General features: G+C 38.4%; 55 protein-coding genes, 1 pseudogene and 3 other annotated features. Of the genes and pseudogenes, 39 read left to right on the plus strand and 17 right to left on the minus strand.

Translation table 11 applies throughout. The features are described 5' to 3' along the window. On the minus strand, positions 1 to 502 hold a 502-nt coding region (locus N178_RS21790; protein ID WP_237758570.1), incomplete at its 3' end, for an SH3 domain-containing protein. A gap of 570 nt (positions 503 to 1,072) precedes the next feature. Here N178_RS21790 and N178_RS21795 point away from each other — a divergent pair. Beyond that, the gene (locus N178_RS21795) at positions 1,073 to 1,606 is read left to right on the plus strand and encodes a GrpB family protein (RefSeq protein WP_028412757.1); all 534 of its coding nucleotides are present in this window, start codon (positions 1,073 to 1,075) and stop codon (positions 1,604 to 1,606) included. Positions 1,607 to 1,641: 35 nt separating this feature from the next. Here N178_RS21795 and N178_RS21800 read toward each other — a convergent pair whose 3' ends face one another. From N178_RS21800 to N178_RS21815, 4 genes are all read right to left on the minus strand, one after another. Continuing rightward, positions 1,642 to 2,322 (minus strand): DUF4397 domain-containing protein, encoded by a 681-nt coding sequence (locus N178_RS21800; protein ID WP_045294843.1) that lies wholly within the window; start codon positions 2,320 to 2,322, stop codon positions 1,642 to 1,644. Positions 2,323 to 2,437: 115 nt separating this feature from the next. Beyond that, complete coding sequence (locus N178_RS21805; RefSeq protein ID WP_045294844.1) at positions 2,438 to 2,875, minus strand: hypothetical protein; 438 nt, start codon at positions 2,873 to 2,875, stop codon at positions 2,438 to 2,440. 92 nt (positions 2,876 to 2,967) lie between these two features. Beyond that, positions 2,968 to 3,705 (minus strand): oxygen-insensitive NADPH nitroreductase, encoded by a 738-nt coding sequence (nfsA, locus tag N178_RS21810; RefSeq protein ID WP_045294845.1) that lies wholly within the window; start codon positions 3,703 to 3,705, stop codon positions 2,968 to 2,970. A 29-nt stretch (positions 3,706 to 3,734) separates the two neighbouring features. Continuing rightward, on the minus strand, positions 3,735 to 4,019 hold the full coding sequence (locus N178_RS21815; RefSeq protein WP_013057729.1) for a putative quinol monooxygenase: 285 nt from the start codon (positions 4,017 to 4,019) through the stop codon (positions 3,735 to 3,737). Between the two features lie 204 nt (positions 4,020 to 4,223). Here N178_RS21815 and N178_RS21820 point away from each other — a divergent pair, with 204 nt between their 5' ends. After that, positions 4,224 to 4,538, plus strand: coding sequence for an ArsR/SmtB family transcription factor (locus tag N178_RS21820; protein ID WP_013083811.1), 315 nt, complete (start codon positions 4,224 to 4,226; stop codon positions 4,536 to 4,538). Positions 4,539 to 4,557: 19 nt separating this feature from the next. Here the strand turns inward: N178_RS21820 and N178_RS21825 are convergent, their stop codons facing one another. After that, positions 4,558 to 4,893 (minus strand): CHY zinc finger protein, encoded by a 336-nt coding sequence (locus N178_RS21825; protein WP_045294847.1) that lies wholly within the window; start codon positions 4,891 to 4,893, stop codon positions 4,558 to 4,560. A gap of 177 nt (positions 4,894 to 5,070) precedes the next feature. Here N178_RS21825 and N178_RS21830 point away from each other — a divergent pair, with 177 nt between their 5' ends. The 9 genes from N178_RS21830 to N178_RS21875 all read left to right on the plus strand — a co-directional run bounded on the left by N178_RS21830 (position 5,071) and on the right by N178_RS21875 (position 13,003). Continuing rightward, the gene (locus tag N178_RS21830; protein ID WP_029714620.1) at positions 5,071 to 6,138 is read left to right on the plus strand and encodes an undecaprenyldiphospho-muramoylpentapeptide beta-N-acetylglucosaminyltransferase; all 1,068 of its coding nucleotides are present in this window, start codon (positions 5,071 to 5,073) and stop codon (positions 6,136 to 6,138) included. A gap of 498 nt (positions 6,139 to 6,636) precedes the next feature. Further along, positions 6,637 to 7,191: a signal peptidase I gene (lepB, locus tag N178_RS21840; protein WP_028412768.1), complete on the plus strand. Its 555-nt coding sequence runs from the start codon at positions 6,637 to 6,639 to the stop codon at positions 7,189 to 7,191. Positions 7,192 to 7,281: 90 nt separating this feature from the next. Further along, positions 7,282 to 8,376 carry an oxidoreductase gene (locus N178_RS21845; RefSeq protein ID WP_045294849.1) on the plus strand — a complete coding sequence of 365 codons (1,095 nt, stop codon included), beginning with the start codon at positions 7,282 to 7,284 and terminating at the stop codon, positions 8,374 to 8,376. 249 nt (positions 8,377 to 8,625) lie between these two features. Further along, positions 8,626 to 9,513: a sulfite exporter TauE/SafE family protein gene (locus N178_RS21850; protein ID WP_013057718.1), complete on the plus strand. Its 888-nt coding sequence runs from the start codon at positions 8,626 to 8,628 to the stop codon at positions 9,511 to 9,513. 443 nt (positions 9,514 to 9,956) lie between these two features. Beyond that, entirely contained in the window at positions 9,957 to 10,418 is a 462-nt protein-coding gene (locus tag N178_RS21855; protein ID WP_013083806.1) for a hypothetical protein, read from the plus strand. A 115-nt stretch (positions 10,419 to 10,533) separates the two neighbouring features. After that, a complete protein-coding gene (locus N178_RS21860) occupies positions 10,534 to 10,992 on the plus strand; it encodes a hypothetical protein (RefSeq protein ID WP_045294851.1) in 459 nt (152 codons plus the stop codon). Continuing rightward, positions 10,992 to 11,312, plus strand: a complete 321-nt coding sequence (locus N178_RS21865) for a hypothetical protein (protein WP_045294853.1) — start codon at positions 10,992 to 10,994, stop codon at positions 11,310 to 11,312. The genes N178_RS21860 and N178_RS21865 overlap by 1 nt, the downstream gene beginning before the upstream one ends. Then, the gene (locus N178_RS21870; RefSeq protein ID WP_045294855.1) at positions 11,312 to 12,571 is read left to right on the plus strand and encodes a glutathionylspermidine synthase family protein; all 1,260 of its coding nucleotides are present in this window, start codon (positions 11,312 to 11,314) and stop codon (positions 12,569 to 12,571) included. Before N178_RS21865 ends, N178_RS21870 begins: the two co-directional genes overlap by 1 nt. Before the next feature lie 15 nt (positions 12,572 to 12,586). Then, positions 12,587 to 13,003 carry a DUF350 domain-containing protein gene (locus N178_RS21875; protein WP_045294857.1) on the plus strand — a complete coding sequence of 139 codons (417 nt, stop codon included), beginning with the start codon at positions 12,587 to 12,589 and terminating at the stop codon, positions 13,001 to 13,003. A gap of 18 nt (positions 13,004 to 13,021) precedes the next feature. On the opposite strand, the gene N178_RS27240 is transcribed toward N178_RS21875, so the two are convergent. Further along, a complete protein-coding gene (locus N178_RS27240; RefSeq protein WP_016764718.1) occupies positions 13,022 to 13,168 on the minus strand; it encodes a hypothetical protein in 147 nt (48 codons plus the stop codon). 189 nt (positions 13,169 to 13,357) lie between these two features. Between N178_RS27240 and N178_RS21880 the strand changes: the two genes are divergently transcribed. Then, the gene (locus N178_RS21880) at positions 13,358 to 13,783 is read left to right on the plus strand and encodes a DUF6843 domain-containing protein (protein WP_045294859.1); all 426 of its coding nucleotides are present in this window, start codon (positions 13,358 to 13,360) and stop codon (positions 13,781 to 13,783) included. 42 nt (positions 13,784 to 13,825) lie between these two features. Here N178_RS21880 and N178_RS21885 read toward each other — a convergent pair whose 3' ends face one another. Continuing rightward, positions 13,826 to 14,278 carry a hypothetical protein gene (locus N178_RS21885; RefSeq protein ID WP_028412776.1) on the minus strand — a complete coding sequence of 151 codons (453 nt, stop codon included), beginning with the start codon at positions 14,276 to 14,278 and terminating at the stop codon, positions 13,826 to 13,828. Positions 14,279 to 14,449: 171 nt separating this feature from the next. Here N178_RS21885 and N178_RS21890 point away from each other — a divergent pair, with 171 nt between their 5' ends. Together N178_RS21890 and N178_RS21895 are read left to right on the plus strand one after the other, a co-directional pair. Beyond that, a complete protein-coding gene (locus tag N178_RS21890) occupies positions 14,450 to 15,787 on the plus strand; it encodes a sodium-dependent transporter (protein WP_045294860.1) in 1,338 nt (445 codons plus the stop codon). A gap of 303 nt (positions 15,788 to 16,090) precedes the next feature. Then, positions 16,091 to 16,492 (plus strand): hypothetical protein, encoded by a 402-nt coding sequence (locus tag N178_RS21895; RefSeq protein ID WP_224357839.1) that lies wholly within the window; start codon positions 16,091 to 16,093, stop codon positions 16,490 to 16,492. A gap of 47 nt (positions 16,493 to 16,539) precedes the next feature. Here the strand turns inward: N178_RS21895 and N178_RS27915 are convergent, their stop codons facing one another. Both N178_RS27915 and N178_RS27920 read right to left on the minus strand, forming a co-directional pair. Beyond that, positions 16,540 to 16,767, minus strand: coding sequence for a hypothetical protein (locus N178_RS27915; RefSeq protein WP_272946349.1), 228 nt, complete (start codon positions 16,765 to 16,767; stop codon positions 16,540 to 16,542). Then, positions 16,768 to 16,896, minus strand: a pseudogene (locus N178_RS27920) (catalase-related domain-containing protein); the annotation flags it as partial. Positions 16,897 to 17,543: 647 nt separating this feature from the next. Between N178_RS27920 and N178_RS21905 the strand changes: the two are divergent. Next, positions 17,544 to 18,710, plus strand: a complete 1,167-nt coding sequence (locus N178_RS21905) for a C40 family peptidase (protein ID WP_045294866.1) — start codon at positions 17,544 to 17,546, stop codon at positions 18,708 to 18,710. 129 nt (positions 18,711 to 18,839) lie between these two features. Next, positions 18,840 to 19,154, plus strand: a complete 315-nt coding sequence (locus N178_RS21910) for an MTH1187 family thiamine-binding protein (protein WP_013057706.1) — start codon at positions 18,840 to 18,842, stop codon at positions 19,152 to 19,154. A 64-nt stretch (positions 19,155 to 19,218) separates the two neighbouring features. Here N178_RS21910 and N178_RS21915 read toward each other — a convergent pair whose 3' ends face one another. Next, positions 19,219 to 20,802 (minus strand): PucR family transcriptional regulator, encoded by a 1,584-nt coding sequence (locus tag N178_RS21915; RefSeq protein WP_045294868.1) that lies wholly within the window; start codon positions 20,800 to 20,802, stop codon positions 19,219 to 19,221. A 306-nt stretch (positions 20,803 to 21,108) separates the two neighbouring features. Between N178_RS21915 and allC the strand changes: the two genes are divergently transcribed. The 11 genes from allC to N178_RS21970 all read left to right on the plus strand — a co-directional run bounded on the left by allC (position 21,109) and on the right by N178_RS21970 (position 32,777). After that, positions 21,109 to 22,350: an allantoate deiminase gene (gene allC, locus N178_RS21920; RefSeq protein WP_237758577.1), complete on the plus strand. Its 1,242-nt coding sequence runs from the start codon at positions 21,109 to 21,111 to the stop codon at positions 22,348 to 22,350. 12 nt (positions 22,351 to 22,362) lie between these two features. Further along, a complete protein-coding gene (locus N178_RS21925; protein WP_045294871.1) occupies positions 22,363 to 23,613 on the plus strand; it encodes a pyridoxal-phosphate-dependent aminotransferase family protein in 1,251 nt (416 codons plus the stop codon). A gap of 43 nt (positions 23,614 to 23,656) precedes the next feature. Further along, positions 23,657 to 25,267, plus strand: coding sequence for a gamma-glutamyltransferase (gene ggt, locus N178_RS21930; RefSeq protein WP_045294872.1), 1,611 nt, complete (start codon positions 23,657 to 23,659; stop codon positions 25,265 to 25,267). A gap of 24 nt (positions 25,268 to 25,291) precedes the next feature. After that, positions 25,292 to 25,876, plus strand: coding sequence for a chromate transporter (locus N178_RS21935; RefSeq protein ID WP_045294874.1), 585 nt, complete (start codon positions 25,292 to 25,294; stop codon positions 25,874 to 25,876). Next, positions 25,873 to 26,403 carry a chromate transporter gene (locus N178_RS21940; protein WP_045294875.1) on the plus strand — a complete coding sequence of 177 codons (531 nt, stop codon included), beginning with the start codon at positions 25,873 to 25,875 and terminating at the stop codon, positions 26,401 to 26,403. The genes N178_RS21935 and N178_RS21940 overlap by 4 nt, the downstream gene beginning before the upstream one ends. 59 nt (positions 26,404 to 26,462) lie before the next feature. Next, positions 26,463 to 26,921, plus strand: a complete 459-nt coding sequence (locus N178_RS21945) for a GNAT family N-acetyltransferase (RefSeq protein WP_045294876.1) — start codon at positions 26,463 to 26,465, stop codon at positions 26,919 to 26,921. A gap of 199 nt (positions 26,922 to 27,120) precedes the next feature. Next, positions 27,121 to 27,326 (plus strand) — a binding site (T-box leader). Positions 27,327 to 27,396: 70 nt separating this feature from the next. Further along, positions 27,397 to 27,602: a binding site (T-box leader), on the plus strand. A gap of 126 nt (positions 27,603 to 27,728) precedes the next feature. Beyond that, a complete protein-coding gene (locus tag N178_RS21950) occupies positions 27,729 to 28,802 on the plus strand; it encodes a bifunctional 3-deoxy-7-phosphoheptulonate synthase/chorismate mutase (RefSeq protein ID WP_013057698.1) in 1,074 nt (357 codons plus the stop codon). A 6-nt stretch (positions 28,803 to 28,808) separates the two neighbouring features. Then, positions 28,809 to 29,009, plus strand: a binding site (T-box leader). Positions 29,010 to 29,058: 49 nt separating this feature from the next. Further along, positions 29,059 to 30,225, plus strand: coding sequence for a chorismate synthase (gene aroC / locus N178_RS21955; RefSeq protein ID WP_045294879.1), 1,167 nt, complete (start codon positions 29,059 to 29,061; stop codon positions 30,223 to 30,225). A 20-nt stretch (positions 30,226 to 30,245) separates the two neighbouring features. Continuing rightward, on the plus strand, positions 30,246 to 31,103 hold the full coding sequence (locus N178_RS21960; protein WP_045294881.1) for a prephenate dehydrogenase: 858 nt from the start codon (positions 30,246 to 30,248) through the stop codon (positions 31,101 to 31,103). Between the two features lie 15 nt (positions 31,104 to 31,118). Further along, positions 31,119 to 32,390: a 3-phosphoshikimate 1-carboxyvinyltransferase gene (gene aroA, locus N178_RS21965; RefSeq protein ID WP_045294882.1), complete on the plus strand. Its 1,272-nt coding sequence runs from the start codon at positions 31,119 to 31,121 to the stop codon at positions 32,388 to 32,390. 141 nt (positions 32,391 to 32,531) lie between these two features. Continuing rightward, positions 32,532 to 32,777: a hypothetical protein gene (locus N178_RS21970; protein ID WP_013057694.1), complete on the plus strand. Its 246-nt coding sequence runs from the start codon at positions 32,532 to 32,534 to the stop codon at positions 32,775 to 32,777. 42 nt (positions 32,778 to 32,819) lie between these two features. Here the strand turns inward: N178_RS21970 and N178_RS21975 are convergent, their stop codons facing one another. After that, positions 32,820 to 34,364, minus strand: a complete 1,545-nt coding sequence (locus N178_RS21975; protein ID WP_080890236.1) for an FAD-dependent oxidoreductase — start codon at positions 34,362 to 34,364, stop codon at positions 32,820 to 32,822. A gap of 127 nt (positions 34,365 to 34,491) precedes the next feature. Here N178_RS21975 and N178_RS26815 point away from each other — a divergent pair, with 127 nt between their 5' ends. From N178_RS26815 to N178_RS21995, 5 genes are all read left to right on the plus strand, one after another. Then, on the plus strand, positions 34,492 to 34,650 hold the full coding sequence (locus tag N178_RS26815; RefSeq protein WP_160297369.1) for a hypothetical protein: 159 nt from the start codon (positions 34,492 to 34,494) through the stop codon (positions 34,648 to 34,650). Between the two features lie 366 nt (positions 34,651 to 35,016). Further along, positions 35,017 to 35,988 carry an extracellular catalytic domain type 1 short-chain-length polyhydroxyalkanoate depolymerase gene (locus N178_RS21980; protein ID WP_045294887.1) on the plus strand — a complete coding sequence of 324 codons (972 nt, stop codon included), beginning with the start codon at positions 35,017 to 35,019 and terminating at the stop codon, positions 35,986 to 35,988. Positions 35,989 to 36,327: 339 nt separating this feature from the next. Next, positions 36,328 to 36,747, plus strand: coding sequence for a CBS domain-containing protein (locus N178_RS21985; protein WP_045294889.1), 420 nt, complete (start codon positions 36,328 to 36,330; stop codon positions 36,745 to 36,747). 243 nt (positions 36,748 to 36,990) lie between these two features. Continuing rightward, on the plus strand, positions 36,991 to 37,413 hold the full coding sequence (locus N178_RS21990) for a hypothetical protein (RefSeq protein ID WP_045294891.1): 423 nt from the start codon (positions 36,991 to 36,993) through the stop codon (positions 37,411 to 37,413). A gap of 57 nt (positions 37,414 to 37,470) precedes the next feature. Then, a complete protein-coding gene (locus N178_RS21995) occupies positions 37,471 to 38,424 on the plus strand; it encodes a sporulation protein (protein WP_045294892.1) in 954 nt (317 codons plus the stop codon). A gap of 29 nt (positions 38,425 to 38,453) precedes the next feature. Here N178_RS21995 and N178_RS22000 read toward each other — a convergent pair whose 3' ends face one another. Together N178_RS22000 and N178_RS22005 are read right to left on the minus strand one after the other, a co-directional pair. After that, entirely contained in the window at positions 38,454 to 39,779 is a 1,326-nt protein-coding gene (locus N178_RS22000) for a hemolysin family protein (protein WP_045294894.1), read from the minus strand. Positions 39,780 to 40,334: 555 nt separating this feature from the next. Continuing rightward, positions 40,335 to 40,967 (minus strand): spore coat protein, encoded by a 633-nt coding sequence (locus N178_RS22005; RefSeq protein WP_045294896.1) that lies wholly within the window; start codon positions 40,965 to 40,967, stop codon positions 40,335 to 40,337. Positions 40,968 to 41,175: 208 nt separating this feature from the next. Between N178_RS22005 and N178_RS22010 the strand changes: the two genes are divergently transcribed. Further along, entirely contained in the window at positions 41,176 to 41,727 is a 552-nt protein-coding gene (locus tag N178_RS22010) for a hypothetical protein (RefSeq protein ID WP_045294898.1), read from the plus strand. 22 nt (positions 41,728 to 41,749) lie between these two features. On the opposite strand, the gene N178_RS22015 is transcribed toward N178_RS22010, so the two are convergent. After that, positions 41,750 to 42,202: a Dps family protein gene (locus N178_RS22015; protein ID WP_045294899.1), complete on the minus strand. Its 453-nt coding sequence runs from the start codon at positions 42,200 to 42,202 to the stop codon at positions 41,750 to 41,752. 192 nt (positions 42,203 to 42,394) lie between these two features. Here N178_RS22015 and N178_RS22020 point away from each other — a divergent pair, with 192 nt between their 5' ends. The 3 genes from N178_RS22020 to N178_RS22025 all read left to right on the plus strand — a co-directional run bounded on the left by N178_RS22020 (position 42,395) and on the right by N178_RS22025 (position 44,201). Continuing rightward, positions 42,395 to 42,676, plus strand: a complete 282-nt coding sequence (locus N178_RS22020; protein WP_045294901.1) for a Fe-S cluster assembly protein HesB — start codon at positions 42,395 to 42,397, stop codon at positions 42,674 to 42,676. A 93-nt stretch (positions 42,677 to 42,769) separates the two neighbouring features. Further along, positions 42,770 to 42,943 (plus strand): hypothetical protein, encoded by a 174-nt coding sequence (locus N178_RS27245; protein WP_013057683.1) that lies wholly within the window; start codon positions 42,770 to 42,772, stop codon positions 42,941 to 42,943. 556 nt (positions 42,944 to 43,499) lie between these two features. After that, positions 43,500 to 44,201 carry a poly-gamma-glutamate hydrolase family protein gene (locus N178_RS22025; protein WP_045294903.1) on the plus strand — a complete coding sequence of 234 codons (702 nt, stop codon included), beginning with the start codon at positions 43,500 to 43,502 and terminating at the stop codon, positions 44,199 to 44,201. 51 nt (positions 44,202 to 44,252) lie between these two features. On the opposite strand, the gene N178_RS22030 is transcribed toward N178_RS22025, so the two are convergent. Beyond that, a complete protein-coding gene (locus tag N178_RS22030) occupies positions 44,253 to 44,522 on the minus strand; it encodes a CPCC family cysteine-rich protein (RefSeq protein WP_045294904.1) in 270 nt (89 codons plus the stop codon). A 360-nt stretch (positions 44,523 to 44,882) separates the two neighbouring features. Here N178_RS22030 and N178_RS22035 point away from each other — a divergent pair, with 360 nt between their 5' ends. Both N178_RS22035 and N178_RS22040 read left to right on the plus strand, forming a co-directional pair. Beyond that, on the plus strand, positions 44,883 to 45,371 hold the full coding sequence (locus N178_RS22035; RefSeq protein ID WP_237758572.1) for a copper resistance CopC family protein: 489 nt from the start codon (positions 44,883 to 44,885) through the stop codon (positions 45,369 to 45,371). A 4-nt stretch (positions 45,372 to 45,375) separates the two neighbouring features. Then, positions 45,376 to 46,437, plus strand: a complete 1,062-nt coding sequence (locus N178_RS22040; protein WP_237758573.1) for a copper resistance D family protein — start codon at positions 45,376 to 45,378, stop codon at positions 46,435 to 46,437. A gap of 31 nt (positions 46,438 to 46,468) precedes the next feature. On the opposite strand, the gene N178_RS22045 is transcribed toward N178_RS22040, so the two are convergent. After that, a complete protein-coding gene (locus N178_RS22045; RefSeq protein WP_045294907.1) occupies positions 46,469 to 46,657 on the minus strand; it encodes a hypothetical protein in 189 nt (62 codons plus the stop codon). A 202-nt stretch (positions 46,658 to 46,859) separates the two neighbouring features. On the opposite strand from N178_RS22045, the gene N178_RS22050 reads away from it, so the two are divergent. Further along, a complete protein-coding gene (locus N178_RS22050) occupies positions 46,860 to 48,587 on the plus strand; it encodes an ABC transporter ATP-binding protein (protein ID WP_045294908.1) in 1,728 nt (575 codons plus the stop codon). Positions 48,588 to 48,599: the final 12 nt, after the last annotated feature.

The raw sequence follows: 48,599 nt of genomic DNA on the forward strand, positions 1-48,599 counted from the left end.
GAAGCAGAGCCTGCTTGTAAATACTGACTCGCCACCCAGCCCGTTTGGCCGCTTGCCGTTTAATCTGTGACCAAGATCCGCTTTCTTTTACCACCGTTACTTTTGAATTGCGCGGTAAGTTTGTTACCACCGATGCGCTTGTACTTGCAGAAGAGCGAACGTTTAATGAACTGGCGTTAACGACCGCTGACTTGGATGTCGAATTTGCCGTGGACGTACTGGTTGTTTGCGTTTTGTTTATGTATTGAGATGAAATCCAAGCTTCTTTACCGTTATACGTAATTTTAGCCCATCCCTTGCTTTCATCTACTATATTAACGGTGTTTCCCTTCGTTATTTTTCCAACGACGGCACCGCTTGTACTAGGCGTTGCACGTACATTTAACGATGTAACAGTTACTTTGGCCGATTCAGCTGCATCTGCATCAATTGAATGCAAAAGCAATGAAGAGCTTAAGAGAACAGAAGAAACGGCTGTGTACATGACATGTTTTTTATTCATTTTTTCCTCCTTGCAAATTACAAATTTCAACATAAGTTAATTGGTATACAAAGCATATATCGGCAAATAGCCCAAAATTTTGAGTGAAATCTACTATTATCTCATAATGCCGATATTATCCATCATACTATATGTCGAAATTCAATTGTATAATGAATTTGAACTATCTGCCATCCTTACAGATAAAATTTTACATTAATGTAAAATATAATTATATCAAAGGAGAAATTCAGGGATATTAAGGGCATTTAAAGGTCTTTAGTCCTTTGTTCACCGATGTTTTGAGGACATGTTTTATACTAGAAAAAATGTGAAATAGTATAAAGCAGCTGAATGTGAATATGATAGAGGAGAGATAGAAAATAAAAGAGTATCTATCTTTTGGAGGAGGAAACATCCACAATTATGAAACATTTAGAATAAAAATAACAAAAATATATAAAATAATATAAAGCCTGTCTAGAGGGGTGTAAAGCTCGTAGCATAAACCAAAAGTAAATAGTTAGAAAATTCTTTCTTTTTATTTTAAAACATGGTACAGTATAAAAAAGTGAAAGGGTGGAAACTGATATGCGAAAGATTGTTCAGTATGAAACAAAGTGGTCGCTTTTGTATCAAATGGAAAAAGAAGCGTTGCTTAATACACTAAAAGATTTTTCAGTAGACATCGAACATATTGGAAGCACGTCCGTTCCTGGATTGGCAGGTTCACCAATCGTTGATATTTTAATCGGAGTCAAACGTGAAGAAGACATAAATGAAGTGCGCGCTATATTAAAAAATAAATCTCACGTATATGTAGCGGAAAAAGAGATGTTCGTCTTATTAAAGGAAGGTGTTCCAGCTGCACACTACCCTCCAATTATGACAGCTAAAAATGCCCGTAAGCTCATTCCACATGATGCTAGAAGAAGTCATGTGTACGTAACGGTCAGTGAATCACCTTACTGGAATGAAAGAATTAATTTCAGGGAGCAGTTACGCTCGAGCGAACGTGCTAGAAAAAAATATGAAGGTATGAAATACGAGCTTTCAAAACGATTGTGGAACGATATTTCTACCTATGAGTACAAAAAAGAAGAATTCATTCAGCGCAGTCTATAAAAAACGTCATTTCAATTGAAATGACGTTTTTTAAATTAATTATCTTGTAAAACAATGGTCTCAAGCTTGTCAGCAGTATTTACTGCGAGAACCGTATAGTTTTTACCGCTTTGAAGATTTGTTCCTGGAAGACTTAGTATTTCTTTTCCATCTGCTGTGGAAACAGATAGATCATACGAACCCGGATTTACTACTTGATAACCTGAAATGCTTTTAAAAGACAGATCTTTAAATAAAGGAACAGCACCTTTAGGACCTACGTTTACCGCAGGAGCATCAGGAGATAAATGAGCAACACGCAAGCTTGCTTTTCCAGCCATCCCTTGCTTATTATTCGTGAAAGCCTGTAGTTCAAGATTTTCTGCTTTATTTACAGCGGCTACTGTATACGATTTTCCACCGTCTACAACAAGGGTAGCTTCGATGATGGAATCTTTTGTTCCTTTTGTCTTCGCTTCGTATACTTCTACTTTATGAGAACCAGCTGACAAAGGCAGGGAGTTGGAGACATCTTTAAACTTTGCTCCTTCTACTAAAGCTTTGTCATCCACAAAAATGTCTACAGCTGGAGCATCAGGTGAAGCATGAACGATACGAACTTCTGCATTTTGAGCTGGTCGCTCATCTGCAGCAGGAGGTGTTTCAGCGGCAAATACTAACATGCGGCTAAGTGCCAAGAAGGCAATCACTGCTACCATTACGAATAGTCGTTTCATCAAGTATCACTCCTTTTTTAGTATACACAGCTTTATGTAAAGAGAAGGACTGTGCAGTTGTTAGCGTATACTAAATAAAATCAACTATTCGTTTGTTTGTTAACTTTTGACGTGTTTACTGAGATTTCTGACGGAAAAATCGAAGAATAGCTAAAATATTGTACAGAGCTGTGAGGAGCCATGTCAATAAAAAGCCTAGGCCAAGCCCAATATTGGCATCTATATACGTATGCGTGAAGTCATCATATACGACGTAGGTAAGAGGAGCAATCGACAGTAAAAATAGAAGAAAAAACAAGAGCGTTTCCCATCTGTTTAAAGTGAAGGTTAAATAAAAGAAAAGGAAAGCGGAGAACAATAGAAGAGTGTCTCGAATAGCCCAAGGTAAAACGCCGATATGTGGATTAGCGAGAAGAAAAGTCGGGACAATCGAAAGGAGGAAAAGGAGAGAAAGTAAAGTCACGTGAAGGGTGTGCTTTTTTGTAAAAGCCGGTACCAATAAAAACGCTGCGGTTGCACCTAAAAGAAAATTACAAATTAAAATAAACTCCATATCAACACCTCATTTATTGAGTATTACTTTTAGTCTATTCAGTACGCTGTTAAAGTAGATAAAAAAGCTGCGATGTTCATCGCAGCTTTTGGTTATTCGAATTTAAACCCTTGTTTTTCAAGCATCGCTCGAACTTCTGGATAATAAATGGTTTTATAAATAGCTGATACAGTTTGTGACCAGTTGCGGTCATCAGCACCGTTTGTTCTCATTTTCATATACTCTGCCATTTCAGCATCATAGTCTTGAATCAATGACTTTAAGTCGTGATTATAGCTTTCCCGATGGTGCACAGCAGCTTGTGGCAATCGAGGTTTTTTCGCAGACTGATCTGCTGGATGTCCAACGACAAGACCGCTTACTGGGAATACGTATTCCGGTAAATCTAGCAGTTCAATGACTTCAAGCGGCTTTCTGCGAATTCCTCCGATTGGGACTGTACCTAAACCGAGTGATTCTGCTGCAACTGTTGCGGCTTCTAAAGAAATTCCAGCATCGGTTGCCCCCACTAAAATTGACTCAAGTCCATCGGTTACGCCAAGAGGCGCATCGTTAAGCTCAGCAGCAATCTTAGCACGATTAAAATCCGCACAAAAGATTAAGAATAGAGGAGCTTGGTCAATCCACGCTTGGTTGCCCGCAAGCTCTGAAAGCTTTTTCTTTTTTTCTTTATCTTGGACGCTAATAATAGTCACTTGCTGTCCGTTAATAGAAGAAGCGGCTGACTGAGCAGATTGGATAATCGTATCTAAATGTTCGTCGCTTACTGCTTCGTCTGTATACTGACGGATAGAACGATGATCTTGAATTGTACGAATTGCTTCATTCATGATGCGTCATCCTTTCAAAGAAGTTATTCTTAGCCTTGTAATGTTTTTACATCTAAAGGTGCTACAAGTACGCCAGTTTGAGCAAATGCTACAAAACTTTGGAAGTGAGCTGATTTATTGTGTGCTTGAATTGCTTCTTCGCTTTTCCACTCTTCAATCATCATAAATGTGTTAGGTGTAAAAGCATCTTCAAATAGTTGATAGTTGCTGTTTCCTTCTTCTTGTAAAGAATGCTTAATTAGTTCTTGTACGTTTTCTAAAAATTCTTCTCTTTTTGCTGGGTTAACTTTCATTGAAGCTTGTAAATGAATCATGGGTGATTCCTCCTTTAATAATGATGGTGCTTTATATTATTTGTTTTGTTTTTAATCTTTCATTCAATTTATGATTAAAATGAAGATAAGTTCGAATATCATCGAACAATGAAACTATAACACCGATTAAATAACAGTGCAAGGAATTTAGTTCGAAAGTTATCGAACATTGATACACAAAAGAAGCTGTGTTATATTTTAAGCATGAGAAAACCTTATCAACCACCGAAATCTGAAATTAAATTAACGCCTATTCTACACGCGTTGAGTGATCCTAATCGGCTGCGAATTGTACAGTGTTTAGCGACAAGAAAGGAGCAGACCTGTTCGTATTATCAAAAATTAAATGTATCAAAATCAACGCTATCACATCATATTAAAGTACTTCGCGAAGCTGGAATTATCAAACTACGTATAGAAGGTACGCAGCACTATTACTCCTTGCGTTTAGAAGAACTTGAGGAATTGTTCCCAGGTCTGCTTCCTTCCATTATAAATATAGATGAGCAATTGTTTTAAAAGCTGAACGATGTTTTGTTCAGCTTTTTTGTTCAAAATAAATGTGTCCATGCAGGCTGCATCCGGGATTAAAAGAAGAACGACAGTGAGGGCAAGTCGAGTTACAGGTTAAGTATTCATTAATTGATAGCTCATGTTTACATACTCCGCAAAGAATAGCTTTTTCATTAAACATAGCTTTTGGCCACCTTTTAATGTCGTGATCCGCATGTCCGTTATGACATTGATAGCACGGATAATATGTATGACAGCAATAAAATTTTATTGCGATAATATCTTTATCCGTATGATAGTGCGTACAGCGCGTTTCGGAATCCACTGTGTCCCCTTTTACTGCAGGTACAGATTTGTTCATTATCATCACTCCTTATGAAAAGTATAGCATGCTTTTATACGCCTTATCATACATATGTAAAAAGAAAAATGCTATAATAAAACCATCGTTTTACATGTCAGATTGCATGCTAAAAAGATCAGATAAAAATTGATGTCAAAACAGATCGATTAAGTGAAGTAAAGAGAGGAAGAAAAAATGAGTAAGCAAGTTATCGTTTTTACCGGAGGCGGAACAGCTGGGCACGTAACACCAAACATTGCCATTATGAAAGAATTAGACAGTGAAAAATGGGATATCCATTATGTCGGTTCTCATAATGGTATTGAGAAAGAATTAATTACAAAATTAAACGTTCCATATCATGCGATTTCAAGCGGAAAGCTGCGTCGCTACGTCGATATGGAAAATGTAAAAGATGTATTTCGAGTAGCAAAAGGGGTTGGCGATGCACGTCGCGTGCTAAAAAAGCTAAAGCCTTCTCTTGTTTTTTCAAAAGGCGGTTTTGTCACAGTTCCTGTTGTAATGGCTGCTAAATCTTTAAACATTCCCGTGTTCATTCATGAAAGTGATTTAACACCGGGACTGGCAAATAAAATTGCGCAGAAATTTGCCACTAAAATTTTTACTTCTTTTGATGAAGCGGCAAACTACTTTCCAAAAGAAAAAGTGCAGGTCGTTGGTTCACCTATTCGAAAAGAATTATTTAGCGGAAGCGCAGCGAACGGGGAAAGCTGGCTTCGCTTTTATGATAAGCGCCCAATTTTAACGATTATGGGCGGAAGTTTAGGAGCACGCCGTATTAATGAAATTGTTCGAGAGTCTTTGCCTGAACTGCAAAAGAAATTCCAAATTGTACACCTTTGCGGAAAAGGCAATATTGATACAAGCCTTGAAAAAGAGTCCGGCTACCGTCAGTTAGAATACGTAAACGAACAGCTTCCTGATGTTCTAGCGGCAACTGATTATGTGATTACACGCGGCGGATCAAATGCCATTTTTGAGTTTTTAGCTCTTCATAAACCGATGATGATTATTCCTTTATCAAAAGCACAGAGTCGCGGAGATCAAATTTTAAATGCACAATCCTTTAAGAAAAAAGGCTACTGCATGGTTGTAGAAGAAGAGCAGTTAACAAAAGAACTGTTTTTGCGTGAAGTAAATGAGCTTCAGCAGCAGGCAAGTACGATGAAGCGTACAATGCGTGAAGCAACAAAAACGGATGCCATTTCAATTCTTGTAAATGAAATTGAGAAAATGAGCTAAAAAAGCGTTCTTATCGAGGAGATAAGAACGCTTTTTTTCCGAAAGAGGAGAAGGAGGAAGCAGGCCGTAAAATAATTCATGATGAAATGGAAAGTATTTTGTCACGCGCGTCTGAACAAAATGTTGTGCCGATTATAGATAACCAAAACATTTTTATTGGATCTGTGCGGCGAAGAGAGATTATAGAGTATTGTATCTCTCAACTTTTTATACGTGGAGAAACGCCTTTAAATGTGAAGATTTAGTTAAGTTTGCGTAAAAAACATAATTTTTACATAAAAGGTAGTCTTTTTTTATATAATTAATGTTATAATAAGAGATGTAAAGACGAAACTTGCGTAATGTAAGCCTCTAACATTTGTTAGAGGTTCTTTTTTTACATAGCATAAAACATTTGATTTCAGTTCTTTCTATGATTAAGTTAGAATAAGTGTTAAAGTAAGAAGTTTCTTGCTTTTTACATAAGAAAAGTGAGCTGTACAAAGGAGACAAAGTATATTGACTACGGAAAAAACAAAAAGCGATCAATTACGCAGCATATTCAAAACAATTATCTTCGCTATCGCTCTAGTATTTATGATTCGCGCATTTTTATTTTCTCCGTATATTGTAGAAGGCGCTTCAATGAACCCAACGCTGCATAACGGAGAGCGTTTGTTTGTGAATAAACTGTCGTATTCGCTTCATGATATTCGCCGCGGAGATATTGTGATTATTAAAGATGAGGCTAAGAATAAGCATTATGTAAAAAGAGTAATCGGTCTGCCAGGTGAAAAAATCGAAATGAAAAAAGATCAGCTTTATATTGATGATAAAAAAGTAAGTGAACCTTATTTAAAAACGAATCGTCAAATTGCCAACAACATGGATATGGAGCTAACAGGAGATTTTGAACCCGTTCAAATACCTAAAAACGAAGTATTTGTAATGGGTGATAACCGTCTGTACAGTATGGATAGCCGTAATGGTCTAGGTCTCATTGATGAAAAACGGATTGTGGGAAAAAGCGAATTTGTATTTTACCCCGTCAAAAAAATAAGAAAAACGACGTAAAAAGAAATGCCGGCAAAGGTATTTCTTTTTTTGTGCCTATGTCTACTCGGCTCCTAGATGGGTAAGCTAAGGAAAAAAGGTGTGAATTAATTGAAGGCAGCCTATGAAAAATTATTTAAACATTTTAAATTTGTTGATGCTCTTGAGATGAAAAATCGATTAGCAATGGGACCTATCCTCACATACGCTTCACGGGAAAACGGAGAAATATCCGATATTGATATGTCTTTTTACGAAAAACGAGTAGGGGGCGTCAGTACGGTAATTATCGGTCCCGCGTTTATCACAGAAAATGGCCAAGTAGCACATGGTCAAATCGGAATTCATCGTGATCAGGTCATACGAAAGCTTCATCAACTAACCCAAATGATTCATAGAAGAGGAGCTAAAGCGATTCTTCAACTATCGCACGGGGGCAGAAAGTGCGTAGAAATGGAAAATAAGTGGCAAGCCATTAGCCCAAGTGAAAAGCCTCATAAACGTAAAGGGAAAAAGCCTGTTCAAATGACCGAGCGCGATATAACTTATATTGTTCAAGCATTTGGCGAAGCTACCACCAGAGCTATGGAAGCAGGGTTTGATGGAGTAGAAATTGACGGGGGAAATGAATGTTTACTGCAGCAGTTTATATCAAGGCAAGCCAATGAACGAAGTGATTCTTATGGTGGAAGTGCAGAAAACCGCTTCACTTTTGCACTTGAAGTTATTCGTGAAGTGACGCGTCGAGCAGCACATGCGGGCAAACCATTTATTGTGGGATATACATTAGCGCCCAAAGAAAAAGGCTATTTAGGAAATAAAGTGGAAGATACATTTGAGTGGATTGACCGTCTTGTTTATACAGAAATTGATTATTTACATATCAGTGCTTTACATGAACCTACCTCAAAAAGGGAAGAAAATCATTCACTGCTTTCTTCGATTGTTAAGCACGTCAATCACAGGGTCCCTCTTGTGGGTACAGGAGGACTTATGGCAACGGAAGTAGCAGAAGCTTTTGAGCAAGGGCTGTCTTTAATTACGATTGAACAAGCATTAGTTGTACAGCCAGATTGGGTAGAAAAAGTGATAAATAGCGATGAGCCTGCTTCTATGGATGTGACGTCATTAGATAAAGATGTGAGTTTGCCACCTGAAGTGCTAGCTCACTGGCAAGACATGCATAAAAATGACCGCCCTTATTAAGTGAGCGGTCGTTTTTATGTGGTTGACTTAACAAGAAGAATTTTATTTTACTGATACTATAACCAAGCAGCATACATAGACTAAAAGAAAAACTAAAAACACAGTTGACTTCTAGGAATAGTTAGGATTACAATATAAACAACTTATTCATAAAACGGACAGCTGATCGGACATACCGAAGGCTTCTAGCAAACAACTGTTGGAGGCCTTTTTGTGCTTTCTAACAGAAGATGAAAGTGGAGGGACAACATGAAAAAGTTAATTACGTTTGCACTTATTGGCTTTTTAGCTCAGTTAATTGATGGATCACTCGGAATGGCATACGGGGTGACGTCAACTACGCTGCTTTTAACGTTTGGAATTGCACCAGCTGTGGCTTCCGCATCTGTTCACTTAGCAGAAGTTGTAACAACAGCAGCTTCTGGTGTTTCGCATATTAAATTTGGAAACGTAGATAAATCGATGGTGTTAAAACTGATTATCCCAGGTTCCATCGGAGCTTTTGTAGGAGCCTGCTTTCTAAGTAATTTACCTGGAGATGCAGTAAGGCCTTACGTTTCAACATTCTTATTGCTCCTAGGAGTTTATGTGTTATTTCGTTTTTTATTTACGTTTAAAACAAACGAAGAAAAGAGCACTAAACCTTTATCGACGAAGCAGTCCATTCCGTTGGGATTAATTGCTGGATTTGCTGATGCTACAGGAGGCGGCGGCTGGGGGCCCATTGCAACGCCTGTATTGCTAGCTAAAAAAGGCACAACAGCACGGAAAGTCGTTGGAACCGTGGATACAAGTGAATTTGCTATTGCCGTCTCGGCTACACTTGGCTTTTTAATTTCTCTTGGCTGGGAGCAGGTAAACTGGTTCTGGGTAGGTGCCCTTATGATTGGCGGAATTATCGCGGCTCCGATTGCTGCATGGTTTGTTCGTATTATCCCGGCTCACTTGCTTGGTTCACTTGTTGGTGGGTTTATCATCTTAACAAATGCTCGAACACTCTTAAACACTTGGGTATCAAGCAGCTCTACTCAGATAGCTGTATATGCATTCATACTTATTGTGTGGGCAGCAGCGATCATTTACTCACTGTTACAAGGGAAAAAGTATAATCAAAATCGAAACGTAGAAGTTTCGTAATAAAGAGGATGGAATAAAAGTAGCTTAGTTAAAGAAAGATCTGAACGTGTTTGATTCTTGATGGAGAATCAAATGTGTTCAGATTTTTTTATGGTTAAAGTGAAGGCAGCTTCATGTATATAGTGGCTTCTAGCTGTTGGTTGAAGGGCAAGGCAAAGTGGAACAGATGAGGCCCTGCAGGAGCGGCCGCCCTCGGAAAGCGAAACCTTGTACGGAAATCCGTCGTAACAAGGGATGCATACTAGCGCATTATCCCATTTGTTTGTCTTTAGATTGGGGTGATTTCGTTATGTCTCAATCCCTTTTATTATCTAAATTCCGTAAAATGGACGAGCGTAGATATTTTTTTGGCTTCTTATGATACAATAGACGAGTTCATTCATGAGTGGGAATACTTTCTAACACATATAAAATTCATTGAATCGTCGAGGTGTGAAGAGTAAGTGGTCTATTTTATTTTAGTATTAGTAGCAGCTATCGAAGTAATTGTCTTGTTGATTAATCGACCTGTATTTGCAAACATTCCGTATGTTCAAGTATATATTGTTCCTTTGTTAATAGTAATTGTCATCACGATGTTGCTTTCGCGAAATCCAAAGAGATTTATGCGGTGGTTTAAACAAGGGCTTATTACGATTTCAGTCGTTGTACTTGTATTCGTACCGGTTCTCTATGCCAAAAATCTCCCGTTGTATGGATATAATGAAGCAAAAAAAATGCTTGCGCAAAGAGAACAGCTCTTGCTAAGCCAGTTTCAAAAAGGAAAATACGTATATCCAGCAAAAGACAGCCCTAAAAAATACCGTTATCTATTTAAAGTCAATCGTGGAAACGGCATGCTTGAATATGTATTCGACCCATACACAGGCGGTTATGAAGTTGTGACAGATGTGATAAAAAAATAAAGGTTTAGCTTATTTAAAGCTAAGCCTTTTTATATGAGAAAAATTGAAACTTTTTGAAAATCTGTGCGTATTTATTAAAGAACGTTCACAAAAAAGTCACAAAAGGAGTTGCGCAATGGGAAAGTTAGAATACCGACTGCTAAAGCCTGATGATACGTTTGTATCTATTTACCACTATCAATCTATTGAACTTGAACAAATTTTAGCAAGAAGAGAATGCGAATTTTTTGTTAAAGAAGGAGTAACGTATAAACAAACTTCATCTGCAGTCGAAGATGATATCCATATTATTTATGTAAAGGAGCATGAGTACGGAACGAAAGAACAGGTAGAAGAGGATAATCGAGAGATTACGTTAGAAGTCCGCGAATTGAATTCTCTTCGAGGACATCCAATTTTATTCGTCTCTTCATTTTATACGCATTTGGACGTATTAAGCTATATCGGAACTGTTTATACATACTATAATGGATGGGAATGGGAAAGAGACTCTGCGGAAATTGATGAAGACCGCCGCGTGTACAGTTTATATGTAACAAAAACAGGCGTAACGTATGAAAGGGGAAAGGCTTAATGTCCAAAACAAAAAAAATGATGGCGGGAGTTTTGACCACTGCTTTAATGACATCGCTCGTTGCCTGCGGTTCAACTGATCAGGCAAGACCGGCTAAACCGAAAGATAAATCGTGCGACAAGTGGAAATGGGATGAAGATACGCAAACGTACTACTGTTCAGATTCTTCTTCTTCGCACAGCGGCTCATATTATCACGGAGGGCGCTACTACGGGTCTGAAAAACAGCTGACCTCATCATCGTCCTATAAATCATTTAAATCAAGCAGCTCGTATAAATCTGGAATTGGGAGCGGCTCTAAAGGCGGTTTTGGCGGGTAATGCATAAAGAAAAGCGAGAAATGTTTTATAAAGAAATTCAAGATTTTTGGTACGACTTATATGGAACAGAGTACGCTCTTTATGATGTACATATAGAATCTTCTCACATCATTCATTCCATTAAAGAAGCCGCAAATCAAATCGGGGAACTATTTTTTAAAACGGCACCTTTACTTCGTTCATTAGATGATCAGACGCTTCTTTCTTTAGGATTTCCAAAAGCCAGTTTCCCGTACCTACGACTGAAAACGATGGAAACAGAAAGTGTGATTTCACGCCTTGATTTTGCTGTTACGGATGATCAAATCAAGCTTTTAGAACTAAACGCCGATACGCCTACGTTCATTAAAGAATTATTTCATGTAAATGAGTTAGTCTGCCGGCATTTTCAAGTGCAAAACCCTAATAAGTTTGAAGAAAAAAAGCTTGCTTTAGCATTAAAACACGCCATTTTTGAAGCTTATAACGAGCTCGATAGAACGAACTATCCAAACGTCGTTTTTTCTTCTCATGATACACATGAAGAAGATAAGCTAACCACTCTTTATTTAATGAAGCTAGCCGATGTAGATGCTACATATGTTCCATTATCGCAGCTTCGAATTGTCCCTGCCTCTACAGTTGAAGAAGGTCAACATATAGAAGCGGGCGTGTATGATCAATATGGACAAAAAATAGACGTACTCTATCGCCAAACTTATCCGCTTGAACATTTAATTGAAGATGAAGATCCGAGTACGCATGAAAAAGTCGGACACATGCTTTTAACATTGGCACAGCAAAAACAAGTAGCCATAATCAATCCGCCTTCTGCATTTTTACTGCAGTCCAAAGCCGTGCAAGCACTCATTTGGGCTTTGCATGAACAACATCATCCTTTCCTCACTAAAGAAGAGCATCACATCATTGAAACATACTTTTTACCAACGTATTTAGAAGAGGATCCATTTATTGAAAGAAAACAAGCATTTGTGAAGAAACCATCGTTTGGTCGTGAGGGAGATACCGTTGAAATTTATAATGAAGACGGAATCAAAATAGACGAAGATCAGCATAAGACATATCAAGAATACACTGCTGTATATCAACAGTTTATTTCTTTGCCAACTGCAACAATGAAGACGCAAACGCAAACAATAGAGGCTCATATCATGTACGGGTGCTTTTTATTAAATGGAAAAGCAAGCGCAGTAGGAATCCGAGCTGGAAATCAAATTACAGATAACGAATCGTATTATTTGCCGATTGGATTAAAATGAAAAGGGGAACTAAAAATGACACAATGGATTGATTGGGCTAGTATAGGGAGCTTTTTATCTCACGTAGCGGTAGGATTAGGGCTATTATTTATCGGAGTAATCGTATTTGAATTAACAACAAAATTTAATGATCGTGAACTCATAAAAAAAGGAAATGTAGCAGTCGCTTTGAAGTTATGGGGAAAAGGAATTGGGCTTGCTATTGTCATTTTCACTGTGTGGAGCCACAGCTTAAATTTGGTAGATGCAACTCTTTGGGGAATAGTAGGTATCATTACTCAAGTAGTGACATATTGGATTATTGAATTTATTATGACACCTAAAACGAGCCTAGCCAAAAAAGTAGAAGAAGGAAATGTAGCGGTTGGAGTAACTCTTTTTGCAGCGTCGATAGCTGTTAGCCTTATTGTAGCTGGAAGCTTAACATATTAAAAGAAGGCGATTCCTGTTTTACGGGGAATCGCTTTTTTTATGTCCAGATTGCTCGTGTTCACTTAGTAATAATGTACGTGTATTTTCACGGTCGGCACGAACAATTTTTTGCTGTGTGTAAAGCGGAATGACAAAGAGCAAAATAAATAAAAAAACATAGCTCATTTTTGTTATCCTCCCATGTAAATTGTAAACGCCTGCTAATAGTGTGTGACAAACCATACGTAAATATAGCATATTTAATTGGGTAAACTGGGAAAAATTGAGGGATACAGAAAGAATATAATCTTACCGTCAACAAAAACTAAAAGCAGTATAGAGGCACGTCTTTTATTAAGAAAGGAGTTGGGAAAAGTGAAAAGGTGGCTCATTTTGTGTTTATTGATCGTAATCGCGGCTGGATGTGGACGTCCAGATGAAACGTCTCAACCGAGCATTTTCCTTATACCAGAAGGGTACAAAGGATGGGTTATGGTCGAATATGACAAAGATAACGGAAATCCTAGCAAGACAGAAGGAGACTACATTGTATTTAAAGTAAACGAGCAGGGAGTCGGGAAAACCAAAACGCTTTTAAGCGGCGGCGGCTGGGCAAGAAATAAATATTTCTATGTAAATAAAAATGGGGAGCGAAAGCAATTGAAGCAGGGGAAGATGATTCATGGAACGACTCAAGGTAACAAAAATCATACGGTAACCTACTTTTTCGTCGGCACCGCAAAAGAGTTCGACAAAGCCGGGGATTATCGAAGAAAACTTACCGAAGAAAGTTCTTCGTAAAAAAAGAAACGCTGCCTCTTCGGCAACGTTTCTTTTCTATCTTCACTTGAATGTGCAAAAGACGGTGTCTTTTAAACGTTGAATTTCGTTTAATGCTTCTTCCTGCTTATGAATTACCCAATCTGGCAATGAGTGTTCAACCGACAGCTCGTCGAAACAAGCCCCGCATGTTTTAACTTCAATATAAGATTCAATATACTGAAGGTGATCTAAGTTATAAGCCCAAAGTCGACGTTCAGGGCAGATTGTTTCCAAGTAAAGCGGAAGCTGAAAAAAAGGATCTACTGCTTCAGAAAGTTCTAACGGTCCTTGGCCCTCAGCGCTGATGACGTCTAGATAACCACAGTGAGGACACGTGCATGAGTGCGTTGACCCGCTCAATTTTTTATCCAGTTTTACAACTCGCGCACATAGTTCGCAGTTTGGACATTTTACTAAGATAAAGTCAAGGAACTTATCTAAAAATTGTTGCTGTATTACTTGCTGATTTGTCATTTTTTGTACCTCTAACTGTCAAACTTTTTTTAGTTACGAAAATAAATCATGAAACCTACATACTATTCATAACACATGATGGTGGTTAAAACAACAAAAACCCTTTTCGACAGAAGGGTTGTGTGATATAGTATGACAAATCAGAATAAATAAAGAAAAATGGTGAGAAAAATGAGTCAAAACGAACAATGGACATCAAAAATCGGCTTTATCTTGGCATCTGCCGGTTCAGCAATTGGAATAGGAGCCATTTGGAAACTTCCTTATGTAGCCGGAACAAGCGGAGGTGGAGCCTTCTTTTTACTGTTTATCTTGTTTACAGCAATTATTGGTTTACCGCTTTTGCTTGCTGAATTTGTACTAGGTAGACATACACAAAAAGAAGCAATTCGTGCTTATGATGCAGTCGCTCCCGGTTCTCTCTGGAAAGGCATCGGGTATTTAGGCGTGATTACATGCTTCATTTTATTATCATTCTATAGTGTAGTAGGAGGATGGATTTTACAATATATTTTTGCAAGCGTCACGGGTCAGTTGAATGGAGTAAGTGACTACGGGAGTTTATTTAACTCCACCATCGCTAATCCGGCAAGTGCTGTTATCTCTCAATTTGTTTTTCTTCTTTTAACAATTGTTGTAGTCGCAAGAGGCATTCAAAATGGTATTGAAAAAGCAAACAAAATTTTAATGCCTGCTCTCTTTATTTTATTTATTATTATTATTATTCGTTCTTTAACATTAGACGGAGCGATGGAAGGCGTATCTTTCTTTTTGTATCCAGATTTTTCAAAGCTTACCTCCCAAACCATTTTGTTTGCAATGGGACAAGCATTCTTTTCGCTTAGCGTAGGCGTTTCGGTTATGGTTACGTACAGTTCGTATCTGTCTAAGCAGCAAAACTTGCCAAAATCGGCTATTTCAATTTCAGCGTTAAATATTTTGATTTCTTTACTAGCAGGGCTGGCAATTTTCCCTGCGGTCTTTTCAATGGGCGTAAAGCCGACGGAAGGCCCAGGTCTTTTATTTATTGTATTGCCTTCTATTTTTGAACAGCTTCCGTTCGGAATTGTGTTTCAAACTTTCTTTTTGGCGCTGTTTTTATTTGCTACTTTAACATCTGCGTTTTCGATGTTAGAAATTATTGTTGCTTCATTAGCCAAAGGAGAGCAGCATAAGCGTATAAAGCTATCTTGGATTTCAGGCTTACTAATCTTTGTGGTAGGAATACCTTCAGCGCTATCGTATGGTTTATTAAGTGACGTATCGATCTTTGGAAAAAGCATTTTTGACGCTTTTGATTTTCTTGTAAGTAATATCCTTATGCCTCTCGGTGCTCTTTTAATTGCCATCTTTGTTCCTTGGAAAATGAAAAAAGATGTGCTTATTGAAGAATTTAAGCATGGTTCAACGAATGTGAAGCGCTGGTTTTCTTTATGGCTTCTTGCCATTCGATATATCGCACCGGTTTTAATTATCATTGTATTTATTAATATGCTAGGCTTTATCTAACGAAAAAACGCTATTAAAACGCTTGGTTTTAATAGCGTTTTTTGGGAGGAAGAGGAGGAGTATGATGCTTGATTTCTTGTACGATATGTTTGTAGGAGCAGGGGTATTTATTTTATTATTAATTCTGTTGCTAGTAGCGAGAACGTCGGGAAAACGCAAGAAATAGGCGGGTATAATTCCCAGTGTGAAAACCCAAAAAAAGACTAACACCACAGAATTAAACTATGATAATATATTATCCTATGAGCATAACCAATGCTCACATATGTTGTGATGAAGCGTTTTTTAGAAAGAGGGATCATCTTGAGTGGAGAAGTTCTTGTCAAGATTTTATCTCAAGCGTATGAACAAAAAAAGACATTACCAATCGTCTCATTCTCGTCTTTTTTTGAACAAAAAAAGGTGGGCTTTCGTTTAAATAACGATGTGTCCGCTGATATCATCTACCATACGCTTACATGTATTCAGAGAAAAACGTGTGTCCAAGATGTGTTAGTGGAAGTACTAAAAGTTGATAGTCCAAACAATGACGGGGCATTTTCTGATTGTGTATATATTTTAGCAAATGGTACAAAACAGCAAGTGAAAGAATGGGTTCAACCCTTACATCCTAAAAGAGTGAAGCAAGGATATCAGCACGGGACACCCATTGATGCGCCACAGTTAAAAAATGACTACCACGTGTTTGCCGTTACTTGGTCATAAGCGTTTAACCCAAAAAACATCCTGCTGTCGCTGCAGGATGTTTTTTGTTAATAAGGATGAGCGTCTTTTCCTTTTTCATTAGCTTCTTCTACCGCATCGGCAGCTTTGTTACTTCCTAACGGTGAACCGCCTTCTTTTGGCAATTTACCGTATGTAGGAGTTATTTCTGCTCCCATTTCAATTTCTAAAGAGCCATCATCATGCATGAGAAGACCTATACCGTTGGCTACCCGATTGCCGTAGTCAAAATCGCATTGAGTTAAAAGCTCAATCATCTTTGTTTGAACGGTATGGTGACAGCATTTTAAGCCGTCTACTAAGTTTTGAATAAGCTCATCACGCTCCCAGTCCTCTAGTAAACGGTAGCGTTCACCGGCTTGCTTAAAGTCATTTGTACGATCAATTTTTTCTTTTTTACATTTCCTTCAACATAAGGCTGATGAGGTTTTGGATGGTCATGCGCTTCTTGAAGACCCCCAAGAGAAGAAGGCTCATTGACGCGTAGTAAGCGTCTGTTCGTTCTCTCCGCTTGCATAGCGTTTGTCTTCCGAGTCACCTGATCCGCTGACATTTGTACCATGCATGCCTTTATGGCTCATAAAATAATCCTCCTTGTTTCCAACATAATAAGACTATTTTTTTCAGCCCTCGCTTTTTTATTCATTAATATGGAAATAATATAAATTTTTAGAAGAAAAGCTGTTTTACTGAAGAGGGGAACAAATCCGCTAAACGAATAAATTTTAAAAAAGTTTCACATTTCGAAAAAAAATAAATTGTTTTTTTTGAAATATAAAGATAATGTTACGGGTGATTTTTTACCTATTATTAGTGTAGGAAAAGGAATAATATTGGAATATATTAGCTTTTTTGTCGAACTTATTAAGTGTTAAACGACAAGAAACTACGACAATATACACCATACAGCTGTGCTGCTGTCGTTTCCTGTAACATAAATGTAATATTAGTGATGTTATTTTGTAATAATGTGTTGTTACAATGTAAACGTCTTATAGATTAGTAGATTATGGCATTGGAGGAACCTTTTTTTATGAAAAAGTTGATATATTCGTTAGCGTTATGTGGATCTTTAACAGTAGTACCTACAATTAGTGAAGCTGCTTTAGGAGATGCTACGCTACACCCAGGAACAAGTAATTCAGATGTGAAAGAATTACAGCAAAAATTAAAAAACAAAGGTTATTTTACATACGGTACAACCACAAACTATTACGGTTCAATCACGACTAGCGCAGTAAAATCGTTTCAGCGTGCAAATGGTTTATCTGCAGATGGTATTGCAGGTCCATCTACATTTAATAAGCTGCTAGGAAGCGGAAGTTCATCAATTAGCTCAAGTTCATTATTGCGCGTTGGTTCAACTGGATCAAACGTACAATCTTTACAGCAACAGCTAAAGAATAAAGGTTATTTTAAAGGAACTACAACTCAATATTTCGGTTCAATTACAAAGAATGCAGTAATGGCATTTCAACGTGCAAACGGACTCTCTGTGGACGGAATTGCGGGTCCAGCTACGTTAAGTAAATTAAAAAATGGCGGTTCTAGCGCTTCAACTGGCGGTTCTAGCTCTAGCAGTTCAACTATTTTACGTCAAGGCATGAAAGGTTCAGCAGTAAGCAGCCTTCAGCAAAAACTAAAAAATAAAGGTTACTTCTCAGCTGGTGTAACAGGCTACTTTGGCTCAATTACAACAAGTGCAGTAAAATCATTTCAGCGTGCAAATGGTTTATTAGTAGACGGAGAAGCGGGTCCGGATACGCTGAATAAATTAAATTCAAGCAGCTCTAGCAGCTCAAAACCTTCAACATCAACAGGAAGCAGCACAAGCTCAAGCTCAGCTTCAAAAGTTATTTCATACGGTAAACGTTTTATGGGAACACCTTACGTTTGGGGCGGAGCTGCGCCTGGAGGATTTGATTGCAGCGGTTACCTTAACTATGTATATCGCAATGCAGTAGGTGTAAGTCTTCCTCGTACAGTGGCTAGCATCTATCAAACTGGTACGCGTGTAAGTTCACCTCAGCCTGGCGATATCGTTTTCTTTGAAACGTACCAACCAGGAGCTAGCCATGCTGGAATTTATATCGGAAACGGTCAATTCATGCATGCAGGTTCTTCAACAGGCGTAACAATTACATCACTAAGCAACTCTTACTGGTCAAAACGTTACTTAGGAGCAAAGCGTTACCTATAAGATAAGAGTGTAATAAAAAGGAGTAGTTGTAGAACTATTCCTTTTTTCTGTGCACCATAAACGTAAAAGTAGGAAATTTTTGTGTCGTTTGGTATGATAATTAGGAAATAAACAAAAGGAGTGTATAACATGGCTATTGTAGATGTAACCATTATTCCGGTAGGTACGGAAACGCCAAGCGTGAGTCAGTATGTAGCTGATATTCAAAAGGTGTTGGCCAAGCATGAAGATGAAATTACATATCAATTAACCCCTATGAATACGTTGATTGAAGGGGAATTAAGCACGCTGCTAAAAATTGTTCAAGAGATGCATGAAGTACCTTTTGAAAATGGTATTCAGCGCGTATGTACCAATTTACGAATTGATGATCGCCGTGATAAAGAAAATCATACGATGGCTGGGAAATTACAATCAGTACAGTCTAAATTAAAAGCAAAATAAATAGTATGAAATACAATAAAAAACGCTTGAGTATCCACTCAGGCGTTTTTTATTGTATTTATACTTAAGTAGCATGCACAAGAGAAAAAATTTGAAAAGCGACGCGCAGCCGAAGGGTTTCCTCTGATGTGTGAATAGGTCTTTTTAATAACTCTTCGCATTTTTCGATTCGATAGATTACCGTGTTCCGGTGAACGAATAACTGCTTAGCAGTCTCTGAGATTTGGCAATTGGAATTTAGATATGTTTCAAGCGTGTCAAGTAAGATGGAGCGATCTTTTTTATCGTACTGCAGCAAACCTTCTAATGTTTGAGAATAGTAATCCTGTAAATCGTTTGCTGGAAGCAACCTCAGCAGTTCTTTAAACTGTTTTGGCTGATAAAATTGAATAAGCTTCGACTGATCTTTAAAATGGATGGTTTCAAGAGCTTCAACAGCTTCTTTATATGAGTCAGCGATTGTAAGTAGGGATTGGCTTTGGTTTCCAATTCCAAATGACATTCGCTTATCGTAGTGACGGTAAACAGCTTCCTGCAAGCGATGCAAGCATTCTATAATCATAGGTTGAGAATGAGGTGTAAACAAAAGGATGTAAAGATTGTCATAGAAAAACAAAATGGCCTCTGTACGACCTGCTGATAACTCATATTGAAGGAGCTCATAGATCATATCATCATCGCTGTAAGGCGTGAATGTAGAATGAATTTTCCCAACGGCGCAAATATAGCTGTTTCCTGCTGATAAGCCCATCATCTGTGCTTGAAAGGAAGCATCCTCAGGTGTTTTATAATAATTGTTAACAAGCTGATTGAAAAAATCGTTTTTTCGTCGCCGTTCAGCTTCATACAAAGCCTGCTGTCTCATCATTTCGAAGGATAAAACGTTTGTCGCTTGTTCAATCGTTAGGAGCGCTGAATCGGATAAAGAAACTTGGTGTTCAATAAGTAAATAACTGTACTTTCTTGTATGAGTAGCAATGGGAAAAAGCGTAACGGTTTTTTTTGTGTGTAAAAAGGAAAAGGCTGTGTATTTTGACGTTCGTAAAAACAGCTGCTTAGCACCCACTACCGCTTCTTCCATCGGGAGTGAAAAAGGTTCGCGTTTGTTTGTGTAAAAGAGTTCATGGCCATGGGTATCAAAAAGGGCAACGTGAGCATTGCATAACGTTCGAATGGACTGCATAATTTTCTCCATGCCTTTTCCTTGTAAGATGTAGGAGGAAAATAGCTGATGTGTGACCATCGCTTGCTGAAGCTCGGCTGTTTTTTTATCTAAAATAAAGCTGAGAGATTCGTTAATAACCGCGCCTAACGTTTCGTCCGTTTGGAAATCAATGATCGGAAAGTGAAGTTCATCAGCTAGCTGACAAATAGAAGCAGGCACGTGTTCGAAAAAGCGCTTCGTTTTTATGGCCAATCCTGCACATTTCTTTTTAGCCATTCCTTCTACAAGTTTTGCTAAGCTTTCTTCATGTTCTTTGAAGTGATAACCCGTTGTAATTAAAAATTCTCCTTCTTTTAAAAAAGATAAAATATCGGGTGCGTCCATCATATTGACGTTATGTACTTTGCGGGTGACTCCTTTTTGCCCAGCTACTACAGATGCTTTCTCGTAAATTGGAATGCGTAAAAGAGTTTGTAGTTCCATTATTCATTACTCCTTTTGTTAAAAATTCTCACATTTACCTGCGCGTATTTTTATCTATCTTTTATTTTATAAGAAAATTTAGTTAAAATAAATAAAATTTTCAGAAAAAAATGTATAAATTGTTAATGAAGAAGTTTTTTCAATCCTGTAAGATAAAATAAATAACATATAATGTTAGAAAAAGTGACGTATATAAGACTTTGCGTATTTAGTGATAATAGCTAAAAAACCACTAAATCATTGTAGGAAGTGTTAATGAAAACAATCAGTCATTTTCTTAAAATGAAGATAGCAGGAGGGATAGCAATGGTTGCAGATATGACGGGAAAATCTAAGCTTTGTCAGCAAATCGAAGAAAATATTAGCTGGTTGTCACAGTTTGGGTTAGATGAAAAAGAAGGGGTTACGAGACTTTTATATACGGAACAGTGGAATGCAGCTCAAAAGGCATTGGAAGAAAAAATGAGGGGACTTCACCTCAAAACGTATTACGATGATGTAGGAAATTTATTTGGACGGTTGCAAGGAACGGGTCCAGAACAACAAGTTATTTTAACAGGATCCCATATCGACACCGTGATAAACGGAGGAAAATATGACGGGGCGTTTGGTGTTGTAGCAGGTATCATTGCTCTGCAGTACCTATATGCGCATTATGGCTCCCCTACAAAAACCTTAGAGGTTGTATCACTTTGTGAAGAAGAAGGTAGCAGATTTCCTCTTACGTATTGGGGATCAGGTAATATGAATGGATTACACAGCAAAAGTGATGCAAAACATGTTATAAATAAAGAAGGGGTTAAGCTAGATGACGCAATGAAACAGCTCAATTTCGGAGAAGGCCTCCACAGCGAGCCATACCGCACGGACATCGCTTCTTTTATTGAACTGCATATCGAGCAAGGAAAGCAGCTTGAAATGTCTCATTGCGATATCGGAATTGTTTCTAGTATCGTCGGGCAGAAACGGTTTACAGTATCTGTTAAAGGTGAAAGTAACCATGCGGGCACAACCCCTATGAACATCAGAAAAGATGCATTTTATGTGAGCTGCAAACTCGCTAAAGCATTTATTGAATTGAGCGAAAAATATCAGAACGCTTTATACGTAACGGTTGGCAAAATTACACTTTCTCCAAACGCACCGAATGTCATACCAGGATATGTAGAATTCACGGTCGATATAAGACATCATAAGTATGAGGTTTTACAAGAAGCAGAACGAGAAATGAAGGAAATTATAAAGCGAACAGCAGGGGATTTAGAAGTGAATATCAACTGCTGGATGGATGAAAAACCCGTCGCCATGAGCGAAAAATTATCTGAACTTTCCAAAATTATTTCCTCGGAAAAGAATATCTCCTCCCGAGAATTAGTAAGCGGTGCAGGACACGACTCGCAGGTATTCGGGCGAAGAGTTCCCACATGTTTGTTATTCGTACCGAGCCAAGATGGAATCAGCCATTCCCCAAAGGAATTCACCAAAGGAGAACAGTTAGAAAAAGGAGTAAAGGTCTTAATAGAACTATTATATAAACTTGCCTACTAGGAGGAATTTGACATGACTATCACAAAACAGCTTCATACACCGCCGCGTACAATTATGACACCCGGACCCGTAGAAGCAGATCCACGCGTATTAAGAGCATTAGGAACACCTATTTTAGGTCAGTTTGACCCCGCATTTACGCGCATTATGAACGAAACGATGGAAATGCTTCGTGAACTATTTCAAACCAAAAACAAATGGGCTTTTCCCGTTGATGGAACATCTAGAGCTGGGATTGAAGCAGTTCTTGCAAGTGTAGTTGAGCCAGGCGATAAAGTATTCGTCCCGATTTTCGGCCGCTTCGGCTATTTATTAACGGAAATTGCCGAGCGCTACGGAGCTGAGGTACACAATATTGAATGCGAATGGGGGGAAGTGTTTGACCCTGAGACAGTAATCCATGAAATAAAAAAAGTAAACCCAAAAATCGTTGCAATGGTTCATGGTGAAACCTCTACAGGAAGAATGCAGCCCCTTAAAGAAATTGGTGCTGCATGTCGCGACCAAGATGTTTTGTTTATCGTCGACGCAGTAGCCACTATCGGCGGTACGGATGTAAAAGTAGACGAGTGGAACATTGACGCATTGATTGCAGGTACACAAAAATGTTTATCTGTTCCGTCGGGTATGGCGCCTATTACGTACAATGATCGTGTTGAAAAAATTATCATGGAACGTAAAAAAGTTGAAAAAGGAATTGCGACAAAAGCAGATGCTCAAACTGTTCGTCTGCGTCCGAATATTATCAGCAACTATTTTGATTTGAGTCAGCTTCAAGACTATTGGAGTGAGCGCAGGCTAAATCATCACACGGAAGCAACGTCCATGCTCTATGCTTTAAGAGAAGGACTGCGCATTATTTTAGAAGAAGGGTTAGAAGAAAGATTTGCAAGGCATCGTCTTCACGAAAAAGCACTTGTAGCCGGAATTAAAGCAATGGGATTATCGTTATTCGGGGATGAGCATTCAAAAGTTCCAACCGTTACGTGTGTCTTAATTCCGCTTGGAGTTGACGGAGAAGCAGTTCGTTCGACGCTTCTTGAACAATTTGGAATTGAAATCGCAAGTTCTTTCGGGCCGATGCACGGAAAAATATGGCGTATCGGTACAATGGGATACAGCTGCCGGAAAGACAACATTCTCTTTACATTGGCTGGTCTTGAAGCAGTGCTTATTCGAAACGGGGCAAGCGTGAATGCAGGTTCTGCTTTGCAAGCAGCATTAGAAGTTTACGAGGAAGAGGTAGCGTTGTCTAGTCTGTAAAGATTCGTTTTATTCATCATATAAAGAAAAGAGGAGATTTTCTATGAGCGAATACTTTTTCACACACCCCTATGCATCGCAGCGTACGTGCACGTTTGGAAAAAACGGAATGGTAGCAACCAGTCAGCCTCTTGCCGCTCAGGCGGGTCTTGAAATGTTGAAAAAAGGAGGCAATGCAGTAGATGCTGCTATTGCCTCCGCAGCTTGTTTAACGGTTGTAGAACCTACGTCAAATGGAATTGGCGGAGACGCATTTGCTCTTGTGTGGATAAATGAAGAGCTATACGGACTCAACGCGAGCGGTCCTGCTCCTGCTTCTATCTCTATTGAAGCTCTGCATGCCATGGGGATAACAGAGATGCCGGCTCGCGGTTTTGTTCCTGTTACGGTCCCAGGGGCCCCGAGCGCGTGGGCGGAGCTGTCAAAACGCTTTGGCCGGCTATCGTTAAAAGAAGTGCTGCAGCCCGCTATTTCATATGCACAAGAAGGGTTCCCAATCTCCCCGATTTTAGGGTACAATTGGGAACGAGCGTTTGAACGATTTACACATGCGTTAAAAGGTGACGAATATAAGCACTGGTTTGAGACATTTACCAACAATGGATCTGCTCCTAAGGTAGGGGAAATGTGGCGGTCACCAGACCACGCTGCTACGCTGCTTGAAATTGCCGAAACGAATGGAGAATCTTTTTATAGAGGGAACTTAGCTGATAAAATAGCAGCTTTTTCGAAAAAACACGGCGGATTTTTAGCAAAAGAGGATTTAGCAGCTTTTAAAGCAGAGTGGGTAAAGCCGATTTCAACTTCTTACCGAGGATACGATGTGTGGGAAATACCGCCCAACGGCCAAGGCCTTATTGCGCTTTTAGCTCTAAATACGCTAAAAGGTTTTTCTTTTGATGCCAAAGATTCTGTCGATACATACCACAAGCAAATTGAAGCTATGAAGCTAGCGTTTGCAGATGGACAAAAATTCATTACAGATGCTGATAAAATGACAGTAGCAGTTGAAGACTTATTGAATGATTCTTATGCAAACAAGCGCAGAGGGCTAATTGGTGAAAAAGCGCTTATTCCCGAAGCCGGACAGCCGTCTCATAGCGGCACGATCTATTTAGCGACAGCCGATGGAGAAGGAAACATGGTATCATTCATTCAAAGTAATTACATGGATTTTGGCTCAGGGCTTGTCGTACCTAATACGGGCATATGCCTGCAAAACCGCGGGCATAATTTTTCATTAGACCCACAGCACCATAATCGGTTAGAGCCTGGAAAACGAACCTATCATACCATTATTCCTGGATTTTTAACAAAGAATAAAAGTGCTGTAGGTTCATTCGGTGTAATGGGCAAATTCATGCAGCCTCAAGGACATGTGCAAGTCGTCATGAATATGATTGATTTTCATCTAAATCCTCAGGCAGCTTTAGATGCACCAAGATGGCAGTGGATTGAACACAAAAAGGTTCTTGTGGAAAAAGAAATGCCTTCACATATTGTAGAAGCATTAGAACGCAAAGGGCATGATATTCATGTGGCTACGAGCAGACATACGTTTGGAAGAGGGCAGATTATTTTAAGAGATGAACAAACCGGTGTATTATACGGCGGTACAGAAGCGCGAACAGACGGAGCCGTCGTTGCTTATTAGATCACAGAGAAAGGAGCGCGAGAAATGCGACAATTGGATATTTTTATAGCGTTTTTTCGCTCAGGTATGCTCGGCTACGGAGGAGGACCGTCAGCTATTCCACTTGTTAAAAAAGAAGTGGTCGATACGTACAAGTGGATGGATGACGATGAATTTGGCGATTTATTAGCAATTGCCAATACGCTGCCTGGGCCTATTGCTACAAAGCTCGCTGGATACATCGGCTATCGAGTCGGCGGTATTTTGGGTCTCGTGACAGCTTTATTTGCAGCCGTCATTCCAACCGTTTTTTTAATGGTATTGCTGTTAACAACTTTAACGCAATTTAAAGATCAGCCGTGGGTTATGGGCATGACAAAAGCAGTTGTCCCTGTAGTAGGAGTGATGCTCGCAGTTATGACGTGGGACTTTTTTAAAAAATCAACGTCTGGTTTAGGATGGACGCCAGCTATTATCTTACTCATTATTAGCTTAGGTTTAATGGAATTTGCCCATATCCATCCAGCGGTCATTATTATTGTCCTTATGGCAGCAGCTTGGATTCCGCTAAAACGAAAAGGAAAAAAAGACGAAAGTGCTGAGCAGAAGCAGAAGAGGGAATCGGTATGATTTATATTCAGCTATTTATGGCGTTTTTTGTTTCAAATATTTTAGGCTATGGAGGCGGACCTGCGTCGATTCCGCTTATTCAAAAAGAAGTCGTAGATCGCTACCATTGGCTTACGGTCAAAGAGTTTAGTGAAATGCTAGCAATTGGAAATGCGCTGCCGGGTCCGATTGCGACAAAAATGGCGGGGTTTATCGGATATCAGCAGGCAGGGGTTTTAGGCTCGGTGGTTGCTCTTTTTGCAACGATTGCTCCGTCGGTTTTACTTTTAGTTATTTTACTTCGAATATTATTTAAGTATAAAGATTCGCCAAACGTAAAAAAAATGACGAACTACATTCGTCCTGTTATCGCCATTTTACTGGGCTTGATGGCGTATGAATTTTTTATGAATTCATACGGTGATTCAGGTATATGGCAGACTCTATTTTTAGTAGCAGCCAGCTTTCTTTTATTGGAAAAATTACGTGTGCATCCAGCGTTCGTTATTGTCGGAGCACTCGTATACGGAGCTGTTTTTCTCGCGTGAATGAAGCTCTCAAATGATGAGAGTTTTTTTGTGTAAAAGAGACGAAAAGAGGGAGAGCGATGGTTGAAAAAGCGGTGTTAGAAAACGTTCAGGATCTGGTTAACTTGCGAATTTTGCTTATGAAAGAACTCGGAGAATTAAACGGGAACGAGGAGCTGTTTCAAAAAGCTACAGAAGAATATTTTACTGCAAACATAAATAATCCAAATAGCTATACGGCTATTTTAAAAGCGGATGGAGAAATTGTATCAGCAGGAAGCATCGTCTTTTTTATACGTCCGCCTTCACCGGGTAACCTCCAAGGGAAAGAAGCATATGTTATGAACATGTATACAGCTTTTGATCACCGAAAGCACGGCTATTCTTCCGCTATTTTAAAGCATTTGATGCAGTACGGCAAAAAAAGTGGTGTAACCCGAATATGGTTAAATGCTTCCTCCGCTGGAAAAAGCTTGTACCAAAAACATGGATTTATTGAATATGGATCTGAAATGGAATACAAGTTTGAAAAAAATTAAAACAGCAAAACTCTTGATAGAGATGGGTTTGAAGGAGTCATAGTTTTTAAAAAATAAAAAAAATAATAAAAAGTGTTGACGAAGATAAAAAAACCATTCATAATACAAATCAACATCACACAACATTACACACAACTTGGAAGCGACAAACAGTTTCAAACGATTGGAACTGATCATCCAAGTACACATACATAGTCAATACTGAGCGTTGATAGGAGCACTAGTAGAAAAAATTTCCCTGTAACAGAGAGCTGACGGTTGCTGCGAGTCAGAACAAAAATTTTTTCGAAGTACATTCCTTGAGCATCTTTTCCGAGCAGGAAAAGACGGCCTAGCCGTTATTTTAATGAAGAGGCAAGCGAAATGCTTGCAACTAGGGTGGTACCGCGAACTTTCGTCCCTACTGACTCTTAAGAACAATCTTAAGGGTGAGTAGGGACTTTTTGTATTTCGGTCCATTATAATTTTATATCCATTACAAGCGATGAAAAGAGCATAGTAGCAAAATCTTCCCTGTAACAGAGAGCTGATGGTTGGTGCGAATCAGTACAAAAGAGATTGCGAATTACATTCTTGGAGCTTTCTTTTGGCGATAGTCAAAAGCGGCAATAGCCGTTATCTTAATGAAGAGGCAAGCAATGCTTGCAATTAGGGTGGTACCGCGATCAATTCGTCCCTACTGATACAATCAGTAGGGACTTTTTGTATATCCGCATAAGCGGCTGTGTAGGTGTAAAACGGGTTTTTCAATACAAACTAATCGAGAAGATCCGTTCAAGGTTATAAAATCAAAGGAGGATTTTTAAAATGACAAAATCACTAGAACAATTACGAGGACAAATCGACGAAATAAATTTAGAAATTTTAGAATTATTAAATAAACGCGGTGAAATCGCACAAGAAATCGGAAAAGTAAAAGGGACACAAGGTGTGAATCGCTTTGATCCAGTTCGTGAACGTAAATCGTTAGATCAAATCTTAGCTAACCATAATGGACCATTCGAAGCTTCAACAATTCAGCATATTTTCAAAGAAATTTTCAAAGCAAGCTTAGAGCTTCAAGAAGACGATCACCGTAAAGCACTTCTTGTATCTCGCAAAAAGAAATCTGAAGATACAATCGTTGACATCAACGGCACAAAAGTAGGTCCTGGAAACTTAGAATTTGTAATGGGACCATGTGCAGTAGAAAGCTACGAACAAGTAAAAGAAGTGGGCTTAGCGCTTAAAGAACAAGGCATTACATTAATGCGCGGCGGAGCGTTCAAACCACGTACATCACCTTACGATTTCCAAGGTCTTGGAGTGGAAGGGTTAAAAATCTTACGTCAAGTAGGAGATGAGCTAGGCCTATCAATTATCAGTGAAATTGTTTCTCCTCAAGATATTGAAACGGCTCTAGACTACGTAGATGTGATTCAAATTGGTGCACGTAACATGCAAAACTTCGAGCTATTAAAAGCTGCAGGTTCTGTAGACAAACCAATTCTTTTAAAACGTGGATTGGCAGCAACAATTGAAGAATTCATTAACGCTGCTGAATACATTATGTCTCGCGGAAATGGAAACATTATTCTTTGTGAACGCGGTATCCGCACATACGAGCGTGCAACACGCAACACATTAGATATCTCAGCTGTTCCAATCTTGAAAAAAGAAACGCATTTACCAGTTGTAGTAGACGTAACGCATTCAACAGGACGCAAAGACTTACTATTACCATGTGCAAAAGCAGCGATTGCTATCGGCGCAGATGCTGTAATGGCAGAAGTTCATCCAGACCCAGCAGTAGCACTATCAGATTCAGCACAGCAAATGAACATTCCTGAATTCCACAAATTCATGGAAGAATTAAAAGGTGCAGCAGTAAAATTATCTTAATTTCATAGTGATACAGTGATAAGAAACTAGTAGCAAACATTTCCCTGTCTCAGAGAGCTGACGGTTGGTGAAAGTCAGTACAAAAATGTGAGCGAATTACACTCTTGGAGTACTCTTTTACAGAGCGGTCAGCGGATCGTTAACAATTCGAGGTGGCAAGCAATGTTTGCAACTAGGGTGGTATCGCGAGAAAGACTCGTCCCTATGACGTAGGGGCGAGTCTTTTTATTTTTTATAACAGAAAGGAATCGATAATATGAGATATTTAACAGCAGGAGAATCGCATGGCCCTCAATTAACAGCGATTATTGAAGGAGTACCGGCAGGGCTTGAATTAACAGCCGAACATATTAATGAAGATTTAGCAAGAAGACAAAAGGGACATGGGCGCGGACGCCGCATGCAGATTGAAAAAGATCAAGTTCAGATTAAAGGCGGGGTTCGCCACGGTGAAACGCTTGGTTCACCCATTGCTTTAGTCGTTGAAAACAAAGATTTTACTCACTGGAGAAATATTATGGGTGCTGATCCAGTTGATCATGATGCTGAAGTAAAGCGACAAATCACAAAACCTCGTCCAGGTCATGCGGATTTAAATGGAGCGATTAAATACGGTCACAGAGATATGCGAAACGTATTGGAACGTTCATCTGCTCGTGAAACGACGGTACGAGTAGCCACAGGCGCAGTTGCCAAACAGGTACTAAAAGCTGTAGGCGTAAATATTGCGTGTCACGTACTTGAAATCGGCGGTGTGAAAGCTGAAAAAACGGCATATGAGTCACTGACAGAACTTCAGGAAAAAACAGAAGCGTCACCTGTTCGCTGCTTAGATGAAGAAGCGGGACAGAAAATGATGAAAGCAATCGATGATGCAAAAGAAAATGGAGACAGCATTGGTGGCGTAGTGGAAGTAGTAGTAGAAGGAATGCCTACTGCAGTAGGAAGTTACGTGCACTATGATCGTAAGTTAGATTCAAAGCTAGCTGCTGCTATTATGAGCATTAACGCGTTTAAAGGCGTTGAAATCGGCGTAGGCTTTGAAGCAGCTCGCAGACCGGGAAGTGAAGTCCATGATGAAATTCTATGGGATGAACAAAACGGCTATACGCGTAAAACGAACAACGCTGGAGGTTTAGAAGGAGGCATGACAACAGGGATGCCGATTGTTGTGCGAGGTGTCATGAAACCTATTCCTACCTTATACAAGCCGCTGCAAAGTGTAGATATTGATACAAAAGAGCCATTTGCTGCAAGCATTGAACGCTCAGACAGCTGTGCAGTACCGGCGGCAGCGGTTGTAGCAGAATCAGTGATTGCTTGGGAACTAGCATCTGCTATTATCGATCAGTTTGGGGCAGATCGAATTCAGTTAATTCAAGAAAACGTAAAAAAACATGAAGAATACGCAAAGCAATTTTAATGAATAGAGGAGAATGAAAGGTGAAAACACGTGTATTACTTATTGGCGTCGGCCTTATTGGAGGATCAGTAGCGCTAGCTATGAAGAAGCATCGTCACGTCACAGTCGTTGGAGCTGATATCAATACAAATGAAGTACAAGTAGCCAACCAGCTAGGTATCGTTGATTATGTAGCTGAAGATATAAAAACAGAAGCAGCCCAAGCAGATTATATCGTGCTTGCTACTCCAGTAGAGTACACGACAGCATGGATACACGACCTTTCTACTTGGAAGCTTAAAGAAACGGTTATCGTAACGGATGTCGGAAGTACCAAAGGTGAAATTATGAAAGCAGCCCAAGCGCTGAATAAGAAACGTATTTCATTTATTGGCGGGCATCCGATGGCTGGTTCTCATACGAGCGGTGCAGTCAATGCACGAGCGGATTTATTTTGTTCGGCGCGCTATATTTTAACGCCGTTTGAAAATGAGCAAAAAGAAAAAATAGATGCGCTTATGCATTTGCTAGAGCCTACAGGTGCACAATTTGTACCGCTTGATGCAGCTACTCATGACCAAATCACTGGAGTTGTCAGTCATTTACCCCATGTGATTGCGACCAGCCTTGTAAGACAAGTCAAAGGATATTCAGCAAATAATCAGCTTGTTACAGAAATGGCGGCAGGCGGTTTTCGAGATATTACCAGAATTGCTTCAAGCAATCCTCATATGTGGAGAGACATATTAAAACAAAACCGTTCTATGCTTTTAACATTGCTTGATGACTGGATGAAAGAAATGGAACAAGTAAAACTATTAGTAGAAAAAGGTGACGGACACGAGTTATTTGATTACTTTTCAGATGCCAAAGAATTTCGTGATTCGCTTCACGCATAAAAGGAGAGACAGATTGTGACAGTAAAAGCTTTACGAGGAACGATTCAAATTCCAGGAGATAAATCCATTTCTCACCGTTCCGTTATGTTTGGTTCAATCGCAGAAGGAACAACAACAATTAACGGATTTTTGCCAGGAGATGATTGCCTTAGCACCATTTCCTGCTTTCAAAAACTAGGTGTAGATATTCAAATGATTGATGAACAAAGCGTTGTGGTAAAAGGAAAAGGTCTACAAGCTCTAAAAGAGCCATCTGATATTTTAGATGTCGGAAATTCGGGCACCACGATTCGCCTCATGATGGGCATTTTAGCAAATACACCTTTTCATTCAACGTTAATTGGAGACGAATCCATTGCCAAACGTCCCATGAAGCGTGTGACCGGTCCGCTGCGTGATATGAATATTCATTTAGATGGCCGAGAAGACGCTAATTTTACGCCGCTTGTTATTAGAGGTGGTAAAGCAAAAGGTATGCACTATACATCTCCTGTTGCAAGCGCACAAGTAAAATCAGCTATTTTACTTGCTGGACTGCAGGCAGAAGGAACAACTTCTGTAACGGAACCGGCGAAATCGCGTGATCATACAGAACGTATGCTAGAGGCGTTTGGAGTTAAAGTGGACGAAGAAGGCTTAACCGTTTCAATTGAAGGCGGTCAAACGTTAAAAGGAACGCATGTAGAAGTGCCTGGTGATATTTCGTCAGCTGCATTCTTTTTAGTAGCCGGGGCTATTATTGCAAACAGCCGCATTGAAATTCAAAAAGTTGGGATGAATCCGACTCGAACGGGTATTTTAGATGTGCTTTCAAATATGGGCGCTTCGATCGAGACAGTCAAAGAAACAAAAGAAACAGCGGAACCCTATGCAGATTTAGTTGTAGAAGCTTCTCACTTAAAAGGTACGGAAGTAGGCGGAGACTTAATTCCACGCCTAATTGACGAAATCCCAATTATTGCACTAGCTGCCACACAAGCAGAAGGGATTACAGTTATTAAAGATGCTGCAGAGTTAAAAGTCAAAGAAACAAACCGTATTGATACGGTAGTGAATGAGTTAACCAAAATGGGAGCTAACATTGAAGCAACAGAAGATGGAATGATTATTCACGGAGGTACAAAACTTCATGGGGCAAATGTAAACAGCCACGGAGATCACCGTATCGGCATGATGCTCGCTGTTGCCTCTTGTATTGCAGAAGGAGAAACAATTATTGAAAATCGTGATGCGGTATCCGTTTCGTACCCGCAGTTTTTTGCTCATCTAGAGTCTTTACAGCAGTAAATTCCCTTATTATGTTAAAATAGCAGTTTGAAAGTTGTAAGGAATTTATAAAATTAAAACCAATGACTCTATATTTCGCCGGAGAAATCCGATATAATCATTACAACACCTCTAGTATTAAATAGAATTTGGTGAATGATTATGTTTTTGATGATTGTCTACATCGGGGCCATTTTATTTTTTATAAAAATGTTTATGGATCGAGATTTTATTTGGTTTTTGTTTCTATTGCCATTTTTGATGTTTGTTATGTTTTTTGAAACAGACTATCTTGATCATGTCCCTGAATCTGGAAGGTTAATTATCTTTACGTTTTCTTTTTTAGTCATTTATGCAATGGTTTTAGTGTATAATCGATACTTTAGAAAAGAAGGATGTAAAGAGTAAACTCAAATGTGAATCCATTGATAATGATAAAAAAAGCATGCCCTACGGCGTGCTTTTTTTATCGCTTGAATCGACATCCACTGGTGTGAGCGGCTTTTTAGCAGGGCCTTCTACCACAGATCCGTCGTAAGAGAAACGAGAACCGTGACAAGGGCAGTCCCATGTGCGGTCACCAGCGTTCCAATTTACTTCACACCCTAAGTGCGTGCATGTAGTATCGACGCAGTGAAGCTTCCCTTGAGGATCTTTGTAAGCCCCCGTACGTTTGCTGTTTACATATACAACTGACCCTTCATCATTTTGAAGCTGATCCAGTCCTTTTTCAGGCATGGAAAACTTACCGGTAATAAAATGTTCAGCCACATCAAGATTTTGACGAAAGAAATGCTTAAGGCTAGGGTCCGCATAAAAACGAGACGGATTATATAACTCTGCATAGGGGTTGTCTTTTCCTGTTATTGCATCTCGAATAATATGTGCTGCAATGGTGCTATGAGTCATTCCCCATTTTTTAAATCCGGTAGCAATAAAGATATTTGGCTTGCTTTCTTTAATGGGACCGATATATGGAATTTTATCAAGCGTAAATAAATCTTGTGCAGACCATTTGTAACGAAAATGTTGAACAGTAAAATTTTCTTCAGCAAACCTCTGAAGGGACTCATAGTGGAACATAGTATTAATTCCTTGTCCAGCTTTGTGGCCTTCTCCACCAATTAAGATGAGTTCTTCTCCGTCAACTTTTGTTGAACGCAGTGAATGAGTAGGCTGATCAGCACTTAAATACATGCCTCCAGGGTAAGCTTGTTCAACTTTTGCTGCTAACACATACGAACGTTTAGCATACATGCGCGTATAGTAAAAGCCCGCTCCATCATAAAAGGGAAAGTGTGAACATGCCACTACATATTTGCAAGAAATTCGATGTCCGTCTCTTGTGACGACCGTGGGCGACGTGCTTTCTTCTACATCCGTTGCTACGGTGTTTTCAAAAATCAATCCGCCGCTTTCTGTGAATTTTTTTACTAAATGAAGCAGATATTTTAACGGATGAAACTGAGCTTGATCTTTCATAATAGCTGCTGCCCTAATATCAAAACTAAAAGGAAGCTCTGTTGCAAATTCACATGGAATATGTAATCGCTGATAGGCTCGAAATTCTTTGCGAACTCGATGATCAAACTCCAGCGTTTCTCCGTATAAGTAAGCATCTTGTACTGAAAAATCACAGTCAATGTTTTCCGTTTGAATTAAGTTTTTCATAAACTGCAAGGCTTGTTCGTTTGCTTTATAATACAGCAGCGTTTTTTCTTCGCCAATGTGTGAAAGCAGCTCATCGTAGATAACGTCATGCTGAGCTGTAATCTTTGCTGTTGTGTGACCGGTTGTCCCATTTAAAATATTATCAGCTTCAATTAACGCCACGTTCAGTCCTTCTTTTTGTAATAAATAAGCCGTTGTAATACCGCTAATACCGCCTCCTACTACTACAACATCAACTTTTCGATTTTCTGAAAGAGATGGGTATGTTGGAAACTTTAAATGATCGCGCCAGTAGGGCTCAGTATCCTTTGGGATATTTGCCAATTTATTCACCTCCATATGATAAGTCTTATTTTTACCATAGTTTTCTAAAAAATGTATACAAAATAAAGGAATCTACTCTAATAGCATCTCTTTGCTATACCTATTTAAACAAAAGGAGGAGAAAAGAGTGATTACAATCAGCCTTTGTATGATTGTCGCGAACGAAGAAGAAGTTAAACCAAAACATTTGCTCTTCAAGATTCTTCTTTTTCAACATGGCTTCCGCATCTGCACTTTGCCATTTGCTTTGATAGAATTGGTGAATAAAAAGCAGAACATGAAATAATAAAGGTTACAGATTTAAACATGCAGAGCAATAAATTCATATAAATGATAGGGAGCATCATATAATAAAAGTATAGATGCTTAATTCGGCAAAAGGTATTTAAATATCAAGGTCCAAATAAAAGGGCAAACGGCATGTTTGTCCTTTTTTCATGATTATAGTGACAATTTTCATATATAGTAATAAAGTATATATATAGCAAAAAAATCCCAATTTTAAAGAATATAAAAAACGGCTTAAAACCAAAACAAGTTGTACTCTTAGAGTATGTAGCACGTGCAAAAAAACGAAATAATATGTAGTATTGTAATACAGGACGTAATTGGGAAGAAAAATGTAAACGTTGACAAAAAGAGGAGGGGTACCATGTTGGGTTCACTACCTAATGTTATAAATACGTCAACGCTCGTGTCTTCAAGTGAACAACAAGAAGCGTCATCTGAATCATTTAAAACATATACTCATAAAGGAAAAAAATTCAAGGTTTATTTACCTAAATCCTATCATATTTTAAAATCTTACCCACTAATGGTTATGCTGCATGGATGTACACAAAATGCAGATGATTTTGCGATAGGCACGCAAATGAACGAGCTCGCCGACGAAAAGGAATTTATTGTCGTATATCCACAGCAGTCTTCTAACTCAAATATGAATAAGTGCTGGAACTGGTTTGAACCGCTTCATCAAATTAGAGGATTTGGCGAGCCAGCTATTATTGCAGGGATTGTAAAAAAAGTCCAAAACATGCACTTTATTCAGAAAAATAAAGTGTTTATTGCCGGTCTGTCAGCAGGAGGAGCCATGAGCATCGTTATGGGGGTAACGTATCCAGAACTGTTTGCTGGAATAGGTGTGTCAGCAGGTATCGAATATCAGGCGGCTCTCAACGTATTTAATGCGTATTCCGTCATGGCCAGTAAAGGTCCTTCCCCCGTTAAACAAGGAAGAATTGCTTATCAGCAAATGGGAAAACGGGCAAAGCCACTGCCGCTCATTGTATTTCATGGTAACGCCGATTCGACGGTAAATGTAGCCAATGCAGATCAAGTGGTTCACCAGTGGATTACAACGAATAATCTTGCTTATAACGGAAAAATAGATGGATGGATTCAGAATAGCCCGGTTAAAACGAGAGAGGAAAAAATTCTCTTTGGACGGGATTATACAACATATCGCTACGAAAGCAGTAAGGGAGAATTGGCTATTGATAAATATATTATCAATGGAATGGGGCATGCATGGTCAGGAGGGAATTCAGCGGGCAGCTATACGGATCCTAAAGGCCCCAATGCTAGCCGAATCATGTGGGATTTTTTCATGAGTCAAAAAGTATAAACAGAGCATATAATGAGGTTCAGTTGCGTTCTTATCGCAGAGAAGAAGAGCTGAAAGTAGCTCTTCCGGCCCTTATTAGTATAAAGAAGCAGCTGCAGGAGCAATCATTTTAACTAGACGGTTTTTTCTAAAAATTAGGATTTGATTATTTAGAAAACGGGTACTGTAATAAAGAAATATGAAGCCAAAATTACATAGCTTAGGATTGACAGCTTATAGTTGTAAATGTAAGATAACTGCGAGCTGCATTTTGTATGATTAAAACATTAAAATAAGCCGAAAACTGAACAAATAAATAGAAATTGAAAGATGAGCGGGTAAGGAAAAGGAGATTAAAAAATGAATATTGCATTTTTCTTAGTACCAAAAAGTGATGTTGTAACATTAAATATTCAATCTACATTAAGACAGGCTCTTGAAAAAATGGAGTATCATCGCTATTCTACAGTTCCGCTGGTTGACGATGATGGTAAATATGTGGGCGTTCTTACTGAAGGAGATCTTCTTTGGAAGTTAAAAAGCCTAGGAGACTATCGCTTTCAAGATACGGAAAATATTAAATTAACAGAGATTGACCGCTATCAAGATTATAACCCAGTTGCTATATATGATGAAGTTCAAAACATCCTTTCAAAGGCAATTGACCAAAACTTTGTGCCTGTAACGGATGATCAAGACGTATTTATTGGAATTGTGAGAAGAAGAGAAATTCTAGAGTTTTATGCAGAAAGCGCAAGCAAAGTGAAAAATCAAATATAAAAAGCCGTCTCTAGATGGCTTTTTTTCTTGTCTTATCTCCCCCGTACATATTCCTAAAAACAGGCGTAGGTCATGGCCCACAGCAATGCACTTCCTTGTACTAGTTTACATAATCTATTTATATATAGGTATAAAATTGCCTATATAAATCTTATTTATAGATAAGGATGGTTTATGTGAGTTACAACAACAAAAAGAAGTGTTGCTGGTGTTCTAATCAGTATTATTACAAAACTTCTGGTTATGATCCAAGAAGTAGCCACGAAGGAAAATGCTGTCATAACGATTATAAGCATAACGATCATTGTCCTAAACATGATGATGATCATCGTTCAGGTCATAAAAAATGTCATCATGGCGGGGGTCACGGTAGCGATCATGGCGGTAACCACGGTGGGGGTCATGGCGGCAACCACGGCGGGAGTCATGGCGGCAACCACGGCGGGAGTCATGGCGGCAACCACGGCGGGAGTCATGGCGGCAACCACGATGGAGGGCATCACGATGGTAACCACAGTGGCGGACATCACGGCGGACATCACGACGGTTGTAAAAAACGTCATTGCTGCAAAAGACGTAACTGCTGCTGGGGCTGGGTTTTTTAATACCGGAGCTTTGAAGCAACAGAAAGAACTCAAGAAATTGAGTTCTTTTTTTGTAAGTTGAAACTTATAAACGGTATACTTCGTATATATAGTAAGAGCATTTTGGAGGAGGAAAAAAATGTTTAAAAAAATGTTTGCTAAAATTGGAGTTGGAGCTGCCAAAGTGGATTTACGATTAAATGAAACGGCTTATACGCTCGGTCATGTAATTGAAGGAGCTATTGTCATTCAAGGTGGAAACGTTCAGCAACATATTAATTTAATTGATGTTGAATTTTGGCTTGAAGTTCAAATGAAAAGCGGTCAAATGCATACACACCGTGTGGAAAGCCTGCGCGCAGCTTCTTCATTTACAATTAATGAGGGAGAGAAAAAGGAAATTCCATTTACATATCATTTACCTTTGGATCTTCCAATCTCTGCGAGCAACGTTAGCTATTTCTTTAAGACACACTTAGATATTGAAGGGGGAGTTGACTCAACAGACCGGGACCCTGTGCGCATTAAAGCTCCAACAAGCTTATATCAGCTAGTAGAGGGATTTGAAGCACTTGGGTTTAGAGAAAAACATCATTCAGGAAAATTTAACGGATACAAACAAGAATTTGCATTTTTTCCTACAGACTTCTTAAAGGGGTATGTAAATGAGGTTGAGTTTGAGGTAGCTATTGAACGAGAAGGTATCCGAGTGCTATTGGAGCTAGATTTACCTTCTTTCGGCCGAGAGAGGGAAATAAAAAACGAACTCTTTTTTACCAATGATGAACTCAGCCATCCATCCACTATCGCTCGTTTGCTGGAAGAAGCGATGGAAGAGATGATGGAAAATCCTCGAGACTATGAGTATTATAAGCCTTCTCACTATGATCAGCATTCACACCACCCACGTATGAGCGGGTTAGGAGGAGCAATGGGAGGCTTTGCAGCCGGTATGTTAGGAGGGCTTCTCATTGAGAATTTGATGGATGATATGTTTGAAGACTCGGCGCTTGGTGAAATCGGAGAAGATATTGAAGAAGCCGGGGAGGATCTGTTGGATGGAGATTTTTTTGATGGAGGAGACGATTGGTAAAAGGGATTTTGAATAAATAAAAAGGATGATTAATGATGATCATCCTTTTTTTCTTTCTTCTTTCTTTTTTTTACTTCTATATACTTAATGTGAAAATCTTCTATAATCAAAACTTTAAAGTAAAATTGCTCATGCTGAATAATATCATTTTTGGCCACATCAAACTTTTCGGTTAACACCCACCCGGCAATGGTATCTACTTCTTCGTCGCTAATATCCGTGCCTAGTAAATCATTTACTTGGCTAATGAGCATTTTTCCGTCAAGAATATAATGATCGTCTTTAATTTTTTGTACATAAGGAATTTCGTCTGTGTCAAACTCATCTCGAATTTCTCCCACAATTTCTTCAATAATGTCTTCTACTGTGACAAGCCCTGCGGTTCCACCATACTCATCAAAAAGAATAGCCATTTGAATGCGTTCTTTTTGCATCTTTACAAGCAAGTCATGAATAGGTACGGTTTCAATTACTTTAAAAATAGGCTTGACATACGATTCTAACGTATTGGTACCGTCTTTTTCGTTGAATACAATATCATTATAAATTTCTTTAATATTAACGAGACCGATTACTTTATCTTTATCCCCATCTTCAACAATTGGATAGCGCGTATATTTTTCGACATTTGCGATTTGCAAGAAAACCTCTACGACGTCGTCTTTGGAAGCACTCACAATTTCTGTACGAGGGACCATTACTTCTCTAGCTAAACGATCATCAAAATCAAAAATTTTGCTCATATATCGATATTCGGATTGATTGATTTCACCGCCTTCAAAGCTCTCAGATAACAAAATACGAAGCTCTTCTTCACTATGAGCAGCTTCATTTTCTGAAATCATCGTTATACCAAAAAACTTGGTCAACATACGAGCTGAGCCGTTTAATATTTTAATGAACGGATACATCAGTTTGTAAAACACGATAATCGGTTTTGCAAAGTTCAGCGTAATTTGTTCAGCCATTTGAATAGCAAACGTTTTAGGAGCTAATTCTCCTAAGACAACATGTAAAAAAGTAATAACAACAAATGCAATGACAAAAGATAAAATACCAGCAAGCGGCTCATTCATATGGAAGGTAGTAAAAAGAGGGTGAAGCAGCCGATCTAGCGTCGGTTCACCAAGCCAACCAAGCCCGAGAGCCGTGATGGTGATACCAAGCTGACAAGCGGATAGATATTCATCTAGATGTGTAATAACATGTTTGGCAGAGACGGCTTTTTTATTTCCTTCTTCTAGAAGCTGATTGATTTTTGAACTCCTTACTTTTACAATAGCGAATTCTGTGGCTACAAAAAAAGCAGTTAATGCAATTAAAACTGCGACTAATAGTAATTTTACGGCGATCATTAAAGTCACCACCTTGTATGTAAATGTATATCTTAAGTGTTAGCCAAAGTGGAGAAAACATGTATTAAATCGGGAAAAGAAAAACGCACATAAAAAAACTGCTTCTATCTTTAAAAAGAAAAAGAAGCAGTTTATTATGTTACATGTTCATTTAGGGGAATTAATCTTAACTTTACCATCATGGTCTATCACATATCGGTTCTACAGTTCAACTGACTTTTAGCAAACGTACTGCGAGCGTGTTATGACACCTCCTTTAACTGTAATCCGAGTATATATGATGCATCTCTCACTCCTTTCTATTAGTTAACTGTATTATAATACATAATTAATCAAAATACTACAAATATTCAGAAAATAATTCAAAATGCATAGTTTTTTGTCATTTTCTGAAATATATGCGCAAAAGAGATGGAGACACAACTATATCAATCGAATCTAAAGAGGAACCTACATTCACCATACCAATAAAGAAATCCGAATGAGTTTGATTAAGAATCAAATTCATTCGGACCTTCTTTTAACTAAGATACGTTTGTCTCATCCTCTTTTTAATTAATGCAGCTTATGGCTATTAGGCATCTGAGGAGAAGCAGCAGCTTTTGCAAAACTTGTGATCATTTGCTGCATATCTTCTTTTGCAAGCTGCGGCACTTGATAATAATGGTGTTTGTTTTGATAAAGAGAAATTTCATAAGCCATTTCAATCCAATTAGGAACACTGTCTCCGAATATTCGGCGAACAACAGGATTTGTTATTTCTAAAGCGGTCATGGTTAGAAGAGATGCTTGAGACTTGACTAGACCCAGCATATGACCTGAAATTCCTTTTTCATTAATTTCCTCAACGGACTGATTCGGCTTTTTAGGCTGCGAAGGCTTTAAGCCATAGACAAAGGTATGAGACTGCTTCATGTTATATACATGTGTAGAACCGGCCGGCTTTTGACCAGTAGAAAAAGCTTCTACGATTAAATTATATTCATTTAAAATAAACTGATATTGCCGATCAATAATATCAAGCAGCTCTTGTTCTTTTACATATTGCCTAAACATCATAAACTGATCCATTACATTAATCGAGCCGGCAAGTGTTTCATGAACGTCAAATAGTTCATGTCCTCCATGGTTCAATTGGGGGGGTACAGCTCCAGTTTGCATGTTTGTAGGAATTTCGTGATTATTCATACTAAGTCCTCCTTAAAATCGGTATCGACTATAGTCTTTAAACTTCTTCAAGTTTTATACTCAAACTTGATTTATTCATAAAATGTTGCTCTACATAATTTAATTTACCTCTAGTTAGTTAATTAAAGGGTAAAAATGAAAGGGTTTTATAAAAAAAAAGCGAATATCAATAACAATTCACGATCTATAGATAGGGGAATCAAAAAACATGAATGAGCTGCTGTCATACTCAAGTGAATTAAAATATGAAGCAAATCAACTGGTGGTATCCAACCGTTTATTTAATTTGTTAAGAGAATACGGTTGCCCGCTCTCAGGGGAGAGTTTGGAGTTAAATGTCATGACAAATCGCATCATTAATTTTTACGTAGGAAATGATGAAATGGATGAAGAATCTATTTTTCACATGGGGTATCAGCTTACAAAGCGTTTTCAACCTTATAAGATGATATTTGCTAATGAAAAAGATAAGTATCAGTGGAGTGTGTATATGATTCAGCAGGGTGAAGAGTGGAAGCTTGATATTTCCGTGCTTCCAGAAAATATCGTGAAGGCCAAAGTTGAGAAACAAGAATTATTAAAATCACTTCTCACCGAAAAGAAGCGGGAATGTATTTTATTTTTCAAGCAGCAAAGCGGATATAATCGCTACTATACGAGTGACCATGTGTATAAGGCTGTGCTAGAAGATGACATTCACGATGATATGTCTTTTTTTATGTGGCTGCAAAAACAAAAAAAAGGAAATCAACAAACGTAAAAAAGAGCCGGTTAGGCTCTTTTTATGCATTTACAGATGTTTTTACAGGTAAAGCAGCTTTTAGCATCCAAATATGTTTTTCAATGTTGCCAATTGTTCCAATGAATAAGTCAGCTGTTACGTGATCATGTGCTGCTTCAGCTTTTTCAACTGCATTTTTTAGGTTCTTAACAAGTAGCGTATAGTCATTAATTAAGGTTTCTACCATTTCTTCACTCGTTTGCTCATTTCCATCTTCAGAAAGAGTAGCTGCTTGCAAAAATTGCTTCATCGTAGCAATTGGGCTTCCTCCAATGGCTAATAATCGTTCTGCATATTCATCTATATAGTCCGCCGTCTCATTATAGAATTCTTCAAATTTTTCATGAAGCGTAAAAAATTGAGGCCCTTTTACATACCAGTGAAAGCGATGTAGCTTCGTATATAATACGTTAAAATCGGCAATTTGTTGGTTCAATACGTTTTCTAAATTCATAGTTAATAGCCTCCTAATGAGTTGTTGTTATCTTATGTTTATATTATATCAAATATCAAATTAAAATCAATACTTATTTATAATAATTATTAAATAATAATAAGGATGCTTTTGAATTGCAGTTATTCTCTTTAAAAGTTTTAAAGATATGATAGGATAGAGCAAGAGTATTGAAAGGAAGAAGGGTTAGTCATGCATATTACACCAGAAGCAAAACAATTAATTAACAATATACTTGAAGAGCAGGAGATAACAGGAATTCGCTTGTATTTCAAAGGAATTAGCTGTGAAATACCTAATATTGGGTTAGCTTTTGAAGAACCTTTTGAAAATGATGAAATGTATGAAGTCGACGGAGTACAAGTAGCAATGGAGGCTTCTATTGTGCCTTATACAAATGAATTAATGTTAGATGTTCATACAACGCCGTACGGTCCAGGTTTAGCATTAGTTGGGGCTAAAGAAGCTAAGTAAAAAATTTATGTAAGAGAAGCTAACAGGTTTGTTGTTTGTTTTGGTAAACCTTGGTTTACTTAATTCAAACGTTAGTGAAATGGAGGGGGACCTATGCTTCTTTCTCATCATGTAACGGTTGAACAGAGACAGCAAATCAAACGCTTTAAGCAGCAAATACAAGACGCAAAAACGCTAGACGAGCGCCGTTTGTATCAAGCCCAGCTAAATAAATTTGTTGAGCGCCTATTTATTGAGAATCGCTTGCAGCGCAGCGGCGAACAATAAAAAACACCTAGAAAAGAAGCCTTCAAAAGAAGGTTTCTTTTTTTTTAGTAGATTATTATACTTTTACACCTTGTAATTATTCATTTTCTTATATATCGCCCTTTATCTACTTAAAATCCGGTTTTCTGTATGAATATAGCACTAAAAACGTGTAAGTCACTATTAAATGAAAGCGCTTTCTGATATAGTAAAGGTATAGAATTGTACTTGTTCACCTACAATGTTCATAAGGAGTGGTTTGTATGATTGAAAGAGGAAACTTCTTAATTGGTTTAGCGTGGGGAACATCTTTGAGCATACCTTTATGGATCGCCTTCTTTGGCTGGATAAAATTAGTTTGGCGCTTGCTTTAAATAAATAAAAACAAAAAAAGTAAAAAAACTTCAGTGAATATGCGCTGAAGTTTTTTTAAATAGCATAAATAGGTATTAGGAACTATTTAATAAAGTATAATTTGTAACGATAAGTAAATAAGACTACTATAAATATTATTTTTGGATTTTTTAGGATTCTAATGTTTTAGGTCTTATTACACAATGGAAAGAAGGAGTACAAATTGAAAAGCTATCGTTTAGTAAGTTTCTCTACCTTATGTATCTGTCTATTCGTTTTATTCATTTCACCTTTTCAAGACACGTCTAGTGCATCAACTGATAAATATCAAAATTTCAAGCAGCTCTCACAGCACGAGTCTTCAGCTAGCTATAAAGTGACGACCAAAGAAACGAAAAGTCCTGCCCTTATCTTTGCTCCACACGGTGGAGGAATTGAAGGAGGGACAAGCGAAATTGCTCAAGAGCTTGGCAAACAAAATGCTCTCTACCTATTCGAATCGTTAAAATCGAAAGGCTCGCGAGATCTGCACATCACAAGCACTCATTTTGATGAGCCTACAGCGCGTAAGATGGTAAGCAAGTATGATAATGTTTTATCTCTTCACGGGTATTCTGGGAATAAAAAATATATTTTTGTAGGGGGAACTGATCGGGAACGTGCAAAAAAATTAACGCAATTATTAAATCAAAATGGATTTCCGGCGGAACTTATCACAAAAGGGCACGATGAGATTGCAGGCATTAACCCTAAAAATATTGCAAATAAAAATCGTACCGGTAAAAGTATTCAATTAGAGATTAGCCAACCGCTGCGAAGTGCCATGTTTCATTCATTCACTTCAAAAGGAAGAGCTTCATCTAAAACTCAAACTTTTTATAGGTTTACAAATGTACTTTCTACATTTGTTTCCACTTCTTACTGAATCAAAAAAAGAATGCTTTCGCAAGCATTCTTTTTTCATAAACTAGTTTCGCTACTCCTGACTTATAATTGGTTTCCAGTTGAAATCTTTTACATCTTGAACAGAAGGCTTTCTCACGTGCTGTAAGCTTTCTTTATTACATGCTCCATAAACTATAAAATTTTGCTGAGCTTCTATTAAAGAAATAGAGTTGGCTCCTAGCTCATTGGCATTCAGCTTTTGATACGGATCGTCTTCCCAAAAACATATCTCACAAATATCATAGTCACCATCACTGTCTAATGATTGATAACCACAGCAAGGGCATGTATACTTTTTCATTGTTCCTATCCTTTCTGTATGAGATTTTAAGCTAGAAAAAAGTCAGCCATCTTATTTAACTATTTTACTATATTCAAAGGTGGTCTGAAAGAATATTCAAAAAAATACACCAGCATATTTCCTAGGATTTGTGAACATTTTATAACGAATTGGTGATAGTTATTGTGAGAATGAGTAAAAAAGGAGTACACTTACTAGGAAAATAGATCGTGTTCGGAAACGTCTACATAAAAGCATTTTTGGATATGATGAATGAAAAAAGAAAAAAGAGATAGGGAGTTACAAATATAGAAAAAAATAATAGGTTTACTTTTAGCATGCTTTTTAGCTGTCCCGACAGCTAGTTTTGCTCATACACATGTGCAAACAACAGTACCGGAAAATGGTGCAACTGTTACAGCTCCCCTAAAAGAAATTAAATTAACCTTTGAAACACCCATTGAGAAAATTAGTACAATGACCGTTGCAAAAGATGGACAAAACCTTTCACTTGCTTCGCAAAAAGTAGAGGGTCATGATTTAATAGCTTCTGTGGATCAGCCTCTTGAAAACGGATCTTACGCAGTGAACTGGGAAATTGTAGGGGAAGATGGGCATGTAATAAAAGATTCGATTGCTTTTAAAGTAGATGTGAAAGATGAAGCGAAAGAAGAGAATACTCAAGCAGCCGGAAAAGATAGTGAAAAAAAGCAAGGCGCCACGCAATCCGAACAACACCAAAAAAGTGCAGTAGCAAATGATGAAAAAACAGAGAACAATGATTCTTCATCGTTTTTTGTTGTCATGATTATTGCTATTGTAGTGGTGGTTGGAGCATTACTCTTAATCTTCAGAAAGAAAAAGGCTTAAAAAGATGAGTGTTTTGTTGCCTGTTTTTGAGTGGTTCACATACGTAGCTCTTTCCTTATTATTAGGATTTGTCGTACTGCAATATGTGCCACTTACAAAAAAGCCAACAATTTTATTATCAAAGCGATGGCTACTTGCAAGTGCAGCGGCTGTCGCTATTTTTTCGGTTGGAAATTCGCTTGAGATTATTTTATCTTTTTCAAAAATAAGAGGGTTAGGTGAAACAGTTCGTCTTGTATTATTGGAAACAAGAACGGGACACGCCTGGATCTTTGTTGTACTGATTGCTATTTTATGTATGGTTGCTGTTTCAATAGAGAGCCACCCTCATATGTATACATTACTGACTGTAGCCTTGGTGGGAGGAATCGCCTACGCAAGTCACGCAGCATCCGCTTCTGCGCTTAGCGGGATGCTTTCTCATTCCCTTCATATTTTAGCAGTTGGACTGTGGGGAGGGGTAGTTCTGATTGTTGCCGCTTTTTCAAAAGAAACCTCCAATTGGAAAAGTTTCTTAAGCTGGTTTACTCCTTTTGCAATCGCTTGTTTTGTGCTTCTTTCATTAAGTGGATTCATTTCGATGGTCATTATTATGGGGCTGTCCAACTATGTAAATTCATGGGCTACAGATTACGGGCAGTCTCTTTTACTAAAGCATATTACGATTATTCCACTGCTTGCATTTGCGGTCATCAATGGTTTTCTTATGAAAAAAGCGATAAAACATCCCGAATATAAGCCCGTGATGTGGATTCGAGCAGAAAGCATTATTTTGCTTATCATTTTTTTATTTACAGCTATCATGGTGACGCAATCGCCGCCAACTAATATAAGTCATATGACAATGGATTCATCGATTCTTCCGTTTATCTACGGGAAACAAGTGACGCTCCCTCTAACGTTTAACGTAACGGTTGTAGGAATTCTATTCTTATTTGTCGCACTGCTGTTTTTTGTGTATTTACTTATTTGTTTTTACAAAAAGACGGTATGGCTTAGCGTATTAAGTGCAGGTTTGTTTGTTTTTGCTTTTTATATTGCGATGATGACAAGTATTCAAGTCTAAAAACAGTGAGAAGTATCTCACTGTTTTTTTATTAGCCATTAAAAGCTGTGTTATCTCTCGGGCCTTTTCCCGGAGAAGGAGGCATCGGCATTTGAGAATTAGAAGTAGAGCCAGATCCGGATGTAGAGCTGCTTGAAGGTGATATATTTCCTGCATTTCCAAAAATAACGATACCACCAGAAATGGTTCCAATAGAAATAGATTTAATATAAACAGACATTCTTATTCAACCTCTCATCTAGTAAAAGAATTAAGTGTACCATAGTAGTATATGACCAGCTTGTCATTTTCGTATAGACGAGTTTGAAGAATAGGTAAAAGCTTAGAAGTTCAGGTTGAGGAAGGAAATAGTGTAAAATAAGATAGAACTTTGAAGGTAAAGTGTGTGTACCACCTATTAAAAGAAGCAGAAAGGAACTAAGATGAATACGCAAAAAGGAATTCATTTTTCATTTAAAAAATTATGGTTGCTAACGAATCCTCCGACGGGAAAGCTACTCATTTCGTTTATACTGGCCTTAATTAATACCGGAGCGTCTCTTTCTATTCCTCTTGTTATTAAAGAAGTGATGGAGAAAATTGCAGCGGGCGTCTCACCGCAGCTTATAGCAGGACTTCTTGGTTTATTTGCTGCTCAAATGGTAACAAGCGCAGTATCTCTTTATCTCCTTGCTCAAGTAGGGCAAGGTGTTGTAAAAGAACTTAGATTGAGAGTGTGGAACAAGCTCATAAAGCTTCCGGTTTCATTTTACGACCAAAATCGTTCAGGTGAAATGGTAAGCCGCATTACAAATGATACAACCATTGTGATGAATTTATTGTCAACAGAAATGATTGACTTTGTTAAAAATATTTTATCCATTATCGTTGCCGTTGTTATTTTATTGACGCTTGATGTACCCATGACGCTCATTTTATTAGCGGTTATTCCCGTTATGTTTGTACTGGTTATGCCGCTAGCGCGAAAAATACATAAAATTTCACGTGAGCAGCAGGATAAAATGTCCAAGCTTACGGCTTTTTTAGCTCAAATGCTGAGTGAAATCCGCTTGATTAAAGTATCCGGCTCAGAGAAAAAAGAAGTTGATTCCGGCTTACAATCGTTTCAATCACTCTACCTCTTCGGTGTAAAGAGAGCTAAAATTGAAGCCATCATTACCCCGATTATTAGCACGGTGATGACCGCTGTTATGATTGTCATCGTCGGGTTTGGTGCATATCGGGTGAGTGAGGGATTTATCACTGCAGGAGAGCTGGTGGCTTTTGTTCTTTACCTTTTTCAAATTATGGTTCCGGTTGGTTCACTTACCCGATTTGTTACGAGCTTTCAGCAAACCAAAGGAGCTTCCGAAAGAATCTTTGATATATTAGCTGAGAAAGAAGAGAACTATGAAAATGGAGAAGTGCTTGAACAGGTAGGGAGCTTAAGGTTCGATAAAGTTGCTTTTCAATATGAAGATAAACCCGTATTGCAGGAGGTTTCATTTTCTGCTAAAAAAGGAGAAGTTACCGCTTTTGTTGGACCTAGCGGAGCTGGAAAATCTACTGTTTTTTCGCTTATTGAACGCTTCTATGAGCCTTCATCGGGGTACATATTCTTGGATGGAACAGACAGTCAAAACGTCAACTTACGTTCGTGGCGTCACCTGTTTAGCTACGTTCAGCAGGATTCTCCGATTTTAGCAGGAACAATTCGAGAAAATCTCATTTACGGATTAGAGCGGCATGTGACGGATGAAGAAATAGAAGAAGCAGCGAAGTTAGCCAATGCTCATCATTTCATTCAGTCCTTTGAAGATCAATATGAAACAATGATTGGAGAAAGAGGTATTAATCTCTCAGGAGGACAGCGACAGCGTATTGCAATTGCCCGAGCGCTGTTACGCAATCCCCAGTTTTTACTACTAGACGAAGCGACAGCTAGCTTGGACTCCGAATCAGAAAAGCTTGTGCAAGAGTCATTGGAAACGGTAATGAAAGAACGCACATCACTCGTCATTGCCCATCGTCTATCTACGGTCATTAATGCGGACCAAATTGTTGTAATAGAAGAAGGGAAGGTTACAGGAAGCGGAACGCATAAAGAGCTGTTAGCCTCTCATTCTTTTTACCGGCGTTTGGTAGAGCAGCAGTTTCAAACATCCCTATAGAATAAACAAAAA

Origin of the sequence: Priestia aryabhattai B8W22, assembly GCF_000956595.1 — a bacterium.
In the GTDB taxonomy this organism is placed as follows: Bacteria; Bacillota; Bacilli; order Bacillales; family Bacillaceae_H; genus Priestia; species Priestia aryabhattai.

Excerpts from the sequence above, each read along its gene's own strand:
- N178_RS21795 (WP_028412757.1), top strand. The coding sequence starts at position 1,073 with ATGCGAAAGATTGTTCAGTATGAAACAAAGTGGTCGCTTTTGTATCAA.
- N178_RS21800 (WP_045294843.1), bottom strand. The coding sequence starts at position 2,322 with ATGAAACGACTATTCGTAATGGTAGCAGTGATTGCCTTCTTGGCACTT.
- N178_RS21805 (WP_045294844.1), bottom strand. The coding sequence starts at position 2,875 with ATGGAGTTTATTTTAATTTGTAATTTTCTTTTAGGTGCAACCGCAGCG.
- nfsA (WP_045294845.1), bottom strand. The coding sequence starts at position 3,705 with ATGAATGAAGCAATTCGTACAATTCAAGATCATCGTTCTATCCGTCAG.
- N178_RS21815 (WP_013057729.1), bottom strand. The coding sequence starts at position 4,019 with ATGATTCATTTACAAGCTTCAATGAAAGTTAACCCAGCAAAAAGAGAA.
- N178_RS21820 (WP_013083811.1), top strand. The coding sequence starts at position 4,224 with ATGAGAAAACCTTATCAACCACCGAAATCTGAAATTAAATTAACGCCT.
- N178_RS21825 (WP_045294847.1), bottom strand. The coding sequence starts at position 4,893 with ATGAACAAATCTGTACCTGCAGTAAAAGGGGACACAGTGGATTCCGAA.
- N178_RS21830 (WP_029714620.1), top strand. The coding sequence starts at position 5,071 with ATGAGTAAGCAAGTTATCGTTTTTACCGGAGGCGGAACAGCTGGGCAC.
- N178_RS21850 (WP_013057718.1), top strand. The coding sequence starts at position 8,626 with ATGAAAAAGTTAATTACGTTTGCACTTATTGGCTTTTTAGCTCAGTTA.
- N178_RS21860 (WP_045294851.1), top strand. The coding sequence starts at position 10,534 with ATGGGAAAGTTAGAATACCGACTGCTAAAGCCTGATGATACGTTTGTA.
- N178_RS21865 (WP_045294853.1), top strand. The coding sequence starts at position 10,992 with ATGTCCAAAACAAAAAAAATGATGGCGGGAGTTTTGACCACTGCTTTA.
- N178_RS21870 (WP_045294855.1), top strand. The coding sequence starts at position 11,312 with ATGCATAAAGAAAAGCGAGAAATGTTTTATAAAGAAATTCAAGATTTT.
- N178_RS21875 (WP_045294857.1), top strand. The coding sequence starts at position 12,587 with ATGACACAATGGATTGATTGGGCTAGTATAGGGAGCTTTTTATCTCAC.
- N178_RS27240 (WP_016764718.1), bottom strand. The coding sequence starts at position 13,168 with ATGAGCTATGTTTTTTTATTTATTTTGCTCTTTGTCATTCCGCTTTAC.
- N178_RS21885 (WP_028412776.1), bottom strand. The coding sequence starts at position 14,278 with ATGACAAATCAGCAAGTAATACAGCAACAATTTTTAGATAAGTTCCTT.
- N178_RS21890 (WP_045294860.1), top strand. The coding sequence starts at position 14,450 with ATGAGTCAAAACGAACAATGGACATCAAAAATCGGCTTTATCTTGGCA.
- N178_RS27915 (WP_272946349.1), bottom strand. The coding sequence starts at position 16,767 with ATGATTGAGCTTTTAACTCAATGCGATTTTGACTACGGCAATCGGGTA.
- N178_RS21905 (WP_045294866.1), top strand. The coding sequence starts at position 17,544 with ATGAAAAAGTTGATATATTCGTTAGCGTTATGTGGATCTTTAACAGTA.
- N178_RS21910 (WP_013057706.1), top strand. The coding sequence starts at position 18,840 with ATGGCTATTGTAGATGTAACCATTATTCCGGTAGGTACGGAAACGCCA.
- N178_RS21915 (WP_045294868.1), bottom strand. The coding sequence starts at position 20,802 with ATGGAACTACAAACTCTTTTACGCATTCCAATTTACGAGAAAGCATCT.
- allC (WP_237758577.1), top strand. The coding sequence starts at position 21,109 with ATGGTTGCAGATATGACGGGAAAATCTAAGCTTTGTCAGCAAATCGAA.
- N178_RS21925 (WP_045294871.1), top strand. The coding sequence starts at position 22,363 with ATGACTATCACAAAACAGCTTCATACACCGCCGCGTACAATTATGACA.
- ggt (WP_045294872.1), top strand. The coding sequence starts at position 23,657 with ATGAGCGAATACTTTTTCACACACCCCTATGCATCGCAGCGTACGTGC.
- N178_RS21935 (WP_045294874.1), top strand. The coding sequence starts at position 25,292 with ATGCGACAATTGGATATTTTTATAGCGTTTTTTCGCTCAGGTATGCTC.
- N178_RS21940 (WP_045294875.1), top strand. The coding sequence starts at position 25,873 with ATGATTTATATTCAGCTATTTATGGCGTTTTTTGTTTCAAATATTTTA.
- N178_RS21945 (WP_045294876.1), top strand. The coding sequence starts at position 26,463 with ATGGTTGAAAAAGCGGTGTTAGAAAACGTTCAGGATCTGGTTAACTTG.
- N178_RS21950 (WP_013057698.1), top strand. The coding sequence starts at position 27,729 with ATGACAAAATCACTAGAACAATTACGAGGACAAATCGACGAAATAAAT.
- aroC (WP_045294879.1), top strand. The coding sequence starts at position 29,059 with ATGAGATATTTAACAGCAGGAGAATCGCATGGCCCTCAATTAACAGCG.
- N178_RS21970 (WP_013057694.1), top strand. The coding sequence starts at position 32,532 with ATGTTTTTGATGATTGTCTACATCGGGGCCATTTTATTTTTTATAAAA.
- N178_RS21980 (WP_045294887.1), top strand. The coding sequence starts at position 35,017 with ATGTTGGGTTCACTACCTAATGTTATAAATACGTCAACGCTCGTGTCT.
- N178_RS21985 (WP_045294889.1), top strand. The coding sequence starts at position 36,328 with ATGAATATTGCATTTTTCTTAGTACCAAAAAGTGATGTTGTAACATTA.
- N178_RS21990 (WP_045294891.1), top strand. The coding sequence starts at position 36,991 with ATGATCCAAGAAGTAGCCACGAAGGAAAATGCTGTCATAACGATTATA.
- N178_RS21995 (WP_045294892.1), top strand. The coding sequence starts at position 37,471 with ATGTTTAAAAAAATGTTTGCTAAAATTGGAGTTGGAGCTGCCAAAGTG.
- N178_RS22000 (WP_045294894.1), bottom strand. The coding sequence starts at position 39,779 with ATGATCGCCGTAAAATTACTATTAGTCGCAGTTTTAATTGCATTAACT.
- N178_RS22005 (WP_045294896.1), bottom strand. The coding sequence starts at position 40,967 with ATGAATAATCACGAAATTCCTACAAACATGCAAACTGGAGCTGTACCC.
- N178_RS22010 (WP_045294898.1), top strand. The coding sequence starts at position 41,176 with ATGAATGAGCTGCTGTCATACTCAAGTGAATTAAAATATGAAGCAAAT.
- N178_RS22015 (WP_045294899.1), bottom strand. The coding sequence starts at position 42,202 with ATGAATTTAGAAAACGTATTGAACCAACAAATTGCCGATTTTAACGTA.
- N178_RS22020 (WP_045294901.1), top strand. The coding sequence starts at position 42,395 with ATGCATATTACACCAGAAGCAAAACAATTAATTAACAATATACTTGAA.
- N178_RS27245 (WP_013057683.1), top strand. The coding sequence starts at position 42,770 with ATGCTTCTTTCTCATCATGTAACGGTTGAACAGAGACAGCAAATCAAA.
- N178_RS22030 (WP_045294904.1), bottom strand. The coding sequence starts at position 44,522 with ATGAAAAAGTATACATGCCCTTGCTGTGGTTATCAATCATTAGACAGT.
- N178_RS22040 (WP_237758573.1), top strand. The coding sequence starts at position 45,376 with ATGAGTGTTTTGTTGCCTGTTTTTGAGTGGTTCACATACGTAGCTCTT.
- N178_RS22045 (WP_045294907.1), bottom strand. The coding sequence starts at position 46,657 with ATGTCTGTTTATATTAAATCTATTTCTATTGGAACCATTTCTGGTGGT.
- N178_RS22050 (WP_045294908.1), top strand. The coding sequence starts at position 46,860 with ATGAATACGCAAAAAGGAATTCATTTTTCATTTAAAAAATTATGGTTG.